This is a genomic window from Ochrobactrum sp. 19YEA23 (genome assembly GCF_029909865.1).
In the GTDB taxonomy this organism is placed as follows: Bacteria; Pseudomonadota; Alphaproteobacteria; order Rhizobiales; family Rhizobiaceae; genus Brucella; species Brucella gambitense.
The window spans coordinates 1-56293 of sequence record NZ_JASAMQ010000014.1; the positions used below are offsets into that span (position 1 = coordinate 1).

Genomic DNA, 56293 nt, shown 5'->3' on the forward strand with positions numbered 1-56293 from the left:
CTTTTTAAAGGCTCCTACTAGCACATAACAAAACCACTTCTAGTGGTTCAAGCGTAGCGTCCCAAACCTCCACCTCTGGTGGAGGTCATGACTTTAGGCAGCTTTGTGCTTGGCGACAACTGGCGGTGTTGCAGTCATCCAGCACTCCAGAGCCTGCATATAGCGGTTTGCGGCGTTTTCGAGCGCATCTGGCTGCAGTTTGTCTGCCGCATAGAGAAAGAATGGTTCGGCCCATTCCAGTCCACAACGATTGGCTGTTGCCCGCAAAGGGGCCATGAGTTCGCTCATCGGAAACATATTGCGCCTGCCGGGCGTATAGGCTTCGGGCACGTTACCCGCAGTCGCGGCGATCATGAGGGGCGTTCCTTCCAGCGCCCGCCCTTCCTGTTCATAGGTCACGTAAAACATGCGTGTCAGCACGGCGTCCTGCCAGGCTTTTAAAAGCGGTGGCGTTGAATACCACTGGACCGGAAATTGCAGCACGATGCGGTCTGCGGTCAGAAGGCGTTGCGCTTCACGCTCGCCGTCTCTGTAAAAGTCGATCCCGTCGGGATAGACAGCCTGCATATCGACAATGTTCACTCCCGGCAGTCGAGCGGCTGCGGCAGTCAGCGCGGCATTGGCTTTTGACCGCGACAGATCGGGATGAAAAAGCAAGATCAAAGTTCTGGACATCATGTGTTCCTTCCTGCACGTCCTGATGTTGGAAGGATGATGAAATCGAACATGAGATTATTCCAATTTATTATTGGTATATGTTATTATTGATCCTATGAATTTAAGGGCGCTCGATCTCAACCTGTTGGTCATTCTGGATGCGCTTCTCGATGAAGCGCATGTCAGCCGCGCGGCGGAGCGCCTGAACCTCACCCAGCCTGCCGTATCCAATGCTTTGCAGCGCTGCCGTGCCGTCTTCGGCGATGAGCTGCTCGAACGTGGGCGTGGCACGATGCGGCGTACGGCGCGCGCGGAAGCCTTGCGTGCACCATTGAAGACACTGCTCTCCAATGTCGTGGCGCTGGTTGACCCGCCGCAGGTTCCATTGGCTTCAATCAGCCAGACTATAAAAATCTGCACGGCTGATTATCCGGCTATTTTTGTTGTGAAGCCATTGTTGCAGGCCCTTGCCGCTGACGCACCGGGTATCGATATTGTGGTGCAACCCTGGCATGGTGCACCGGCAGCTAAAGAAGCGCTGGAGAGCGGCGCGAGCGATCTTGCTGTATCGGTGTTTCCGGATGCCGACGACGATCTCGAGCGCAAGCACGTGCTGGATGAGGAGTATCATGTCGTCATGCGATATGATCATCCGGCGGCGAGCGGGTTTGTGCTCGATCGTTGGCTGGCTTATCCGCATATATTGGTGTCGGGGCGCGGCGATATGAGCAGCCCGGCTGACAAGGTTCTCGCTGATAAGGGATTGAAGCGGCGCATCGGTCTTGTGGTGCCCAACTTCGGCATGGTGCCGGATTTGCTGAAAAGCACGGATATGATCGCCATGCTGCCGTCGCACTGTATTCCGGATGTGGATACGGACCTTGTTGCCTTTCCGCCGCCCATTCCGGTCAGCGGCTTTCCGCTGCATATTGCCTGGCACAAGCGTCGACAGGACGATCAGGGCCTTCAATATATCGTCGCACAACTCTGTGCGATTCTGACGGGTCGTTGAAGAAAGAACTCTGCCGAATGCAGAACATTCGACAGAGTTTAAGTTGCAGTCGTCTTGGGTGATGTCAGTCCTTGAAAGCGTTGTACTCGCTCATTTCCATGAGACGGTAGAAGTCGGCCAGCGTTTTGCCACGTTCGGCACGAAACCGGCGGCCAGCTTCGCTTGCCTCGACAATACGGTCGGTGCGGAAGGTGCGGAACGCGTTGCGCAGCTCGCACCAGCCGATCACGGTCCACACCTTGCCCCAGAACCACAGGCCGAGCGGGCGAATATCGCGCTCACTCTCGCGGGCTTCGAGATCACGGTAGCGGATATTAAGCACGCTGCTTTCGTCCACCGCGCGCTCAACAGCGTCAATGATGCGGCGCTCGTCGATACTGATTCTGGCAGTAGGGGCGTGGATTTGCGTGCCGGTGATGCGCGCGCGCTCTTCCTTGGGCAGCACGGCCTCGATCTTGACCAAAGCTTCTTCGGCGCCGCGCGCCATGGATACCCCGCCCCAGGCGCGGATGAGGCGCGCACCTGCTACCAGCGCAACGATTTCATCACGCGTGAACATCAGGGGCGGCAGCTCGAAACCCTGCCGCAATATATAGCCGACACCGGCCTCGCCATCGATCGGAACGCCGGTCGATTGCAGGTCGGATATGTCGCGATAGATGGTTCGTTCGGAGACTTCCAGCCGTTCGGCAAGCTGGCGCGCGGTGACAAGCCTGCCACCGCGCAGGTGCTGAACGATCTGGAAAAGACGGTCTGCTCTGCGCATTCCGGGTTTACTCTCCGTTGCAATATGTTGTCTTGCGCTGTTCCAGATAACGATCCGGCCAGCCCAAATCCTTGCGCAGATCTTTCGGCAAACCGTCCAGTGCGCGCTGGGTGCGGACAAAACGGCGGCGCTCATCATGCCTGCGCCGGTATTCCCTCAAGATTGCGATCAGCGGTGCGATTGCGAGTGCCATAGTTCATCTCCCTCATCCTTAGGGAAACACTATCGCACACCCCTCCTGACAGCTTTCTGTCAGGAGCAAAGCGATATTATTATGTCGCTAATATATAGGTATCGGTACGAGTGCATCGCAAGGACTTACGGTTTGAAACGTGGTTCGGCCATATAGCTGAGCGGCAGACGTCCGCCATCGGCATAGATCGTCTGGCCGGTGATATAACTGGCGTCCCGCGATGCGAGAAACGAGGCGATGGATGCAATTTCCGCCGGTTCTCCGATTCGGCCAAGCGGCGTGCGTGACAGGATCGTTTTGCGCGCCTCGGCGTCCGTGTTCACTGCTGACAGCATGTCGGTCTGGATGGAACCGGGCCCGATGGCGTTGACGCGGATGCCCCATTTCGCGAGCGCTATGGCCATGGTGCGTGTCAGCTGGCTCAGCCCGCCCTTGGAGACAGAATAGGCAAGCTGTTCCGGCAGTCCGAAAATGGCGTTGATCGACGACATGTTGATGATCGTGCCTGCTTCGCCACCAGCTTCCACGCGGGCGACCATGCGTTTAGCCACAGCCTGACCGCACAGGAATGCGCCCTTCAGATTGACGCGCATGACCCGGTCGAAATCCTCCTCCTTGAGGTCGAGGAAATCCGCCTTGTGCACGATCCCGGCATTGTTGACGAGAATATCGATCTCGCCGAGATTGGTGACGGTAAAGGTCATCAGATTATGGATATCGAGCTTGTCGCCGACATCCGCCGCCATGGCGCGCACATCGCCGAATTGTTCGAGGTCTTTGACCGCCTGCAAGGTTGCGGTGGTGTCTATATCCGAAAGAACGACGCTGGCGCCGTCCATGAGGAAGCGTTTTGCGATGGCATAGCCAATTCCGCGGGCAGCACCGGTGACGATGGCTACCTTGCCTTCAAGCTGCATGGTCTGTTCTCCGTTTCGCGCGGAGAGTGGACCGGCGAAAACCGCCGGTCAATAGTCTGGGCTGATGCCGCTACCGGGCTCAGGCGAAGGCCATGCCAATGTGGCGCTCGCGCAGAATCGTGCTGATTTCATCGAGAACCGCCGGGTCTTCGATGGTGGCAGGCATTTTCCACGTCTCGCCATCGGCGATCTTCTGGATGGTGGAGCGCAGGATCTTGCCGGAGCGGGTCTTGGGCAGACGTTTGACGGTCAAGGCCAGCCGGAAGGCCGCGACCGGCCCGATGGCATCGCGAACCATGGCAACGCATTCCTTTTCGACCTCGCGCGTATCGCGGTCGATATTGGATTTCAACACCAGAAAGCCGCAAGGCGCCTGACCCTTGACCGGATCGGAAATGCCGAGCACCGCGCATTCCGCCACATCGGGATGGCTGGAAAGAACCTCTTCCATCGCGCCAGTGGACAGGCGATGGCCCGCGACATTGATGATATCGTCGGTCCTGCTCATGATGTAAAGATAGCCGTCACTATCCATATATCCGGCATCGGCGGTTTTGTAATAGCCGGGGAACTCTGCGAGATAGGCTTTCCTAAAGCGCTCATCGGCATTCCACAGCGTCGGCAGGCAGCCGGGCGGCAGCGGCAGCTTGATCAGGATATTGCCGAGCTGGCCGCGTTCGACCTCATGGCCTTCATCGTCCAGCACGCGGATATCGTAGCCCGGAAGGCAGACCGCCGGCGATCCATATTTCGTTTCCAGAAGGCCGAGACCGAGCGGATTGGCGACCATCGGCCAGCCGCTTTCGGTCTGCCACCAATGATCGATCACCGGGCGTCCGATCAGGTTTTCCGCCCAATGGATGGTGTCCGGATCGGCGCGTTCACCGGCCAGAAACAGCGCACGGAATTGCGACAGGTCATATTTGCGGACGAAATTCCCGTCAGCATCTTCCTTCTTGATGGCGCGCAGGGCTGTTGGCGCGGTGAACATCACCTCCACACCATGCTCTGCAATGATGCGCCAATAGGTGCCAGCATCGGGTGTTCCGATGGGCTTGCCTTCAAACAGGATCGTCGTGGCTCCGGCCAGCAGCGGCGCATAGACGATATAGGAGTGACCGACCACCCAGCCGACATCCGAGGCTGCCCAGAAAACCTGTCCCGGTTCCACGCCGAAGACGTGCTTGAGCGACCAGGCCAGCGCCACCATGTGTCCGCCATTGTCGCGCACCACGCCCTTCGGCTCGCCAGTGGTGCCGGATGTATAGAGCACGTAGAGAGGATCGGTCGCGGCGACAGGCGTGCAAGGCACATGTCGGCCGCGTGCTGCGTCGACGGCGGTTTTATAATCAATGTCGCGCCCGTCCACGGGGGCATGAGGATATTGTTCGCGCTGCAAGATGATGCAATGGCCGACCTTGTGATGGGCGGTTGCGATGGCTTTGTCGAGCATGTCCTGATAGGGCACGACACGCGTCGGCTCGATGCCGCAGGAACCGGCGATAATCATCACCGGCTTGGCATCGTCAATGCGCGTTGCAAGTTCATTGGCAGCAAAACCGCCAAAGACGACGGAATGCACCGCGCCAATTCGTGCCGATGCGAGCATGGCGACGGCAGCTTCGGGCACCATCGGCATATAGATCAGGATGCGGTCACCCTTCTTCACGCCGTTGTCGAGCATGACGGCGGAGAGCGCCTCCACTTCCTCGAGCAATTCGCTATAGCTGAACTTGCGCACCTTGCCCGTGACGGGGCTTTCATAGATCAGCGCCAGTTGATCACCGCGTCCATTGGCGACATGACGGTCAAGCGCATTGTAGCAGGTGTTGCATTCCGCGCCGGTGAACCATCGGCCATAGACGCCTTCGTCACCTGCAAAAACCTGATCCCATGGCTTGAACCAGTCGATCACCTCTGCGGCTTCCGCCCAGAAACGCTCAGGACTGGCCTGCCAGGCGGCATAGGTTTCGGCATATTTCGAAGTCATGCTGTTCCTCCCAGAAACACGTACCACGCAGCGCCCGCATAACGGGCGTTTCATGATACGATTTTTCATCAGATGTCAGCGCGCGAGCGGCCTCCTCAGACCGATATCCTCCCGGATTTCTCAGTGCGCTTTCATCTCCTCCATCCTCAATTTACGCCGAGCCATAAAGTTTCGTCCATGGGACTTAAGATGAAGATCGAAACATAAAGCGGCGGCATTTTGAGGGCGCTCTAATTGTTTGTTTTTACGCGCATCTTAACTGGATCGCCGGTTCGCGTTTTTCGAGACGAGCATCAGCAAGAGTGCTTGCAGCTTGCAAGCACCTGCGTCACAAGGAGGGGAGAGGTGTCGCCCGTGACCAAAGTACTGCCTGTGCTGCTTGTCCTGCTGATGGGACTGCACATCATCAAACCGCTCGGCTTGCCGGGATTGAAGCGCCGTGGCGATTTTTGGAAAATTGCCGTCATCGCCTTGTTCGTCATGTCGCTGGCGGTCGGTTTTCATTTCCGCGAATCATAGAAAAGCCCGGTTGAAACCGGGCTTTCTTCATGTCTCTGGCTCTGAAATGGATCAGGCAGCCTTTTCGAGTTCTTTTTTCCAGCCGCCGGTTGCGGCAAGGCTGTTCATACGGGCGCGGTGGGTGAAGGCGCGCTGACCGGCAGCGACATTTTCCGGCTTGCCGCCCCATGCTTCAAGGGCTGCCGCCTGCAAGGCGCGTCCATAAGAGAAGGTCATTTTCCACGGCATGTCATAAGCGGCATTCATGGCTGAGAGATGCGCGGTGGCTTCTTCGCCCGTCTGTCCGCCCGACAGGAAGGCGATGCCCGGAACTGCGGCAGGGACGGTGTTCAGGAAACAGCGCACTGTCTTTTCCGCAACCTCTTCAACCGAAGCCTTCCGCGCATTCTTGCCGTCGATGATCATGTTCGGCTTGAGGATCATGCCTTCGAGCTTGACGCGGGCGTCATAAAGCTCGGCGAAGACGGTTTTCAAAACCAGTTCTGTCACTTCATAGCAGCGGTCGATGTTGTGATCGCCCGGCTGGCCGTCCATCAGAACTTCCGGCTCGACGATCGGCACAATGCCAGCCTCCTGGCAAAGCGCTGCATAGCGCGCCAGCGCCTGTGCATTCTGCCTGACCGCACCCCGTGTCGGCAGAGTGTCGGAGATTGAGATAACGCCGCGCCATTTGGCAAAGCGCGCGCCGAAGCCGTAATATTCGTTCAAACGTTCGCGCAGGCCGTCTAGACCTTCGGTGATGGTTTCACCCGGGAAACCGGCAAGCGCCTTAGCGCCAGCATCGACCTTGATGCCCGGAATCGAACCCGCATTGCGAATGACATCGGTGAGCGGTGTGCCGTCCTTGGCCTTCTGGCGGATGGTTTCATCGTAAAGGATGACGCCGGAAATGTAGTTCTTCATCGCATCGTCGGCGCGAAACAGCATCTCGCGATAGTCGCGGCGTGTGTCTTCGGAGGATGCCAGATTGATAGAATCGAAGCGCTTCTTGATGGTTCCGGAGCTTTCATCAGCGGCCAGAAGGCCTTTTCCGGAGGCGACCAAGGCAATCGCAATATCTTCGAGACGTTCGGTCATTCATACAGCTCCTCTTCAGGCCAAGCCGACCGGATAGAGCGTCCGTCGGCGTTGGAAATTGATGGCTCATCGGCGATAGCAGAAGTGTTCGGCAAAAAATATGGCGGCGCAACTGCTTGAAACGATTGAAATTTTTTCAAACGATTTAGATCGGACAAGTTTTCTTTCCGTCTGTCGGAAGATGCCTGCTCAAGCTTTTTTCCATGAGGGCTTTCATCTTGGCGACAAAACCCCATGTAACAATGACCTGCCATTCTCATCGTCAAAGCCTCCGAGGAGAAGACATGCGCCCGGCTCATCTTAGCCTGTTATTTGCTCTCGCCGCATCGGTGGCATCTGTTCCGATCCATTCCGCCTGGTCCGCCAGTATCAATGCGGGCGACCGCAAGGCTGAGGCCGAGCTGCCCTTTACCGTGACAAGCGTTGCGGAGTTCAGCACGCCTTGGGCAATCGCCTTCCTGCCCGATGGCCGTCTGGTTGTGACCGAAAAGCCTGGCAAGATGTTCATCGCCACTGAGGCGGGGAAAAAGACCGAAATATCCGGCGTGCCCGAGGTCGCCTTTGGCGGACAGAACGGTTTGCTCGATGTGGAGCCAGCGCCTGATTTCGCGAAGAGCAAGGCGCTCTATTTTACCTATAACGAGCCCGCAGACGGCGGGAGCAGTGTCGTGCTGGCAGAGGCCAAACTGGCGGAGAGCGACGGCAAGGCCGTACTTGAAGACGTGACGACGCTGTGGAAGCAGGATTTGGTTGCCAAGGGCGGCCAACCGGGCGGAAAGATCGCCTTTGCGCCCGATGGCAAGCACTTGTTCCTTTCGGTCGGTGAACGCATGCAGCCTGCTACGGCACAGGATGACAAAGCTCCAATGGGCAAGATCCTGCGCATGAATCTGGACGGGTCCGTGCCGCAAGACAATCCGCATGCGGATGAAGGCGGCATTCGTGGCCTGACCTGGACCACCGGCCACCGCAATCCTTATGGGCTGGCCTTTGCGCCGGATGGCAAGCTCTGGGAAAACGAGATGGGTCCGAGAGGCGGCGACGAGTTCAATCTGATCAAGCCCGGTCTCAATTATGGCTGGCCGCTGGTTTCCAACGGCGACAATTACAGCGGCAGGCCGATTCCGCGTCACAGTACCCGCCCGGAATTCGAAGCGCCATTGCTCTACTGGACGCCGGTGATTTCACCGGGCGGTCTGGTCTTCTACAAGGGCGATATGTTCAAGTCCTGGGACGGTTCGGCGCTAATCGCCGGTCTTTCCTCCATGGCGCTGGTGCGGGTCACATTCGACAACAAAGGCCAGCCTGATGAGGCGCAGCGCTTCGATATGGGCAATCGTATTCGCGATGTGACGGTGGGCCCAGACGGTGCGATCTGGCTGATCGAAGATGACGACCCGGGACGCCTTCTGAAACTGACACCGAAATCTTGAGATTAAAAAAGGCCTCGTTTCCGGGGCCTTTTCATTTGCTCATACGCATTTTCCCGCGCGAAACCACTTCGCACTTTTGCTGGAAATGCTTTATTTCTTGAGTACGTCGACACCCGGAAGCGGCTTGCCTTCCATCCATTCGAGGAAAGCACCGCCTGCTGTCGAGATATAGGTGAAGTCGTCGGCCACACCGGCATGGTTCAGCGCCGCGACCGTATCACCGCCGCCGCCGACCGAAACAAGCTTGCCTGCCTTGGTGCGGGCCGCGACATGCTTTGCAGTCTTGACGGTTGCGGTATCGAACGGGCGCAGCTCAAATGCGCCGAGCGGGCCGTTCCAGACCAGCGTTGCGGCATCGTCAATGGCCGAAGCAATCAGATCGGTCGACAATGCGCCTGCATCGAGGATCATGCCGTCGCTTGGCACGGCATCGACACCATAGGTCTTGTTTGGCGTGTCGGCGGCAAAGTGCCAACCCACAACCGCATCGACCGGCAGGATGATGGCGCATTTTGTTGTTTCGGCCTTGGCCATGATTTCACGCGCGGTATGGGCGAGATCATGTTCGCAGAGCGATTTGCCGACATCGTGGCCCTGAGCCGCGAGGAAGGTATTGGCCATGCCGCCGCCGATCACCAGTGCATCGACTTTCTCGACGAGGTTCGACAGGAGGTCGAGCTTGGTTGAAACCTTCGCGCCGCCGACAATAGCGACAACCGGGCGGGCCGGATTGCCGAGGCCTTTTTCCAGTGCTTCCAGTTCAGCCTGCATGGCGCGACCGGCAAAAGCGGGCAGGACATGGGCCAGACCTTCGGTCGAAGCATGGGCGCGGTGGGCAGCCGAGAAGGCGTCATTGACGTAGAGATCGCTATTGGCAGCCAGCGCCTTGACGAATTCGGGATCGTTCTTTTCTTCACCCTTGTGGAAACGGGTGTTTTCCAACAGCAGAACGTCGCCGTCCTTCAACGCATCGACAGCGGCCTTGGCCTTTTCGCCGATGCTGTCTTCCGCAAAATGGACGCCATGACCAAGCACCTTTGCGAGCGGCTTCACAACATGCTTCAGCGAATTTTCGTCGGAAGCAACGCCTTTCGGACGACCGAAATGGGCGAGCAGAATGACCTTTGCGCCCTTCTTCGACAGTTCGGCAATCGTTGGAACGATGCGCTCGATGCGGGTGAGGTCGGTCACCTGTCCGTCAGCCATCGGCACATTGAGGTCAACGCGGACCAGAACGCGTTTGGATTTGACGTCGGCGTCGTCGAGAGTGCGGAAACCCATAAGTTTTCTCCCTGGCTTGTTCCGGCGCTTCGCAAAGCTTCTATCGGTCGGATAGCGTGGCTTAAACGGGCAATCGCTGGAAAAGGGTTGGATAATCGGTGACAAGCCCGTCTTCATCGACGGGAAGATCGGCGGTGAAAGTGCGGTCCGCCGCCGCGTAACGATAGAGTCTGCCTTCTTCCAGACAGCTATAACGCTGCCTGTCGCGCAGCGGCTGAAAACTGTCGAACGGCACATAAAGCATGTCGAGCTGAACGATGCCGCTTTCCGGTGTCAGGCCAAGCCTGCGTATTGGCAGTGAGTTGGTGAAGGGCGTTCCTGCCAGATCGATATCGATACAACCATCGAATTCCGGCAGAGAATTGCCGTTCATCGTCTGCCAATGGCCTTCGCCATCGGAGGAAAGTTCCAACTTCTGGCCGGATGCTGTCTCGATAAGGAAATGAAGAACGCGCCAGGTGCTGTCGCAGTCGATGCTGTAGCGGACGCCGTAAGCATCGCCGCCGCGATTGCCGATCACCACGCTTTCGGCGTGAATATTGCGGCCCGAGGGCGCAAGATTCAAATGTTCGAGCCCTTCTCCTTCCAGCGGACGCCAGCGGGCGACAGTGGGGAGAAGGGCGCGAAACATAGTCAGGCCACGAGGCTTAGATCAGCTTGCCGAGAGCGACGGCAGTGTCGCCCATACGGTTGGAGAAGCCCCATTCATTGTCGTACCACGACAGGATACGAACCATGGTGCCGTCCATGACCTTGGTCTGGTCCATGTGGAAGACCGAGGAATGCGGATCGTGGTTGAAGTCGTGCGAAACCAGCGGCTCGTCCGTGTAGCCGAGGATGCCCTTGAGGCGGCCATTGGCAGCGGCGCGGATCGCGTCGTTGATTTCCTGCACGGTGGTCGAACGCTTGGCGATGAAGGTCAGGTCAACGACCGAAACATTCGGGGTCGGTACGCGGATGGCGACGCCGTCCAGCTTACCCTTCAGTTCCGGCAGAACGAGACCAACAGCCTTGGCTGCACCGGTCGAGGTCGGGATCATGGACAAAGCAGCCGCGCGGGCGCGGTAGAGATCCTTGTGCATGGTGTCCAGCGTTGGCTGGTCGCCAGTGTAGGAGTGGATCGTGGTCATGAAGCCTTTTTCGATGCCGATGGCATCGTTGAGAACCTGTGCCACCGGTGCAAGGCAGTTGGTGGTGCAGGAGGCGTTGGAGATGACCAGATGGTCCTTGGTGAGCTTGTCGTGGTTGACGCCAAAAACGACCGTCAGGTCGGCGCCGTCGGCAGGGGCCGAAACGATGACGCGCTTTGCGCCAGCTTCGAGATGCATTGCCGCCTTGTCACGTGCGGTGAAGATGCCGGTGCATTCGAGCGCGATGTCGACACCTTCTTCCTTCCACGGCAGTTCGGTCGGGTTGCGAACGGCGTGCACCTTGATCGGACCATAACCGACGTCGATGGTGTCGCCTGCGACCGTTACTTGCCTGGGGAAACGGCCATGGACGCTGTCATAGCGCAGAAGATGCGCATTGGTTTCAACCGGGCCGAGATCGTTGATCGCGACGACCTGAATGTCGGTGCGGCCCGATTCCACGATGGCGCGGAGAACATTGCGGCCAATGCGGCCAAAACCATTGATTGCGACGCGGACTGCCATTTTCTGTAAATCTCCCGATAGGATACTGCACCTGCAGTGCTTCATAATTCAGCCGGTGAGGGACTCCCGGCCCGAAAACTAGAGACTGGAAACTTAAACGCCGGCGTTTTTTAGACGCCGGCGTTTAAAAATCATGCTGCGGCGTTAAGCTTCTTTTCCGCGGCTTCAGCGGCGTGTTCCGCCGTAATGCCGAAATGCTTGTAGAGATCGTTGATCTCGCCCGAAGCGCCGAAGCCCTTCATGCCGATAAATACGCCGTTTTCACCGATGAAGCGTTCCCAGCCGAGCGAGATTGCCGCTTCGATGGCAAGCTTGACTGGCGCATTGCCGATGGTTGCCTGCTTGTAGGCGTCGCTCTGGCCTTCGAACAGTTCGAAGCACGGTACCGAGACAACGCGCGTGGCAATGCCCTTGCCTTCGAGAAGGTCGCGGGCCTTGAGTGCGATTTCCACTTCCGAGCCGGTGGCGAAGATCGTCACCTTGGCGTCGTCGCTGGCGGTCGCCAGTTCGTAAGCGCCATAAGCGGAGAGGTTTTCTTCGCGATGCTCGGTGCGAACGACCGGCAGGTTCTGACGGGTCAGAGCCAGCGTGGATGGGGTCTTGGTCGAATGCAGGGCAATCTGCCAGCATTCCGCCGTTTCCACAGCGTCAGCCGGACGGAAGACATTGTGGTTCGGAATGGCGCGCAGTGCAGCCAGATGTTCAACCGGCTGGTGGGTCGGGCCATCTTCACCCAGACCGATGGAATCATGCGTCATGACATAGATGACGCGGATGCCCATCAGCGAGGACAGACGCATTGCCGGACGTGCATAATCCGAGAAGGTCAGGAAGGTGCCGGAATAAGGGATCAGGCCGCCATGCAGCGTGATACCGTTCATGGCAGCCGACATGCCGAGTTCGCGGATGCCGTAATGAACATAACGGCCGCCGTAATTTTCCGGCGTGACAGCCTTGGTCTGGCTCGTCTTCGTGTTGTTCGAACCGGTCAGATCGGCAGAGCCACCGATGGTTTCCGGTACGATGCCGTTGATGACTTCCAGCGCCATTTCCGAAGACTTGCGGGTGGCGACCTTCGGCTTTTCAGCGGAAAGCTTCTTCTTGTATTCGACGATGGCTGCATCGAAACCGGCAGGCAGATCGCCACGCATGCGGCGTTCGAATTCCGCACGGGTTTCCGGATCGGCAGCGGCAAAGCGCTTTTCCCATTCCTGACGCTTCTTGGCGGCGTTGAGGCCAGCCACGCGCCATCCGTCCAGAACTTCAGCCGGAACGACGAAAGGTTCTGCCGACCAGCCAAGCGACTTGCGGGTGGCTGCGATTTCTTCAGCGCCGAGTGGCGAACCATGCACCTTGTTGGTGCCTGCCTTGTTCGGTGCGCCGAAGCCGATGGTCGTCTTGCAGGCGATCAGGGTCGGCTTGTCGGAAACCTTGGCCAGTTCGATAGCCTTGGCAATGGCGTCCTGATCGTGACCGTCAACGGCCAGCGTGTTCCAGCCGGAAGCGGCGAAACGGGCAGGCTGGTTGGTGTTGTCAGCCATCGAGATCGGGCCGTCGATGGAAATGTTGTTGTCGTCCCAGAAGACGATCAGCTTGCTGAGCTTCAGGTGACCGGCAAGCGCAATGGCTTCCTGGCTGATGCCTTCCATGAGGCAGCCGTCGCCGACAAGCGTATAGGTGTAGTGGTTGACGAGGCTGTCGCCGAACTGTGCGTTCAGGATGCGTTCGGAGAGCGCCATGCCGACGGCATTGGCAATGCCCTGGCCGAGCGGGCCGGTCGTCGTTTCGATGCCGGCTGCATGGCCGTATTCCGGGTGACCGGCGGTACGTGCGCCGAGCTGGCGGAAATTCTTGATTTCATCGATGGTGATGTCTTCGTAGCCCGAAAGATAGAGCAGCGAATAAAGCAGCATCGAGCCGTGACCGGCAGATAGCACGAAACGGTCGCGATCCGGCCAATGCGGATTCTGCGGGTCGTGCGAAAGGAAGCGGGTGTAAAGCGTCGTCGCTATGTCAGCTGCGCCCATCGGCAGGCCGGGGTGGCCGGAATTGGCTTTCTCAACTGCATCCATCGAGAGGAAGCGGATAGCGTTGGCCAACTGGTTCTGTTTGTCGGAATTGCTCATGGTCTCAGCCGTCTTTCCATGGGAGGGTTTAACGGGGTTGCGGCGATGCCTTTTGGCTGAGCACGAATGGCGCCGAAAACCGTCCTCCGTTTTTCGGGTCCGTACTCCAGAAGGCACCGGGACACATAGCACCTGCGCATGAGGAGTCAATAAATGCGTGGCTTTTGGGCAATAAACTGTCTGCGACTAATCGTTTGAGTTCTGTGGAAAGCGGCATGGCAATCCCTTAAAAGCCATTTTTGCACCGATTAACGGTGCATGAAAGCTCATATGGACACCTCATTTGTTGCTTATCCGGCGGTCGATTATTACAATCTTTTCAAAGAGGCCTGTCCGGCAGACGCGATTCGATGCCGGTAAAAGGCGTCAGAAAGGACATGGATGGCACCCGAAGCGACCCTCAGGCACGTTTTGGAACGGCTGGAAAAAGCACTCAACACGCTCGAAGGCGCCGTTGATCTGCGGCTGGACAAGGAAGGCGATTTCGCCGAAGCCGAGGAAGAGGTGCAGCGCATGAATGCTGACCGCAGCCGTCTCGCTCAGGAACTCGACCAGTCCGAAGCCCGTGCTGAACGGCTTGAAGCTGCCAACCGCGAAGTTTCGCGGCGCCTTGTCACGGCGATGGAAACCATCCGCGCCGTTCTGGATCGATAGGAGGCTATCATAGCGACCGTTACCGTAACCATCGATGGCAAGGCTTATCGCATGGCGTGCGATGAGGGGCAGGAAGAGCACCTCAGCGGACTTGCCGACCGTTTCGATCAATATGTCACGCATCTCAAATCGTCTTTCGGAGAGATCGGCGATCTGCGCCTGACCGTCATGGCCGGGATCATGGTGATGGACGAGATGGCCGAAATGCAGAAGCGCATCAATGGTCTGGAGAGCGAAGTTGAAACGCTGCGCCGTGCGCGCGATGAAGCGCTTGGCCGCGCCGACAGCAACGATGCGGCGCTGACCGGCATGCTGTCGGATGTCGCATCGCGTCTGGAACAGGTGGCGTCGCGCATCGCGCCACGTGCCGGCTCGTAACACTCTTCTGAATTTTCTGAAAAGAATTCGTGGCGAAAGCTTGCGGACCACTGGCGCAGACCGTGACGAGCGACTATATTCACCAGCGGCGTACTGCGCTTCCCGACAGGTGTAACAGCATCCCCGGGGCCTTATTGATCTCTAAGGGAACTGTCCCTGTGAAGGCTTGCGGGCTTTCGCATATGGTGCCCACCTACTTTGTAGGTTCCCGGGATCAATCACTACCATCGGTTGTCGTGGTCGCCGCTTTCCTTTCATCTTGCAATGCTAATGCAAATTAAGCCCCCAAGGCTTGATCTGCTCTGCGCATTACCCGTAAACATGCGATAACGTTAAATTATTCGCATGTGCTGATGGAATCTCCCCAAGCTACACCTCCCCATACACCACGCCCCTTTGAAAGATTGTCGGTCGCCGTGCCGGTGGCTTTCGTCTATGGGCTGATTTTATACATGCTGATCTGGTCCGGCGTGGCCGACGACGCGATGCCGTTCTTTGCCGGTCTCATGCTGCTGCCGATGGCGGTGGCGAGCCTTGCGTCCAGTCTGGCGGATCCACGCGCCGAGAAAGACCTGTGGCGGCATGTCCGCATGGGTTGGGCCATCATCGGCGGGCTGGTTGTTGTCAGCATGGTGCTGTTCCATGAAGCGGGCATCTGCGTCGCCATGGCCGCGCCCTTCTTTGTGGTATTCTCGACACTCGGCTCGACATTGACGCTGTGGATCATCCGCAAGCTGCGCTCGCGCCGTTCGACGATGCTGGTGGTCGCCCTGCCGCTGGTTGTCTTTCCAGCCGAACTTCAAGTCTCCTACGCTCCGCATGATGGGGCAGTGACGACTGTGATCGACATTGCCGCACCGCCGGAAGTGGTGTGGAAGCAGACCGTCGAAATTCGCAATGTGCGCGCCGATGAACTGTCATGGACGTTTAGTCACGGTGTTCTGGGCGTCCCGCAGCCGGTTGATGCGCGCATCGAAGGCGAGGGCGTCGGCGCTGTGCGTCAGTTGCAGTGGACACGCGGGGTGAATTTTCAGGAGATCGTCACCCAGTGGGAAGAAAATCGCCTGCTGGCGTGGGATTTCCGTTTCGCGCCGGGCTCCATTCCCTCTGCCGTCGAAGCGCATATCAAGGTGAATAGCAGCTATCTGCAACTGGCCAATGGTGATTATCGGCTGGAACCTCTGCCGGATGGTCGCACTCGCCTGACACTGACCACGCATTATCGCATTGCCACGCCGATCGACTTCTATTGCGACCTCTGGGGCAAGGTGTTTCTCAACGATTTTCACGGCGTGGTGCTGAAGGTCATCCGTGATCGGTCGGAGCGGATTGCGGAGGCTGTCTGATCCATCACTTGACTGATCGTCTCATTGCGGTTCCACTGTTATAGTCGGATTATGCAAGCGGAGAGGTTTTGGGGATGGCAGCAACGAAACCGGAAGGCAGTCAGGAAAAGCAGGCGCTGCGACGTGCCGTGCTGGCCCGTCGCGACGCGCTGGATCCGCGCTTCCAGTATGAAGCGTCGCTATCTGCCGCGAAATACGGTGAAGAGGCGCTGGTCATTCCCAAGGGAACGCTTGTGGCGGGTTATTGGCCGATCCGCTCTGAAATCGATCCACGCCCGCTTCTGTCTGTCTTGCGCGGCAAGGGCGCAAGGCTCTGCCTGCCGGTGGTGCTGGACAAGGAAACGATTGCCTTTCGCGAATTTCTGCCCGATGCGCAGCTCGTGCAGACAGGTTTTGGCACCATGGGCCCCGATGCGCGCGCACCGCTGGTCGACCCGGTCATCATGCTGATGCCGCTTGCCGGTTTTGACCGACGCGGGCATCGCCTTGGTTATGGTGCTGGACATTATGATCGCGCGCTGGCGCGATTTGCCGAACGCGACTTGCAGCCGCTGCTTATCGGCATGGCCTATGACTGTCAGGAAGTGGAGCGTGTGCCCGATGAGCCGCACGATATCGCGCTCAATCAGATACTGACGGAGAGCGGCTTGCGTTCGCTGGGCGCAGGCTTATAAGGCTCATCTCATGAGATTGCTTTTTCTTGGTGACATGGTGGGCCGGTCGGGGCGCACGGCAGTTTATGAAAAGCTGCCGGGGCTGATTTCCGATCTGAAGCTGGACTTCGTGATCGTCAACGGTGAGAACGCCGCGGGCGGTTTTGGTATTACCGAAGAGATTTTCCATGAAACGATCCGCGCTGGCGCGGATGTCGTGACCACGGGCAATCACGTCTGGGATCAGCGCGAGGCGCTTGATTTTTCCAGGCGCGAGGATCGCTTCCTGCGTCCAGCCAATTTTCCGAAAGGAACGGCAGGCAAGGGCGAGGGGCTCTACATCGCCAAGAACGGCGCTCGCGTGCTCGTGTCCAATGTGATGGGTCGCGTCTTCATGCATCCCGATCTGGATGATCCGTTCATCGCGGCGGAAAAAATCCTCGAAGCCTGTCCGCTGGGCGAGCAGGCCGATGCCGTGTTCTTCGATTTCCATGCGGAAGCAACCAGCGAGAAGCAGTGCTTCGGCCATTTCGTTGATGGCCGCGCAAGTGCGGTCGTCGGAACGCATACGCATGTGCCGACCGCCGATTGCCAGATCCTGCGCAACGGCACGGCCTACATGTCGGATGCCGGCATGTGCGGCGATTACGATTCTTCGCTCGGTATGGACAAGGAAGAGCCGCTTAACCGCTTTCTGTCCAAGGTGCCGAAGGGACGTTTCGAGGCGGCCAACGGTCCAGCGACTGTCTGCGGCGTGGGTATCGAGATATCCGACCGCACCGGTCTTGCCGAAAAGGCAGCACCTCTGCGCATAGGCGCACGTCTGGAAGAAACCATTCCCGAATTCTGGCGCTAGAGCCGTTCCAGCGGTGTTTGAATCGTCGCAATCGCTCTAGCTGTTTGTTTTTGGCGCACATCTTATCCGAAAACCGCTCCGCACTTTTCGGGATGTGCTTTAGCCGACAATCGCAAAAGAATCGCGCACCTTGCCGGAGGCCGTTCTGACAGGGCGGTGCCCGATCCATTGGACGTGGCGGGCGAGAATGGCGGCGGCGTGGTCGATGTCGTTCTTGCGCAGGGCATCGAGAATGGCCCGGTGATCGTGATCGGTGCGCGCCTCCCACTCCGACCGCCAGGTCGCAAACAGAAACCGCGCGCTGGCCGCATGTAAGTCGTCAATGGCGGCAAGCAGGCGCGGCATCCGGCATGGCTCCAGAATGAGCCGGTGAAAGCGCCGGTTGGCGTCTTCCCAGCTACGCACATCCCGTGACTTGTCGCCGTCGAGCGTGGCGCGTTCCGCAGCGTCGAGCGTGGCGCGGGTGATGTGCGGGGCCGCGTGCCGCAAGGCCAGCACTTCAAGCGCTGCGCGCATTTCGGCGACTTCGCGAATCTCGCTAATGTCGAAGGATGCGACCCGCACGCCCCGGCGCGGCTCCGAAACGGCAAGCCCTTGCGCTTCCAGCCGCCGAAAGGCTTCGCGCACCGGCACATGGCTGGTCTGGAACTCTTCGGCGATGTGATCCTGCCGCAATTTGGTGCCCGGCTCGATTTCCCCTTCGATGATGCGATCGGCCAGAACACGGCTGATGCGGGCAGCGATGGTCTCGTTGGGGGCCTTTGGGGACGGGTCTTGCGGGCGTTGATTCATGATTTTATCGATAAGCTGCTTTGTCCCCCCGGTCGAGCATTATTGAATTTTTTGACAGGTACGGGCGTCGATCCGCGCTTTTGCTGGACGAATGGGGCTCAATTCCTTATAACGCCGCCATTCTGCACGGAAAGCATTGTGGCCGGACTTGCGGCCCCGCCTGCGTGATACTCTCTGCGTGAGATTGTCTGTTCATGCGTAACGCTCTTCCGTGCGCGTCGATTAGAACAGAACAGGGGTGCCATGGCTGGCCATTCACAGTTTAAGAACATCATGCATCGCAAGGGCCGTCAGGACGCCGTGCGGTCGAAAATGTTTTCCAAGCTCGGGCGCGAAATTACCGTCGCCGCCAAGCAGGGTCTGCCTGACCCATTGATGAACCCGCGCCTGCGTCTGGCGATCCAGAACGCCAAGGCGCAGTCGATGCCCAAGGACAACATCGAGCGCGCCATCAAGAAGGCTGCTGGCAACGACGGCGAAAACTATGATGAAGTGCGCTACGAGGGCCGCGGCCCGGGCGGCGTGATGGTCATCGTTGAAGCGCTGACCGACAACCGCAACCGTACCGCATCCAATGTGCGTGCAGCTTTCACCAAGTCGGGCGGTGCTCTGGGCGAAACCGGCTCTGCAGCATTCATGTTCGATCGCGTTGGCGAAATCGTTTACAAGTCTTCGGTCGGCGATGCTGACAAGGTCATGGAAGCGGCTATTGAAGCTGGCGCCGAAGACGTCCAGTCGGGCGAAGAAGAGCACGTCATCATCTGCGCTTTCGAAGATATCGGCGAAGTGTCGAAGGCTCTTGAAGCAGCTCTTGGCGAAGCCGAATCGATCAAGACGATCTGGAAGCCACAGACCAATACGGAGCTGGACGAAGAAAAGGCGCGCTCCGTTCTCAAGCTTCTCAATACGCTTGAAGACGATGACGACGTTCAGAACGTCTACACCAACTTCGAAGTCAGCGACGAAGTGATGGAAAAGCTGAGCGCCTGATTTTCAACGCTCACGGATTTTCGAAACTCCCGGCCAAAACCCAAGTTTGTCCGGGAGTTTTTTTGTGCCTGCGTCCGGCAAAATGCAGGTAATAAAAAACCCCGCCGAAGCGGGGTTCTTTGAATAGGTAACCCGGTATTAGATGCCGAGGTTGCCGAAACGGTTCTTGAACTTCGTAACGCGACCGCCGCGATCGAGCAGGGTCTGCGAACCGCCAGTCCAGGCCGGATGGGTGGTCGGGTCGATATCGAGGTTCATCGTATCGCCTTCTTTGCCCCAGGTCGAACGGGTCTGGTATTCGGTGCCATCGGTCATCACGACCTTGATGGTGTGGTAGTCGGGATGGATATTGGCTTTCATCTTCTCAATCCTGATAGTCTGGCCTGAAAGTCTGGAAGAAAAGCGCAGCCTGAATGTCCAAACTGCGGCACTTTCGCCCAATGGCATTTATGAAGACCCATCACACGCAGGTGATGGCTTCCAAAAGGGTTGCCGAGCCTATACATCAGGCGCACGGCAATAACAAGGGCACAATCTCAAGAATGGCCGATCATAATAATCCAACTGGTGTGAATCCGGAATTGAATGCAGATGAGGCGCGCAAGCGCCGTTCCCTCAAGCCTCTCCGGCGAATGGTTCCGTTCGTCGCCCGCTACAAGCGGCTGGTGATTGGCGCTCTTTTTTCGCTGGTTCTGGCTGCCGTCACGACGCTTGCGGTGCCTGTCGCACTGCGCCGCATGATCGACCACGGCTTCACCGGTGCCAACGCCGTTTTCGTGAACAATTATTTCGGAATGCTGGTGCTGCTGGCGCTGGTTCTCGCGGTTGCGTCGGGGCTGCGCTATTTCTTCGTGATCTCGCTGGGTGAGCGGGTCGTGGCCGATCTGCGCAATGCAGTCTTTGCGCATGTGACGGCGCTTTCACCGGAATTCTTCGACCGTTCGCAGTCCGGGGAAATCGTGTCGCGGCTTTCCGCCGATACGACGCAGATCAAGTCGGTGGTGGGCGCGACCGCGTCGGTGGCGCTGCGCAATGTCATTCTGGGCGTCGGCGCGCTGGCCATGATGGTTGTCACCAGCCCGAAACTGTCCGTGCTGGTGATTGCAGCCATTCCGGTGATCGTCGTGCCGCTGATCGCTTTTGGGCGCTCCGTGCGCCGTCGTTCGCGTTTGACGCAGGACATGCTCGCCAATGCCAATGCCTATGCCAGCGAGCAGATTGGCGCGATGCGCACCTTGCAGGCCTTCACCAATGAAAACATGGTGGTCGGGCGTTTTGCCCGTGCGGTGGAAAATGCCTATCTGGCAGCGCGCTCATCCATCAAAGCACGCGCGGTGCTGACGGCCTTCGCCATCTTCCTGATCTTCTCCAGCGTTGTTGCGGTGCTGTGGTTCGGCTCGCGCGATGTGCTGTCCGGCACCATATCGCCCGGCACGCTCGGTCAGTTTGTGCTCTATGCCGTCTTCGCGGCCAGCGCTTTCGGAGCCCTGTCGGAGGTTGGCGGTGAATTGGCGCAGGCTGCCGGAGCCACAGAGCGGCTTGCCGAAATTCTTGACGAAGATCCCGACATTTCCGCTCCACGCGATCCGGTCGCCTTGCCTGAGCCAGCGCGCGGCGAGATCGTCTTCGATGACGTTTATTTCTCTTATCCGACGCGCCCCGATGCGCCATCGCTGAATGGCGTGAGCTTTGCGGTCAAACCCGGCGAAACGGTCGCCATTGTTGGTCCGTCCGGTGCGGGAAAGAGCACGGTGTTTTCGCTGGTGATGCGTTATTACGATCCGCAGTCCGGCAAGGTGCTGATGGATGGCGTTGCCTTGCCGGAAGCCGATCCCGCAGCTGTGCGCGGGCGTGTGGCCATGGTCCCGCAGGACGTGGCGATTTTTGCCACCTCGATCCGGGACAATATCGGCTTCGGCAGACCGGGTGCCAGCGACGCGGAAATCGAGGCTGCGGCCAAGGCAGCATTGGCGCATGATTTTATCATGGCGCTCGCCAATGGATACGACACCGAAGTCGGTGAACGTGGCGTGACATTGTCCGGCGGCCAACGCCAGCGCATTGCCATTGCCCGCGCCATCCTGCGTGCTGCGCCGATCCTGCTGCTGGACGAGGCGACCTCGGCGCTCGATGCGGAAAGCGAAATGCTGGTGCAGAAGGCCCTTGATGGTCTGATGCAGGGCCGCACCACACTGGTGGTCGCACACCGTCTGGCAACGGTGCTGAAAGCCGACCGCATTCTTGTGCTGGATAAGGGCCGGATCGTCGAAGAAGGCACCCACCAGAGCCTTGTGGAACGCGGCGGCATCTATGCGCGTCTTGCGAAGCTGCAATTCGAGGCCGGGGCAGGGGTGTATTAATCAACCCAACGAGTTAGCAAAAAAGGGGCGTTTTTGCGCCCCTTTCTTTATCTCTCGGTCAGCTTCAGCTCGATACGACGGTTTCGGGCGCGTGCGTCCGGCGAATCCGAAGCTTCGAGCGGCTGGTATTCGCCGAAGCCTGCCGCAACGAGGCGGTTGGCCGGAACACCATTGGCGATCAGGAATTTGACGACCGACGTGGCGCGGGCTGAGGAAAGCTCCCAATTGTCGCGGAAGCGTCCGGTACCGGCGAGCGGCACATTGTCGGTGTGCCCGTCCACACGCAGCACCCAGTTGATATCGTCCGGGATTTCCTTGTTCAGTTCGATAACGGCGTCGGCGAGCTTCTTCATCTCCACTTCGCCAGCCGGATTGATATCCGACGATCCGGTCGGGAACAGCACTTCCGACTGAAAGACGAAACGGTCGCCGACAATGCGGATATTATCCTTGTCGGAGAGGATTTCACGCAGTCTTCCGAAGAAGTCGGAGCGATAGCGGTTCAGTTCCTGCACGCGCTGGGCCAGCGCCACATTGAGGCGCTTGCCGAGATCTGCAATCTTGGCGTTCGATTCGCGGTCGCGGCTTTCCGATGCGTTGAGCGCATCTTCCAGTGCTGCAATCTGTCGACGCAGGGCGGAAATCTGCTGGTTCAGCAGTTCCACCTGGCTGAGCGCCCGGGCGCTGACCTGCTTTTCCGCATCAAGACTATCAGACAGTTCACCGGCGCGCTTTTCAGCGGCTGCCCCAGCACCGCTGCCTTCACTCAGCAGCGTTTGCAGGCGAGAACGTTCGCTTTCCACGTTGGAAAGGGAGGCCTGCAGATTGGCGATGGTGTCCTGCATGTCCTGCGAATTGCTCTTCTCCAGCGACAAAAGCTGCGTCAGCTCCTGAATCTGGCTGTTGAGGCGCGCCAGCACGCTGTCCTTGTTGTTCACCTCTCGGCTGAGGAGAAACTGCGCCAGCACGAAGACCGTCAGCAGAAACATGATCGCCAGAAGCAGTGTGGTCAGCGCATCGACGAAGCCGGGCCAGTAGTCGACATGTCTTTGCTGGCGGCGGTTACGGGCAAGAGCCATGGGGCTTACTCCGCCTTGTCGCTTGGATGGGGATCGGTCCGGTCAGATTTGCGCTCATGGGTGCGGTCATGGGATGGCGTGCCGATAGCCTTGGAAAGCCGGTCGAGCGTCTGGCGTATGGCCTTTTGCTCGTCGGCCTGCTTTTCCACCCAGTCGCGCATGATCTGCTGTTCGCTGCGCATGCTTTTCACCAGCCCCTGAATACCCTCGGCCAGATTGGCAAGGGCTGCGGATGTGCGCTGGGTAGAGGCGTCGCTGCCCTGGGTTTTCAGCCGGTCGGCCAAAGCATGCAGTTCGCCTGTCTGGCCATTTTCAGCGTTCGGATCGGAACCAAGATCGGTAACGGAAGAAAGCCAGTTTTCCAGCTCTGTGTAGAAGCGATTCTGCGCACGACCTGCCTGCAGGTCGAGGAAGCCCAGAATGAGCGAACCCGACAGACCAAACAGCGAGGACGAGAAGGCGGTGCCCATGCCCGACAGCGGCGCCTGCAAACCAGCCTTCAGCGCATCCAGAACATCGCCCGTGCTGCCGGAGCTTGGGTCCAGTGTCTGGATGGTGCGCCCGATGGAGCCAACCGTTTCCAGCAGGCCCCAGAACGTGCCAAGCAGGCCGAGGAAAACCAGCAGCCCGATGAGATAGCGCGAGATGTCGCGGCTTTCATCAAGGCGTGTGGCGATGGAATCGAGGATCGATCGCATTGATGAGGTCGTTAGCGCCATGGACTGGCGACGCCCGATCAGCGCACGCATGGGCGCAAGCAGAACCGGCGGTTGGGTGGTGCCGTCGCGGTCGCCATCGCGGAAGGAGTTGACCCAGCGGATTTCCGGCAAGAGGCGCAGAACCTGCCCGAACGCCAGCAATATGCCGACCAGCAGGACGCCGAAAATGAGGCCGTTGAGGCCGGGATTGGTGACGAAGAATGTATGGATCTGCCGCATCAGCACCGCTGCCAGAAAGGCAACGATGATGAGGAAAATCACCATGGATAATATAACAATACGCGGGCTGCTCAGGCGATAGGGGTCATAATCGCGTCCCTCATCCAGACGTGTTCTCGTTTCCCTAAAGTCACTCATGCGTTCCGCTCCATCGTCGGCTGTTTGATGGGGAGCCTACTTCATAATTATGTGAAGCGGAATCGTCTGAGCAGGAAAAAATGAGCTGTAAAAAACTTCAGCGCGCCAATGGGCGCGCTGAATGCAGTTTATCGCAAAGAGGGATGATCCGGATCAGATCGGCTTCTTCAGCGTCTTGAGAAGTGCGGCCTGAATGGCTTCGTTGCCAGCAACAATGCTCTTCTTGTCGAACATGTCCTGTCCGCCGTCCTTGTCGGAGACAAAACCGCCAGCTTCACGGATCATCAGCATGCCTGCGCCGATGTCCCATGGGTTGACGCCCTCTTCCCAGAAGCCGTCAAGGCGACCGGCGGCGACAAAAGCGAGGTCGAGCGCGGCTGCACCCATGCGGCGCACACCGGCCGTTTCGGCCATGACATTGCGCAATTCAACCAGATAATGGCCGTGATGACCGCGGCCGAGATGCGGGATGCCGGTGCCAATCACGGTATCGACCAGCTTGTTGCGGGCTGCGACGCGCAGACGGCGATCATTGAGGAAAGCGCCGCCGCCGCGTTCGGCGGTGTAAAGCTCGTCCATGGCCGGATTGTAGATGACGCCGGCAACGATCTGTCCCTGACGCTCAAGAGCGATCGAGACTGCGAAAACCGGGATGCCGTGCAGGAAATTGGTTGTGCCATCAAGCGGATCGATCAGCCAGCGATGCTGTCCGTCCTTGGCTGCTACCTCGCCGGATTCTTCCATCAGGAAGCCGAAATCCGGGCGGGCGCGGCTCAATTCCGTGTAGATGATCTGTTCCGCTTTGCGGTCGGCCTGGCTGACATAGTCGCCGGGGCCCTTGAGGGATACCTGAAGATTCTGGACTTCGCCGAAGTCGCGGGCAAGGTTACGGCCAGCTTTCATAGCGGCCTGTACCATAACATTAAGAAGGGCTGAGCGGGCCATTTCTTTATCCTTTTTGGCATGATCCCACGGTTGTTCGAGAAGGCGTGGATATGAGCGTGGACCATGCAGTTAAACAGATCCTTGAAAATCCGGCCCATGTGCCAAACACATGCAAGCGCACAGACTTTCGAGGAATTGAGCAATCTGAGAAAGAACAGTCGCGGTTCAATGGCGACAAGCTGCGATGCCCGTTTGGGCATCGCAAAAGATCGGCGCTCGATTAAGCGCGGCTGACGTAGGTCAGTTCGTTGGTGTCGACGATCACGCGTTCACCGGAAGCGATGAATGGCGGAACGAGGATACGGATGCCGTTTTCAAGCACGGCAGGCTTGTAGGACGAAGCTGCGGTCTGGCCCTTGACGACCGGATCGGCTTCGGTGATCGCCAGCGTGACCTGATCCGGCAGACGAATGCCGATCGGCTTTTCTTCGTAAAGCTCGACGGTGACCATCATGCCGTCCTGAAGGAAAGCAGCGCGGTCGCCGACGAAATCCTTCTGGAGTTCGAGCTGTTCGTAGGATTCCGTGTCCATGAAAATCAGCGCTTCGCCCTGTTCATAGAGGAACGAGAAGTCCTTCTGCTCAAGGCGCACGCGCTCGACGGTTTCGGCAGCGCGGAAACGCTCGTTGAGCTTGGTGCCGGTGATGAGGTTCTTCAGTTCAACCTGATTGTAGGCGCCGCCCTTGCCGGGCTTGACAGCGTTGGTCTTGACGGCAACCCAGAGCCCGCCGTCATGTTCGATGACGTTGCCGGGACGGATTTCGTTACCATTGATCTTCATGAGCTTGATCCGGAATGAATTGAAACCAATTGCGGTCCGACGCATGACGACAGAAAGGCAACCGCCCGCTTTGTCACGGGGATTGCGTAAGCGTCTTATACTCGAACCACGATAATCGGCGTCTCCAAGACCACAAAACGGCGCTTTGTGCAAGCCTGAGCACGAAAAGAGAATCTTTTGGAGACGTAGAATCGTCAGAATTGCTAGCGCACGCGCAGATCGTTAGCCGTCTCGATAGCTTGTTTGATCTGGTCGTCACCCAGTCCGTCCATCAGATCGTTGAGGTCGGGCGAGCGAAAACCGGCACGCTGCGCAATGATATACCATGCCGCAGCCTTCACAGTATCGCCGTCGGTGCCGATCCCGTCGCGATAGAGACGGGCGAGCCAGACTTGCGCCATGACCATGCCGCGTCCGGCGGCAAGCTGCATCCAGCGGAAGCCCTGTTCATAATCCTTGTCGCCGCCACGGCCTTCAACCAGCCAGCGTCCGAGATCGAACTGGGCGGTGTCATAGCCCTTGCGTGCTGCAAGGATCAGATAGAAACGGGCCTTCTTGTCGTCGCGGGCGATCTTCTCTGTGCCATTGGCATAGATCTGGCTCAACGCATATTGGGCGTCGGCAAGCTTTTCATCAGCCGCTTTTTCAAACCACGGAAAGGCAAGATCGAGGCCGGGCTTGCCCGGATGCTTCACCATCAGCATCTGGCCCCAGTTGAACTGGGCCATGGCGTTGCCGCCTTCAGCTGCCTTTTCCATCAGGGCTTCGGCCTTGGCCTGATCCTTCTTGACATAAGTGCCCTGAAGCAACAGGGCCGCATAACGGAACTGCGCTTCGGTAATGCCGTTATCTGCGGCCTTGCCATACCATTCGGCTGCAAGTTTCTGATCGGCGGGAATGCCCATGCCGCGTGCATAGAGTTCAGCGATCAGCGCCTGCGATGCCGGATCGCCCTTTTCCGCTTGCGGTTTTGCGAGATTGAATGCGGTCAGATAAAGCCCGCGCTGAAAAGCGCCAAACGCCTCGTCAGCAGGCCTGTCGCCGAACCGGCTCAGATCGATCGACGGCATTGGAGCGGTCGTCGCAGGCTGCGGCAGCATAACGGGCTGTTTGGCGGGCTTGTCGCTCTTCTTGTCCTTGTGGGTGCCCTTGGCGCTGTCGTTCTGGCTCTTTGCAGGCTCGCCTGCGGCGGCCGCCGGCAGGGCAGGCAGCGCGAATGTCAAAGCGGCAGCGAGAAGAAGTTTGCTCTTCATGGGCATCAACAAGACCTTGGGAACCGAATCTGAAGGATTAGTTTTCAAAACGCGGCGCGTGTTCGTCGAGAAGCCGGTTGGCTTCCGCGACAGCTTTCGCCGGATCTTCCGCCTCGAATACGGCACGACCGAGCGCCACGAAATCCGCGCCGGTCTCGGCTGCGGGAATGACGCTCTCAAGCGTGTTTCCAGCCTGTGCAATGGAGGGAATTTCGACCATCTGCGCCCACCATTCGGCCAGCGCAAGATTGCGCGGATGCGCATCCGGCTTGTTGTCCGCACCGACCTTACCGAAGAAAATGTAATCAGGCTGCAATTCGCCGATTTCCATCGCGCCATGGCGGTCACGCAGATTGCCGGTGCCGACGATCATCTTCGGTGTGTGCTTTTCAATGGCGTCGGCGAGTTCAGCCGCCTTGCCTTCGATATGCACGCCATCGGCGCCGACGCGACCTGCAATGCGCGTATCGTTCAAAATAAGCGCGGCTGCGCCCTTTTCCTGAATGATCGGCACGGCCTTTGCAGCGGCGGCCTGAAAGGTTGCTTCATCCAGATCGCCGGTATCGAGAATCACGCTTGCGACATCACCACCGGAAAGCGCTTCCGTCAAAAGTCTGGCCAAAACCGCGCTATCGGCAATCGGCGGGGCAACCAGCACGATGCGGCAGCGTTCGGGTTCGGTTTTGGGGGCGGACTTGTTCATGGGGCGAAGCCTAACGAGAAAAACATGATGGAATTCGGGCAAGAGTGAAGTTCTGTTTATCCGAAACGGAAGCCGCGCTCTATCTAATTGTTTTGGCGCAACTATGCGCCTGGCTATTTGTTCCGGTGCATTTATGCACCCTATATTTGCTTAAGCGCATTTATGCGATCCGACAGACAGACGACAAGTCCTGTCTTTGCCGCGACAGTTCAGGCCGCGGGTTCAACGTCCGGTATGGCATTATGTTATCCACTGGAACGAAAGTTGATCGGAACCAACCCGGTTCTGCCGGGATTATTGCGTATATAGGTCCCATCAAACGTCGGGCAATGAACGTCCCGATGAAGCATGTGGCTTCTATCCGATCTCCCATTCGGAGAGCTGCAACTGAGAGATTGGAGAGTGTCGCGGTCCCAAGCGCCGGTGCTTTCCAGCAGAGACAGACAGGCTGGTAAATGACGATTGCGACCGCTAGAGAAGCGATGCCCGCGCAGAACGTGAAAGTGCGCGACACGCGCATTGACGTGTTCCGTGCGCTTGCGCTGTTGACCATTTTCATCAACCACGTGCCGGGCACCATCTACGAGCACTTCACGCACAAGAACCTTGGCTTCTCCGATTCGGCAGAAGCCTTCGTGCTGATATCCGGCATGGCTGTGGCATTGGCCTATGGCAGCAAGTTCGGCCCGGGCAACCGCCTTCTTCTGACATTGAAGATGTGGCGTCGCGCAGGCGTGCTTTATACCACCCATATCATGACGACCATGGCGACCATCGCCATCTTCGCTTCCGCCGCGATCTTCCTGAAGCGTTCCGAACTGCTCAAGGAAATCAATATCGAGCCGCTGCTCAAGCAGCCGGTGGAAGCCCTATTCGGTCTCGTGACGCTTGGTCATCAGCTGGGCTACAACAACATCCTGTCGATGTATGCCGTTATGCTGGTTCTGACGCCGCTCCTGCTTTTGCTGGCGCGCATCAGCCTGCCGCTGATGCTGGGCGTTTCGGGGATGGTCTGGTTCCTGTCCGGTCTTTATCAGGTCGCGCCGATCAATTATCCGACGGAGGGCGTCTGGTTCCTGAACCCGCTTTCCTGGCAGTTCCTGTTTGCCATTGGCATTGCGGGTGTGATGCATGTGCGCCGTGGCGGCCAGCTGCCGACGCATCCGGCCCTGATCGGCCTTGCCGTCGGCTATCTGGTGCTGGCGATGGCCTGGGTCCGCATTCCGCTCTGGGGCATTGATGCCTCGATGGGCATGCCGATGATCATTACCGGCTTCGACAAGACCTTCCTGTCGGGCCCGCGTCTCCTGCACATTCTGGCGATGGCCTATCTCATTGCCGTGGTGCCGACGCTGAACAATATCGCTCGCACCGCGCCGGATAATCCGCTGGCGATCCTCGGCAAGCATTCGCTCCCGGTCTTCATCGCAGGCACGCTGCTTGCCATGGTGGCGCAGGTCATGAAGCTGGTTAATCCGGGCGGTCTTCCCTATGACACACTGCTGATTGCAACCGGTATCGTGATGCAGTTCGCGCTGGCCTATTATCTGGAGTGGCTGCCCACCATCGGCTGGGGCAAGCAGGGTGCAGTCAAACCTGCCATCCCTGCCGCCGAGCCGGTCAAGGTTCAAGCGGCGACGAAACCCCAGCCTGCCATGCAGCGCTATTGATAATGAGCCGCCTTCGGGCGGCTTTTTTCTTTCTGCGCGGCCTGGGCCTGCTGGTATTTTCCACAGGGCGTGACCGAAATTAACCATTCATTAATCTTAAGAGGGTTTAATCATTTACATCCAGTTCGGCTGGATTCTTACCGAGTGGTTTAGCCACTCTGTTTGACGCCTCCCTGTTAAACTCCTGAGAGCCGCCATCGCGGCTCTTTTTTTGTGCCTGTAAGGCTCTGACGGCGTCTGTCACTGGCGTTTTGAACGCATGAGGGGAACCGGAAACCGGTTCGACCCGTTCTGCTTGCAGGGTCAATTAACCACCCCTTGAAAATGTTAACCGAACGTTAAACATAATCTTGCGCGACCGTGCATGAAGGTGCAGTTTATCGTGGACTTGTTTGATGTGACTGTTCCGTCCGGACGTCCCGCGTGGTCGAACGGCGGTTCAGTATTTTTCAGTCGCGTTCATCCTCCAGTGGATGCGATCAACGGAATGGGCCGCCGATGCAGGCGGTCATGCAGGGTGACAGAGCAGTGATTAGCGAACAGAGACAGGTGCCGAGCAATATGATCAGCCTCGCCGAGCGCATGGTCTTCTCGGATTCGTTCAAGCCGATCTACAGCCAGGGCATGGATATGGTCGAGGAAGCGGCGAGCTATCTCGACGGCGAAGGCCGTGAAGAAGCGCGCAATCTGTCACGGATTGCTGCGACGCTTTATGCCGCCGAATCGATGCGTCTCACCACCCGTCTGATGCAGATCGCTTCCTGGCTTCTGCTGCAGCGTGCTGCCCGCAACGGCGAGATGAACCGCCAGCAGGTGTCTGCCGAAAAGGCCAAGGTGCGTCTCGACACGCCATCGGCTGGTGAAGGCGCTCCGGGCTGGAGCGAGCTGCCTGCCGCCTTTGCCGAATTGGTGGAGCGCTCAATGCGTCTGCAGGCGCGTGTGCGCCGCATGGACCGCGAAGTCTATGGCGATGTGGTTTCCCTGCAGGCCAATCCGCACGGCAACCCGGTTTCCGAACAGATTGTGTTGCTCAAGACGGCTTTCGGCGCTTCTTAAGGGCCGCTGATATTTAGGCTCTGACGGCCTGCAAATGGCGTTCTTTTCCGCTTCCGGTGCTCACGTACCTTATGTACGCTGCGCGCCGGTTCTCAAAGCCCACCATTTTCGGCGCGTCATAACCAAAATCTGCGCTGTCCCGTCCATGCTTTCGGCGCATGTTTCTCTTTTGTTCACTTTTCTGCTGTCAAGTGAATCCGTCTGAGGATAGGGTTCGCTTATGAAAGAAACGATTCGCATTATTGGCATCGATCCGGGCCTGCGCCGCACGGGGTGGGGCATTGTCGAATCGCTGGGCAATTCACTGCACTTCATCGGCTCGGGCACGGTGACGTCGAACGCCGAGATGGATCTCGCTTCACGTCTTTGCCAGCTGCATGAGGGGCTTTCCAAAGTTCTGCATGAATTCATGCCGCATGAGGCGGCGGTCGAGCATACCTTCGTCAACAAGGATGCGACGGCAACACTCAAGCTCGGCCAGGCGCGCGGCATTGCCTTGCTCGCTCCTGCGCAGGCGGGGCTGCCGGTGGCGGAATATGCGCCGAATGCTGTCAAGAAGGCGGTAATCGGTGTCGGTCACGGTGAAAAGCAACAGATACACATGATGGTCAAAGTGCTGATGCCGCGTGCGTCGTTCGATACGAGCGACGCCGCTGATGCGTTGGCCATCGCCATTTGCCATGCGCATCATCGTCAGAGCATTGTAAGCGCCCGCCGTATGCAGGCGTTGTTAGCGGGGTAGGACCAGAATGATCGGCAAGCTTAAGGGCGTGATCGATGAAATTGCCGATGACCATGCCGTCATCGAGGTGCATGGCGTTGGCTATGTGGCGTTCTGTTCGCCGCGCACGCTGGGCAATCTCGGCGGCGCGGGCGAGGCGGCCATCCTGTTTATCGAAACCTATGTCCGTGAGGACATGATCCGCCTTTACGGTTTTGCCAATCAGCTTGAACGCGAATGGTTCCGCCTGTTGCAGAACGTGCAGGGCGTCGGCGCCAAGGTCGCGCTGGCGGTTCTCGGCACATTGTCTCCATCGGAACTGGCCAATGCAATTGCGCTGCGAGACATCGCCATGGTGTCGCGTACGCCGGGCGTCGGCAAGAAAGTGGCGGAGCGCATCGTCACCGAATTGAAGAACAAGGCTCCGGCCTTTGCCGGTGAGGCAAGCGGCACCATCGGGCTCAAGCAGGAGCTTGGAGCCGGTGCAGCCCCGGCTCCCGTCGCGGATGCCGTGTCGGCGCTTTCCAATCTCGGTTACTCGCGAGATCAGGCGGCGAATGCCGTTGCGGCTGCGCTGAAAGAGGCGGGCGAGGATGCCGATTCGGCCAAGCTGATCCGTCTTGGTTTGAAGGAATTGTCGCGGTGAGAGCCTGTTCCAAAAGTCGCCATGCCGGTCTGCAAATGGCGTTTTTCTGCGTTCCGGTGCTCATGTACGTTAAGTACATTGCGCTCCGGTACTCGAAAACCACCATTTTCGCCACGGCCTGCCACTTTTTGATTCAGGCTTTGAGCAACTTGCCTGAACATGAGGTTCATGCGAGGAGGAGGACATGAGCGACCGCAACCCTCTCATTGATGCCGACAGACGCGTAGACGAAGACAATACGCTGCGTCCGCAAATGCTCGACGATTTCGTTGGGCAGGCGGCGGCGCGCGCCAATCTCAAGGTCTTCATTGAAGCGGCCAAGGTGCGTGGCGAGGCGCTGGATCATGTGCTGTTCGTTGGCCCTCCCGGTCTCGGCAAGACAACGCTGGCCCAGATCATGGCCAAGGAACTGGGCGTCAACTTCCGCTCCACCTCTGGTCCGGTTATCGCCAAGGCTGGCGATCTGGCGGCATTGCTGACCAATCTTGAAGAGCGCGACGTGCTCTTCATCGATGAAATTCATCGTCTCAGCCCGGCAGTGGAAGAAATTCTCTATCCGGCGATGGAAGATTTCCAGCTCGATCTGATCATCGGTGAAGGCCCGGCGGCGCGTTCGGTGAAGATCGATCTTGCGAAGTTCACGCTGGTTGCGGCGACGACGCGCCTTGGTCTCCTGACCACGCCATTGCGTGACCGCTTCGGCATTCCTGTGCGGCTCAATTTCTATACGGTCGAGGAACTGGAATATATTGTGCGCCGTGGCGCGCGCATCATGCAGATGGGTATTTCGCCGGAGGGTGCGCTGGAAGTCGCGCGGCGTTCGCGGGGCACACCACGTATCGCCGGACGCCTGTTGCGCCGCGTGCGCGATTTCGCGCTGGTCGCCGGTAGCGATGTCATCGACCGCAAGATCGCTGATGAAGCGTTGTCGCGGCTTGAAGTGGACAATCGCGGCCTCGACCAGCTTGACCGGCGTTACCTCAATATTATCGCGCGCAATTTCGGTGGCGGTCCGGTCGGGATCGAAACCATAGCGGCAGGGCTTTCCGAGCCGCGTGATGCGATTGAAGACATTATCGAACCCTATCTCATCCAGCAGGGCTTTCTGCAGCGCACGCCGCGCGGTCGCGTTCTGACGGCGATTGCATGGCAGCATCTGGGATTGCCTGCGCCAGCGGAAATCATCCAGCAGGCGCAATTCGGCCTCTTCATGGAAGACAATGACTAAGACTATCGGGACTGATCGAAACGAACATGCGGCGCTTGAAGCCGTATCGGGTGCGCTGAAAGACGGGGCGCATCACCTTTATGCGCGCATCTATTATGCCGACACGGATTTTTCCGGCTTTGTCTATCACGGGCGCTATCTGGAATTTTACGAGCGCGGACGCACCGATTTCCTGCGCTTGCAGGATGTACATCATATCGAGCTTGCCGAAGGTTCGCTCGGCGAGGAAATGGTCTGGGTCGTGCGGCGCATGGAGATCGATTACAAGTCTCCGGCCCGAATGGACGATCTCATCCTGATTGAAACGCGCGTCAGCGAAATTCGCGGCGCACGGGTCATCATGGCGCAGAAGATCACTTGCGACGGCCGCTTGCTTTCGGAAGCGAAAGTGGAAGCGGTGATGATCACCAAGGAAGGCCACCCGCGCCGGATACCGGATGAGTGGCGCGAGGCTTTCACGAAGGAAAGCTGATTTGCTCGCCCCCAAGAATTGAGGGCTTGCCTGTCGCGTTTATTTTTAAGCGCAGGCTCATTAGATGGCCGATTTTGACATCTTGGGCCGATATAGATGCAAATGCTAACGCATCTTTAACCATAATCTTCGATTAATCATCCTGACGGAATCGGTTGAAGGGCTGGCTGCAAGCGCAGCGCCTTCCTTTCACCAAAATTAACCGTAACAAGCGCCGTAGGGATTTAAAGTTGCAAATCCGGCATGTGTGCTTTGGGGCGGTTGTGATGCGAGTGTGTGTATGTCCTGCCTGGATATGCAAACAGCGCGCGAAGCAGTTTCGGGAAAAGTGCCAAGCGTTTTTCCTGGCCGAACTGCATCGAACAAGACGTAAAGCTGCGCAGATTTGGGTCACCCGTGTCGAGCGGCGATCTGTGACGATTTGCGATGCCGCCCGGTCCCGTGCCGGGCGTTTGGATTCAAAAACAGGATATTTCCAGCAGAAGTACGAAACGGCTCTGCGGATGGAAATGCCTAAAGACAGAGAAGGTTGGGGTCAGCGGTCCGGGTGTCGGACTGGCAAGAGCCTCGAAACGGTGGATCGATGGAAAATGTTGCGTTAGCGGCCCCCGCCGCCGATGTTACCCTCTGGGGCCTGTTCATGCAGGCAAACTGGGTGGTCAAGCTGGTCATGCTGGGTTTGCTTGGCGCTTCGGTCTGGACATGGGCTATCGTCGTGGACAAGGTGATTGCCTATAGCCGCGCGCGCCGCGCCATCGACCGCTTCGAACAGGCTTTCTGGTCGGGCCAGTCTCTGGAAGAACTCTATCGCAATCTCGGCGAACGCCGCACCACCGGCATGGCGTCGATCTTCATGGCGGCCATGCGCGAATGGAAAAAATCCTTCGAGAAGGGTGCACGCTCCCCCATCGGTCTGCAGATGCGTATCGACAAGGCGATGGATGTCGCGCTGGCGCGTGAAGGCGAAAAGATGGAATCGCGCCTGGGCTTCCTTGCCACCATCGGGTCAGCTGCACCGTTTATCGGTCTGTTCGGTACGGTTGTCGGTATCATGACCTCGTTCCAGGCCATCGCTGCGTCCAAGAATACCAGCCTTGCGGTTGTGGCACCGGGTATTGCGGAAGCCCTTCTGGCGACGGCCATCGGTCTTCTGGCCGCTATTCCGGCCGTTATCGCCTACAACAAACTTTCGTCCGATGCGGGCAAGATTGGTGGACGGCTCGAGGGCTTTGCGGACGAGTTTTCCGCCATACTGTCGCGCCAAATTGATGAGAAGCTGACGCCGCGCAGTTGAGCGCCTTCCAGCGAATACGGCAAATCGAGCTTTCGGGAATCTTGCAATGGGCATGTCGGTAGGAAATGGAATGCAGTCGGGCGGACGCCGCAGGCGTGGTCGCAAGAAGGCATTGATGAGTGAAATCAACGTTACGCCGTTCGTCGACGTGATGCTGGTGCTGCTCATCATCTTCATGGTCTCTGCGCCACTTCTGACAGTCGGCGTGCCGATTGACCTGCCGGATACGCAGGCCAAGGCGATGAACGCCGATACGCAGCCGATCACGGTTTCGGTCAGCAATGAAGGCAAGATCTATCTGCAGGAAACCGAAATTCCGATCGAAGAGGTCGTGCCGAAGCTTCAGGCCATTTCCAAGACGGGCTATGAGGAGCGCATTTTCGTGCGCGGTGACAAGGCTGCCGATTACGGCACCGTCATGAAGGTCATGGCCCGCATTTCCGCCGCCGGTTTCAAGAATATCGGCCTTGTGACCCTCCAGGAGCAGGATAGCTGACGCCATCATGAAGGCTGGCCTGACATCTTCTGTAGCGCTCCATACCATCGTCATTGCGCTGGGGCTCTTTTCCTTTTCCTCGCCGAAGGCTTTCGACGTGCAGGATTCGGAATCGTTCCCAGTCGACATCGTGCCGATTGAATCCATCACGCAAATTCAGCAAGGCGAAAAGACGGCTCCGATGAAGGAGAAGTCCGCGCCAATTCCGACCACAAAGCCGCAGACCGTTCCCAACGCCCAGAATGTCGGCGATCAGGAGGTTGATACCACGACCCCGCCGAAGCCCGACACCAAGGCAAAGCCAATCGAGGCGGCGGAAGAACCCAAGGCTCAGCCGGAGCCGGTGAAGAAACCGGAACCGAAGCCTGACCCCAAGCCCGAACCGAAGCCGGAAGAAAAGCCGACGCCGGTTCCCGCGACCGAAATGCAGGCCAAGCCTGAGCCGAAGCAGGAAGTGAAGCCGGATCCGGTGGCGGAAGCCATCGAAAAGCAGGCCGAAACGCCGGATGCGAACACGCCGCGGCTGCCGGACAATGTTCCCGCTCCGCAGACCAAGCCGAAGCCGCCGCAGGCGCAGACCGCCAAGACGCCGGACCGCAAGCCGACGGAAGAAAAGAAGCAGACGCAGTCCGCATCGCAGACCTCGCAGTCGAAAAACGATGCGATTGCCGATGAAGTATCGGCGCTGCTCAACAAGCAGAAGGCTTCCGGTGGCGGCGCAAAGCGCTCGACCGATCAGGCATCGCTGGGCGGCAAGAAGAATACCGGCGGCTCCAAGCTGAGCCAGAGTGAAATGGATGCGCTGCGCGGTGCGATTTCCAAGTGCTGGAACGTGCCCGCCGGTGTGGCCGACGCGCCGGGGCTGGTTGTGACCGTGAAGATGAAACTGAACCAGGACGGCTCCATTCAGGGTGTTCCGGAAGTGACATCGGGCGGCGGCGGCGATGGTGTTGGTCGTGCAGCGGCTGAAAGCGCCAAGCGCGCGGTTGCACGTTGCGCACCGTACAATCTGCCAGTCGACAAATATGATTCATGGTCGGAAGTGATCGTCAACTTCGACCCGAGCGAAATGTTCTGATCGGGGTTTCCCGGTCACCAGACTAAATGAAGCCCACTATGGGCAAAGGACAAAAGAGGTCCCTGAAGATATGAAAACCGGCATCATGACAACTAAGATCCGGACAGTCCTCTCGGCTTTCGCCTGCATGATTGCCGCAAGTCTTGTCTGCACCATGCCTGCACGCGCTGTGGTGGAAATCAACATCAACAAGGGTGTGGTCGAGCCGCTGCCGATCGCCATCACGGATTTCCTGTCCGCAGACCAGCTTGGACCCAACATCACGTCGGTCATTGCTGCCGATCTTGAGCGGTCCGGTCTGTTTGCGCCCATCGACAAGGGCGCCTTCATTGAAAAGATCTCCAATCCCGATGCTGCGCCGCGCTTCGAGGACTGGAAGGTCATCAATGCACAGGCTCTGGTCACCGGTCGCATTACAAAACAGCCGGACGGCAGACTGAAGGCGGAATTCCGCCTCTGGGATACGTTTGGCGGTCAGCAGATGATCGGCCAGCAGTTCTTCACCTCGCCGGATAACTGGCGTCGTGTCGCCCATATCATCGCAGACGCCATCTATGAGCGCCTGACCGGTGAAAAGGGTTACTTCGATACGCGCATCGTTTTCGTCGATGAATCCGGCCCGGCCCAGAAGCGCATCAAGCGCCTCGCCATCATGGATCAGGACGGCGCGAATATTCGTTATCTCTCCGATGGTCGCGATATTGCTCTGACCCCGCGTTTCTCGCCGAACCGCCAGGAAGTGACTTACATGTCGTTTGCCGGCGGCCAGCCAAAGGTTTACCTGCTGCAGCTCGAAACGGGCCAGCGTGAGCTGGTCGGCAACTTCCCCGGCATGTCCATCGCTCCGCGCTTCTCGCCGGACGGCCAGAAAGTTGTCATGAGCCTGCTTCAGGACGACGGCAGCGCCAATGTCTATGCGATGGATCTGCGTTCGCGCACCACGACCCGCCTGACGAACAGCCAGGCTATCGACACCAGCGCATCCTATTCGCCGGACGGTTCGCAGATTGTGTTCTCGTCTGACCGCGGCGGTCGCCCGCAGCTCTATATCGCCGGTGCCGACGGTTCCAATCCTCGCCGCCTGTCGATGGGCGATGGCAGCTACTCGACACCAGTCTGGTCTCCGCGTGGCGATCTCATCGCCTTCACCAAGCAGTCGCAGGGCCAGTTCTCGATTGGCGTGATGAAGACCGACGGTTCGGGCGAACGCCTTCTGACGTCGGGCTTCCACAATGAAGGCCCGACCTGGGCTCCGAACGGTCGCGTGCTGATGTTCTTCCGCAAGGCGGCAGGCGCGGGCGGTCCAAAGCTGTTCACCATCGACCTGACGGGTCGCAACGAACGCCAGATCCAGACGCCGAATTTCGCATCCGATCCGGCCTGGTCGCCGCTGCTTGAGTAGTATCAGCTTTAAAAGAATCACCGATCAGATTAAGGCGCGGGATTTTGGTCCCGCGCCTTTTTCATGCCCTCTGGCAGCGGTTTAGAGCGCGATATGCGATGTTTTTGGCCTGTCTTTGCGGCGTTTGCCACAATCGGCCTCTATAGCCGTGTTTCTGCCGTATTTTGCCATCAAGGCCTAAAAACAGAATGGCAGCCGGAAAACGCCGGTTGCATTTGGTCTCAAGACAATATTAACCATACTTCTTGAGCCTGCATTAACCTCGATATGATTATTGGTTGGTTACGCAGGAACATCAAATCTTAAGGAGCCTCGGCCCATGCGCCGCATCCAGTCGATTGCACGTAGCCCGATCGCTATTGCCCTTTTCATGTCGCTCGCCGTCGCCGGTTGCGCATCCAAGAAGAATCTCCCGAACAATGCCGGTGATCTCGGCCTCGGCGGTGCAGGCGCGGCAACGCCCGGCTCGGCGCAGGACTTCACGGTCAATGTCGGCGACCGCATCTTCTTCGATCTCGACTCGTCGCTGATCCGCGGAGACGCACAGCAGACGCTTTCGAAGCAGGCCCAGTGGCTGCAGCGTTACCCGCAGTATTCGATCACCGTCGAAGGTCATGCTGACGAACGCGGTACCCGCGAATACAACCTCGCTCTCGGCCAGCGTCGCGCTGCCGCCACCCGCGACTTCCTTGCTTCGCGTGGCGTGCCGACCAACCGTATGCGCACCATCTCGTACGGTAACGAACGTCCGGTCGCAGTTTGCGATGCCGACTCGTGCTGGTCGCAGAACCGCCGTGCCGTCACCGTTCTCAACGGTGCAGGCAGCTAATAGCTGGCTATTTGTATTTGCAAACGCACAACAGCGTTGCAGGAAAAGCGGCCTTCGGGCCGCTTTTTTCGTTTTCATGTCTGTTGATCAGGCATTTCGACAAACTTTGGCCGAAGTCGCCCCTGTCATAGTGGGAACGATTAAGGGAAAGCATCTTTGCTTTTCACGGATTTGCTCTAAAAGCGGAACTGGCCGTGCGGTATGGCATGTTCAGCAAGCATTCAGGCGCGGCACTCGATCATCCTGTTCATTGTAAACTCGCAGGGGCAATAGGGAATGAGGACAACAATGAGGAAAGTGACACTGGCAATTGCCATGCTGCCGCTTTTGGCGAGTGCTCCGGTTTTGGCGCAGACTGGCGATCCGGGTGCAAACCAGTATTCGCAGCAGGTGTGCAATCTCGCACATCAGAACGCGCAGTCTTACAGCAAGATTTTGCAGCTCCGCGACAAGATGGTGAAAATCCATCGCGATAACGAAGCTCGTTTTCAGGCTCTCGAAAAGGGTAAGGGCGGCGGACAGAATCGCGTCAGCGTCGGCTCGACCGCAATTCTCGATGACGCCATGCGTGGTGGCGGCGCTTCAGCGCAGAATGGCGGCTACCAGAGCGCCGGTATGATGCAGGAGCTGGTACGCAACCTCACCGGCAAGATCGAGGATGTGGACGCCCAGATCGCATTCACCGACAATCAGCTGCAAAAATCGCAGGAAGACAACGAATTCCGCTTCGAGGAACTCGAAAAGAAGAATGGCGTCGCATCACCGGCTGCAAACAAGGCTGGCCAGCCTGCCGCTGCTCCGGCTCCGGGTGCCGATCTTTGCGCGCAGGGTGCAGGCGATGTTGCCAGCATGGCCGATACGCTTGGCATGCGTGCCGAGGCCATGAACTTCCAGATCCTCGAAATGCAGGATCAGATGCAGAAAATGCAGGAAGAATATGAGCAGCGCTTCCAGTTCCTGGAAACCGGCAAGCGTGCCGACACGAGCGACCGCAACGGCGGTGGTGCAGGCGATGGCAGTGCTCTCGCCAGCGCCGGTTCACCGGACACTATGGGCCAGAACACCTATGATGGCGGCGCTACTGGTAATCCCGATGCCGGGGTTTCCGCAGATGCCGGTCAGGACGGTTCCATCTCGGACCGGACGCCAGCACAGGAAGCGCCGCAAACCGCACAATCGGGCGCAGTTGGCGCCGATTCTCTTGCCACTGGTTCTGGCGTCTTGACGCAGGGCGGGTCTCAGCGCGGCGAGCCGCCGCAGACGCTGGGGTCCATCCGGTTTGATTCCAGTGGCAATGTAATCGGCGAATCGCTCAATACCGCACCGCGCCCGGTCGAACAGGGCGGTCAGCCCGGCGGTCAAGGTTCCTCTGGACAGGGCAACTCGCAGAACGGCACGGCTGTCGCCTCGCTGCCAATGGGCGATAATCCGAACACGCTCTATCAGGCGTCGTATCAGTATCTGATGTCGGGTGATTACAAGGCGGCCGAAACGGGTTTCCGCCAGCATGTGAAGCGCTATCCGGCTGATCCGCAGACCGCGGAAGCCCGCTTCTGGCTGGGCGAATCGCTTTACGGTCAGGGACGCTACCCGGAAGCTGCAACGGTGTTCATCGACACGCAGCGCGACTATCCCGATTCCCGCCGTGCGCCGGAAAACATGTTCAAGCTCGGTATGACGCTTGAGAAGATGGACAATCACGACGTTGCCTGCGCGACCTTCGAGCAGATTCCGCAACGTTATCCCAAAGCGGCTCCCGCCATTCTGAAGCGTGTTGCCGAAGAACGCACACGTGTAAAGTGCTGATTGCGGAGTTATTTCGTGGGGCTTTCCCCGACTGATATTTTTAAGCCTTTTCAACTGGATCAAGCAAAGGCCGTTATTGCGGCCGTTTCCGGCGGCAGCGATTCGCTGGCAATGCTCTTCCTGCTCAAGGATCATTTGGCGACGCTCGATCCTCGTCCTGCACTTCTCGCAGTGACCGTCGATCATCGCTTGCGTGCCGAATCAGCCGAGGAGGCTGAAAATGTCGGCGCGCTGTGCCGTGAGCATGGTATCGCGCACCGCATTCTGGCGTGGGACGATCCCAAGCCGTCGCAGGGGCTGGCCGCAGCTGCGCGCAGCGTGCGCTACCGGCTTCTGGTTCAGGCTGCGCATGAAGCGGATGCCGGTGTGATCGTGACGGGCCATACGCAGGATGACCAGATCGAGACCTTCCTGATGCGCAAGGAGCGCAGCCACCACGCCGAGGCGAGGGGGCTTGCCGCCATGGCGCCGCAATCATGGCTGGAAGGCTCAGTGCAACTGATCCGCCCGCTGCTTTCGGTTTCACGGCAGGCCTTGCGAGATGAACTGACGGCGAAAGGTCTTCGCTGGGTTGATGATCCGAGCAACGCCAATACCGACTATGAACGCCCGCGTGTCCGGCAAGGCGCTGCTGCCGATGCCGATCCGCAGATCGTTCTGGCGCAGGTGGCTCTGGCGAGTGCGGCACGCAAGCGTGACAATGCTGCTCTTGTTGCGGCCTTGGCCAATCCCGTAAGCCTGCAAGTGGATGATTGCGACCGGATGGAAATCGATCCGGCCATTTACTCCGCTTTGCCGGAAACGGTCCGGCGGCTCTTTTCCGGCCTCGTGGCTTCGCTGGCAGGCGGACGTCGATTCCTGCCCGGCGATGCCGAGCGCTTGCGCATCGAACGCATTCTGTCGGGCGAGGCGGAGCAGGAAAGCCAGAAACACGAAAGCCGAAAACACGAAAGATTGACCATTTTTGGCGCGCTGATTGAGCGCGGAGCCAAGGGGCTGCCACATCGTTTCCGGCGGGAGCGACGCAATCTGCCGTCGATGCCGTTGCCTGCTGGAGGCAGCTGTATCTGGGATGGACGCTTTCGCTTTTTCAATTCAGCTGAGCGCGATTTTGAAATCGCCGCGCCGGGACGACAGGCATTGATTGATTTTCTGGCTGATTCTCCCACGTCTTTTCCAGAAAATGCTTCTGAAACCAATGCGCGCTGGCGCGAAGCGCTTTTGGTGCTGCCCGCAATCTATGCGGATGGAAAGATTGTCTCTTTGCCATTCCTTCCCGGAGAGAATCTCCCGGCGCATATCCGCATGGAGCGGCATTTTGCGCTGTTTGACCATGTTCTGCCGGGATATGATTTCGCTCTTGCCGAGGCGATCGAGAAGCGAATTGGTCGGCAATCTTCACCAAACTCCTAATTTTTATAAACCAGAGTGGGAAGAATCTCCCATGCGGCGTGATACGCGCCTTGGCAACGCCTTCCTTCGATCCTATGTTAGATCGAAACATCGTTCCGCGATTGCGGAATGGCCGTGGTATCGATTGGACCCGAGATGAATCCGAACTATCGCAACTTCGCCCTCTGGGCGATCATTGCTCTTCTTTTGATCGCGCTGTTCAACCTGTTCCAGAGCCCTGGTCAGCGCACGAATTCCCGTGAAGTTTCCTATTCGCAATTTATTGACGACGTATCCAATGGTCGCGTGAAATCGGTCACGATTACCGGCGAGCGCATCACCGGCACCTTTGCCGACAATGGCTCGACGTTCCAGACCTATTCACCTGGCGATACAGGACTGGTTTCCCGTCTTGAAGAAAAGGGCGTCGCAATTACTGCCCGTCCTGAAAGCGACGGCTCCAGTTCGCTGATCGGCATTCTCCTGTCGTGGCTGCCGATGATCCTGATCCTTGGCGTGTGGATTTTCTTCATGCGCCAGATGCAGGGCGGCTCGCGCGGTGCGATGGGCTTTGGCAAGTCGAAAGCGAAGCTTTTGACCGAAGCGCATGGCCGCGTGACTTTCCAGGACGTTGCAGGCGTTGACGAAGCCAAGCAGGATCTCGAAGAAATCGTCGAATTCCTGCGCGATCCGCAGAAGTTCCAGCGTCTCGGCGGCAAAATTCCGCGCGGCGTGTTGCTCGTTGGCCCTCCCGGCACCGGTAAGACCCTTCTGGCGCGCTCGGTTGCGGGTGAAGCCAATGTGCCGTTCTTCACCATTTCCGGTTCGGACTTCGTTGAAATGTTTGTCGGTGTTGGTGCAAGCCGTGTCCGCGACATGTTCGAGCAGGCGAAGAAGAATGCACCTTGCATCATCTTCATCGACGAAATCGACGCTGTCGGTCGTCATCGTGGTGCCGGTCTCGGCGGCGGCAATGACGAACGCGAACAGACCCTCAACCAGCTTCTGGTCGAGATGGATGGTTTCGAAGCCAACGAATCGATCATTCTGATCGCTGCGACCAACCGTCCGGACGTTCTTGATCCGGCACTCCTGCGTCCGGGCCGTTTCGACCGTCAGGTCGTGGTGCCGAACCCGGATATCGTCGGTCGTGAACAGATCCTGAAAGTGCATGTGCGCAACGTGCCGCTCGCACCGAATGTCGATCTCAAGGTTGTCGCACGCGGCACGCCGGGCTTCTCCGGTGCCGATCTCGCCAACCTCGTCAACGAAGCCGCTCTCATGGCAGCGCGCCGTAACAAGCGCCTGGTGACCATGCAGGAATTCGAAGACGCCAAAGACAAGATCATGATGGGTGCGGAACGCCGCTCCGCCATGACGCCGGAAGAAAAGGCCAATACGGCCTATCACGAGGCAGGTCACGCCATTGTTGCGCTCAATGTGCCTGCATCCGATCCGGTCCATAAGGCGACGATCATTCCGCGCGGTCGTGCGCTTGGCATGGTGATGCAGCTTCCGGAAGGCGACCGTTATTCGGCCACCTATACCTGGATGGTGTCGCGTCTTGCCATCATGATGGGCGGTCGTGTGGCTGAAGAGCTGAAATTCGGCAAGGAAAACATCACTTCCGGTGCATCCTCGGACATCCAGCAGGCAACCAAGCTTGCCCGGTCCATGGTCACCCAGTGGGGTTATTCCGACAAGCTCGGTCGCGTGGCTTACGGTGACAATCAGGAAGAAGTCTTCCTCGGTCATTCGGTGTCGCGCACGCAGAATATTTCGGAAGAAACCGCGCAGATCATTGATGCCGAAGTGCGTCGCCTGATCGACGAGGCTTATGCCGAAGCGACCCGCATCCTGACTAAGAAGAAGAAGGACTGGATTGCGCTCGCTGAAGGTCTTCTGGAATATGAAACGCTGAGCGGCGAAGAAATCAAGGCGCTGATCGCAGGCAACAAGCCGTCGCGCGATCAGGGCAATGATACGCCGTCGCGCGGTTCGGGTGTTCCGAAGGCCGGTAGCCCGCGCAAGCGCAAGAGCAGCGGTGAACCAGGCAGCGAGCCTGGCATGGAACCGCAGCCGCAATAAGCTGCTTATTGCAAAGAGACGACGAAAGCCGGGTTTCGCCCGGCTTTCTTTTTGACTATGTCTCCGACATGGCTTCAAACCGCCGCAAAGGCTCGGTTAACGATTTCGGCGCATGATCTGTTGAAGGTTACAACTTTAGAAGCCGGGATCGCTTCAGACCCTGCCAAAGACGAAATTGCATAGAACAGGCATTTTAGGATATTAACACTCGAAATTCGCTGTCAAAGTTGCGGGCCTGCGCGACTCTTGCGCTCTGGTTGAAATGAGCGGCATATATCGACGGCACCGGGATGGCGACGTGGCTCAACGCAAGGCTAAATATATGACACGGAAATACTTCGGAACTGACGGTATTCGCGGACAGGCGAACAGTTTCCCCATGACGCCCGATATCGCCATGAAAGTTGGCATGGCAGTGGGTCATATTTTCCGTCGTTCGGGTCATGTTTCGCGGGTGGTGATCGGCAAGGATACGCGCCGTTCAGGCTATATGCTCGAAAACGCGCTGGTTGCTGGTTTTACAGCGGCGGGCATGGATGTGTTTCTGCTCGGACCGATTCCGACGCCTGCTGTCGCCATGCTCTGCCGTTCGCTGCGCGCAGATATCGGCGTGATGATTTCGGCTTCGCACAATCCGTATTATGACAACGGGATCAAGTTGTTCGGTCCTGATGGCTTCAAGCTGTCGGACGAGATCGAGATGCAGATTGAAAAGCTGATCGAGGGCGATCTGTCGTCTCTGCTGGCAAGCCATGGCGCTATCGGCAAGGCCAAGCGCGTGGACGGCGATATTTACCGCTATATCGAGTTTGCCAAGCGCACCATGCCGCGCAATATCGCGCTCAACGGGCTGCGTGTGGTGATCGATTGCGCCAATGGTGCAGGCTACAAGGTGGCTCCGGCTGCGCTCTGGGAACTCGGCGCTGAAGTCATCACCATCAATAACGAGCCAAACGGCATCAACATCAATGAGGATTGCGGTTCGACCCATCCGATTGGCCTGATGAAGAAGGTTCAGGAACTGCGCGCCGATGTCGGCATTGCGCTGGATGGCGACGCGGATCGTGTGCTTCTGGTCGATGAAACCGGATCGGTGATCGACGGTGACCAGCTGATGGCGGTGATTGCCGAATCATGGGCCAATACCGATCGGCTGACCGGTGGCGGTATTGTCGCGACCATCATGTCCAATCTTGGACTTGAGCGATTCCTGACTGATCACAATCTGACGCTCGCCCGCACCAAGGTTGGTGATCGCTATGTCGTCGAGCATATGCGCGAACATGGCTTCAATGTGGGCGGCGAGCAGTCCGGCCACATCGTTCTGTCGGATTTCGCCACGACGGGTGACGGCCTGATCTCTGCCTTGCAGATACTTGCAGTCATGCAGGAAGCCGAAAAGCCGCTTAGCGACATTTGCCGCAAGTTCGAGCCGGTGCCGCAATTGCTCAAGAATGTGCGCACCACAGGCGGCAAGCCATTGGAAAACAAGAACGTCAAGAACGCCATCGATGAAGCGCGCGAGCGCCTTGGCGTGCAGGGTCGCCTCGTGATTCGTCCATCCGGAACCGAGCCCTTGATCCGCGTGATGGCGGAAGGCGATGATCGCGTTCTGGTTGAGAAGGTGGTCAACGATATCGTTGATGTCATCTCGTCGGTCGGCAACGCGGCTTAACCCAGTAACCATTTTGAATGATTGAAACGGCGTGTCTCCGACGCGCCGTTTTTATTTTAGCTAGGTCTAAGATTTATTAAAAAGGATCGTTAAAAAACAAGGTTAAGTTGTAATTAACCTTTCAAATTTATGTTCCCTACAGAAAGCGAGGATGGCGCTCTGGCGTCATGATATTTCAATGGGGCAGATGATGAACGGTCTTGTGAAAACTTTTTTCGGCGGCTTGGCTGCATCTGTCGCCTTGATGGCCACGGGCGCACTGGCGGCTGATATGATCGAACCGCCAGTGGTTCCGGAAGTGGTTGTAGCGCCGCCTGCTGTTGGCGGCTGGTATCTGCGCGGTGATCTCGGCTATTCGAAGCCGAAATTCAAGGATGCGGATTATGCCACGATCGACAACTGCGAATGCGGCCCCTCGACATTCGGCAGCAACACACTGTCGGGCGACCTGAAAGGTTCCTTCCTGATCGGCGGCGGTGTCGGCTATCAGCTGACGGATTACTTCCGTACCGATCTGACGGTCGACTATATGACCCGTTCGAAATTCGAGGGCCATACCTACGGTTCGGCCTGTAACGGCGACGCTTCCTGCGCCTCCGACGAACGCAGCCATTTCTCGGCCCTTTCGATCCTGGCCAATGCCTATGTTGATCTCGGCAATTTCGCCGGCTTCACGCCTTATGTCGGCGCTGGTATCGGTGGAACGCGCGTGCGCTGGAACGATATCGAGGATGCACGTTATGGCGGCTCGGTGGAAGGCACAGCCAACTGGCGCTTCACCTATGCCCTCATGGCTGGTGCTTCCGTCGATCTGACGCAGAACCTCAAGCTCGATGCAGGCTATCGCTATCGCCATATCAATGGCGGCAAGATGTTCGAGGGCGGTCAGTATCTCGGCGACGGTTACGACAAGGGCATGGACGTCCACGACGTCCGCGTCGGCCTGCGTTACATGTTCGGCGGATCGAATGCGCCTTACGCACCGCAGCAGGTTTCGACCATCGTTGACGGTCCCGTCTACAAGTAAGATACCTCCATACCTGATCGTCTAAGGCCCGGTTTTCCGGGCCTTTTTCTTTGCTGTATTCCTTAAATGAATCCCAATTTTTATCTGGTATTAACCATAGGCGTTCATAATTGAGACTATTCTTATGAGCGGGGATCTCATCATGTTTGCGAAGTGGCGTGCTCTCAACCTGTCGGTTGTTGCTCTGGCGGGTTTCAGCGTTGCATCCGTTGCCTCTGCGGCCGATCTTGATGCCATTGGCTATGAACCTGTCGTCGAAGCGCAGCCTGTAGAAGTCGGCTCCGGCTGGTATCTGCGCGGCGATCTCGGCTACAATATTTCATCGAAAACCGGACTTACTGCCAGCGACCGGTTTGGGAACAGCGCTTCCCAAAGCTTCGATCTGGACAAGAATTTTGTGCCATCGGTTGGTATCGGCTATCAGTTCACCGACTATCTGCGCGCCGACGTGACGGGTAGCTATTCCAAGCAGGATCTGGATGGCTTCCCTGCCGAAGCCCGTATCTGGGATATGATGGCGAACGGCTATGTGGACCTCGGCAATTTCGCTGGCTTCACGCCTTATCTCGGCGGTGGCCTCGGCTTTGCCAATGTGCGCTATACCTTCGACACCGGCTTTGGCGACTTCAAGTCCGACGACGACTATCGTTTTGCCTGGGCGCTGATGGCTGGCGTCGGCATCGACGTTGCGTCGAACATCAAGCTCGATCTCGGCTATCGTTATGGCGTCATCAGCGGCGGCGATGTCGTCAGCACCAACGCTGGTTCCATCAGCGACAAGGATATCAAGTCGCATCAGTTGCGCGCCGGTATTCGCTTCACGACCTGGTAATTCATGTTGTCAGAAGCTGACTGAAGACAGGGCCTTTCGGGGCCCTTTTTCGTTCTTGCAAGGAGGTTCTACGTTTTGCGCCTTCTTGCTCGATTTCAGAGTAAAATATTCCCGAAAAGCCATGTTGTGGAAAAATGCGCTTTCCGCTATTCCCATCAGTGGGCCACGTCTCCCCACCGAGACGCGTGCTATCTGAGAGGATAGAAACAACATGACGACGATTGCGAAGCCGGCAGTTCGCCCGGCTAACCCTAATTTTTCATCCGGTCCCTGTGCAAAACGTCCCGGCTGGTCGCTCAATGCGCTGGTCGATGCCGCTCTTGGCCGTTCGCATCGCGCGAAAATCGGCAAGACCAAGCTGAAGGACGCCATCGACCTTACCCGCGAAATCCTGCAGGTGCCTGCCGATTACCGTATCGGCATCGTTCCGGCATCCGATACCGGTGCTGTGGAAATGGCGCTGTGGTCCATGCTCGGCGCGCGTGGCGTCGATATGGTCGCGTGGGAAAGCTTCGGTTCGGGCTGGGTTACGGATGTGACCAAGCAGCTCAAGCTCGAAGATGTGCGCACCTTCACAGCGCCTTACGGCGAGATTGTCGATTTTTCGCAGGTCGATTTCGACCGTGATGTCGTCTTCACCTGGAACGGCACCACGTCTGGCGCGCGCGTTCCCAACGGCGATTTCATCCCGGCTGATCGCAAGGGCCTTACCTTCTGCGATGCCACCTCTGCGGCTTTCGCGCAGCGTCTGGATTTCACGAAGCTCGATGTCGTCACCTTCTCCTGGCAGAAGGTTCTTGGCGGCGAGGGCGCGCATGGCATGCTGATCCTCAGCCCGCGTGCGGTCGAGCGTCTGGAAAGCTACAAGCCTGCATGGCCGCTGCCCAAGATTTTCCGCATGACTTCCGGCGGCAAGCTGATCGAAGGCATCTTCGTTGGCGAAACCATCAACACGCCATCCATGCTCTGCGTGGAAGATTATCTCGATGCGCTCAACTGGGCGAAGTCGATTGGTGGTCTTGACGGGCTTGTCGGACGTGCCGACAGCAACTTTGCCGTTCTGGATGCTTTCGTGGCCAAGACGCCATGGATCGCCAATCTGGCCGCCAAGCCGGAAAATCGTTCCAACACTTCCGTGTGCCTCACCATCGTTGATCCTGAAGTGACGGCGCTTTCTGCCGAAGCTCAGGCAGCTTTTGCCAAGGGCATCGTCACGGCGCTGGAAAAAGAAGGCGTCGCTTATGACATCGGCGCTTATCGCGATGCGCCTTCCGGCCTGCGTATCTGGGCTGGCGCCACGGTCGAAACGTCCGATCTGGAAGCGCTGACCCATTGGCTCGACTGGGCTTTTGAAGCGCAGAAAGCTGCACTCAAGGCTGCTGCCTGAGGCTCGCTCCTGTTTAAGCCGTGGCTGGCCACCGGTTAGGCCACGGCTCGCATTCCCCAATATTTGCAGCATTTCGCATGAGCCAGAATGAGCCAAATGCGTTGCGCATCTGCAAGCTCATTGCTTGAAATGCTTGGTCAGGACATGTTCGAGCACATCCCGAAAAGTGTGAAACGGCTTTCGGACAAGATGTGCTCAAAACAAAAGGAGGCCCAAATGGCACCTCGCGTTCTCGTATCCGATAAGCTTTCGCCTACTGCCGTCCAGATTTTCAAGGATCGCGGTGTTGAAGTCGATTACTTGCCCGATCTCGGCAAGGATAAGGAAAAGCTTCTCGAAGTCATCGGTCAGTATGACGGTCTGGCAATTCGTTCGGCCACCAAGGTCACGGAAAAGCTGATCGCTGCTGCCAAAAATCTCAAGGTTGTCGGTCGCGCCGGTATCGGCGTGGATAATGTTGACATCCCGGCCGCGTCGCGTCGCGGTATCATCGTGATGAACACGCCGTTCGGCAATTCGATCACCACGGCAGAACATGCCATTGCGCTGATGTTCGCCGTAGCGCGGCAGTTGCCGGAAGCCGATGCTTCCACTCGCGCAGGCAAGTGGGAAAAGAACCGCTTCATGGGTGTGGAAATCACCGGCAAGACGCTCGGTGTCGTCGGTTGCGGCAATATCGGTTCGATTGTCGCCACGCGCGGCATCGGCCTCAAGATGCATGTTGTTGCTTTCGATCCGTTCCTGTCGGAAGCGCGCGCGCAGGAACTGGGCGTGGAGAAAGTGGAGCTGGACGAGCTGCTCGCCCGCGCCGATTTCATCACGCTGCACACGCCGCTGACTGACAAAACCCGCAATCTCATCAATGCGGAAAGCCTTGCCAAGACCAAGCCCGGCGTTCGCATCGTCAATTGCGCCCGCGGCGGTTTGATCGTAGAAAAGGACCTCATTGCCGCGCTGAAATCAGGCCATGTGGCCGGTGCCGGTATCGACGTCTACGAAGTCGAGCCTGCGACGGAGAATGAACTTTTCTCCCTGCCAAATGTCGTTTGTACGCCGCATCTGGGCGCATCGACCTCGGAAGCGCAGGAAAATGTTGCGCTTCAGGTAGCCGAACAAATGTCGGACTATCTGGTCAAGGGTGCGGTTTCCAACGCCATCAACATGCCGTCGATCACTGCTGAAGAAGCGCCGCGCCTGCGTCCATTTGTGAAGCTTGCAGAAGTTCTGGGCGCTTTTGTCGGTCAGGTGACCGACGAACCGATCGAGGAAGTGGAAGTGCTGTTCGACGGCTCCACCTCCGGCATGAACACGCGCGCGCTTTTGAGTGCTGCTCTGGCTGGTCTCATTCGCCCGCAGGTTGCCGACGTCAACATGGTTTCGGCACCGATCATGGTGAAGGAACGCGGCATCATCGTTTCGGAAGTAAGGCGCGACAAATCCGGTATTTTTGACGGCTATATCAAGCTGACTGTCCGCACGACGCTGCGCGAGCGCTCCATCGCCGGAACCTGCTTCTCGGACGGCAAGCCGCGCTTCATCCAGATCAAGGGAATCAACCTCGATGCCGAGGTCGGTCCGCACATGCTCTACGTCACGAACAAGGACGTTCCAGGCATGATCGGCCTGCTCGGCACGATCTGCGGCAAGCACAATATCAACATCGCAAATTTCTCACTTGGACGCGACCATCCCGGTGGTGACGCCATTGCCATGCTCTATGTGGATGAACAGATTCCGCATGCAGCACTTGACGAACTGATAGCTCAGGAGGCAATCAAGGCGGCAACACCGCTTGAGTTCAACGTCGGAGAAGTTTGAAAACATGACTGAAGAGATGGCACAGCCGGAATGGCGGCGCATGCACGAGCAGGATATCGAGCGCGTGACTGTGGTAGCCAATGTGGTCCATCTCGACTTTTTCGAGGATGAGGCGGTCTTCAGGGACCGCTTCAAGCTCTACCCGGCGGGATGTTTCGTCTATGCCCGTGACACCGACATTCTGGGTTATGGCATCAGCCATCCCTGGAAACTCGATACGGTTCCCGCGCTGAATTCCGTTCTCGGCGAATTGCCGGAAGATACCAGCACCTATTATATCCACGACATCGCGCTTTTGCCTGCTGCCCGCTCCGCCGGTGCCGCCACGCGCGTGCTGGAACTGATGGCCGCCCAGGCCGAGACCGATGGCTTTTTCACCATGTCGCTTGTGGCCGTGAATAATTCCGAAGGTTTCTGGGAAAAGAAGGGCTTCGTCTCCCGAGATCTGCCCGCACTGGAAGAAAAGCTGAAAAGCTACTCGGATGATGCCATCTATATGGTGAGAGCAGGGTAAAACTCCCGCGCCGGTCGAAAATCGTGATTTTTTTTGCACGAAAGAGTCGCGCAGCAAAGATTCTCTCTGTATAGAGACGAGGGATCAGCACCCCGTCGACTTTTCGGGGAAGCTTGCGATCCTTGGGCTATCAACGGCCAATAGTTAGTTTTACGCATTTCCGAACGCAAAACCGCTTCGCACTTTTGCTGGAAATGCTTCATGCCGACCGAGGAGTTTTCTTAAATGGCAAATGTGGTTGTCGTCGGGTCGCAATGGGGCGACGAGGGCAAGGGTAAGATCGTGGACTGGCTGTCCGAACGCGCCGATGTCATCGTGCGCTATCAGGGCGGTCATAATGCAGGTCATACGCTTGTTATCGATGGCGTCAGCTACAAGCTTTCGCTGCTGCCGTCCGGTCTGGTGCGCGGCAAGCTCAGCGTCATCGGCAATGGCGTCGTTGTCGATCCGCATCATTTCGTTTCTGAAGTCGCGAAGCTGCGCGCACAGGGCATCGAGATTTCTCCGGACGTTCTGCGTATTGCCGAAAATGCACCGCTCATTCTGTCGATCCACCGCGATCTCGACGCCATGCGCGAAGGCTCAAATTCGGGCCTCAAGATCGGCACCACCAAGCGCGGCATCGGTCCTGCTTACGAAGACAAGGTCGGCCGTCGCGCCATCCGCGTCATCGATCTGGCTGAGCCGGAAACGCTGGAGCCAAAGGTCGAGCGCCTGCTGTCGCACCACAATCTGCTGCGTCGCGGCATGGGCCTCGAGGAAATCGCCGTTGAGACGATCCTCAAGGAACTGACCTCGGTTGCCCATGAAATCCTGCCTTATATCGATCAGGTCTGGCGCGTGCTCGACGAGCGCCGCAAGGCTGGCGCCCGCATCCTGTTCGAAGGCGCACAGGGCGCTCTGCTCGACAACGACCACGGCACCTATCCGTTCGTGACCTCGTCCAACACCGTCGCCGGTCAGGCTGCTGCCGGTTCGGGCCTCGGCCCGACAGCCATCGGCTATGTGCTGGGCATCACCAAGGCCTACACGACCCGCGTTGGTGAGGGTCCGTTCCCGACGGAACTCCACGATGAAATCGGCGAATTCCTTGGCACCAAGGGCCATGAATTTGGCGTGGTGACGGGCCGCAAGCGCCGTTGCGGCTGGTTCGACGCCGTGATCGTGCGTCAGACGGTTCGCACTTCCGGCATCACCGGCATCGCGCTGACCAAGCTCGATGTTCTCGACGGTCTGGACGAAATCAAGATCTGCGTTGCCTATGAACTCGATGGCAAGCGCATCGACTATCTGCCGTCCTCCATGGGCGCGCAGGCTCGCGTCAAGCCGATCTATGAAACGCTGCCGGGCTGGTCGGAAACGACCGCAGGTGCACGTTCGTGGAACGATCTTCCGACGCAGGCTGTCAAATATGTTCGCCATATCGAAGAACTGATCGGCGCTCCGGTGGCTATGCTGTCCACCAGCCCGGAACGCGAGGATACCATCCTCGTCACCGATCCGTTCCAGGATTGATCTTTTCAAGATCGCGCTATTGATCAACCCGAAGCAGTTTTGCATAAACTGCTTCGGGTTTTCAGTTTTTGAGCGTTGCAGTGGTGTCCGGTGGTTCAGATTGGCCAGAAAATGCTCGAAGCTTTGTCAAATCTGCCGCTATTTCGCCTCATCGTTTTGAAAAGCTTCGCTTAATTACTGCCAGACACTTTGCTTTCCCTTGATTATTGTGATTATTGGGACATTTAATTGCATCCAGTGCTTGTGGTATCTGAACGGGCGATAAACCGGGTAAGACGGAATGGCGGATTTTGTAGCTGTACTGAAAAAGACGATCGATGCGCAGGCGGACAAATCGCCTGAATTGCGCCAGCGCGTTTACGCGAAGGCGCGCGCAACGATCGAGCAGAAGCTTGTGACGGCAAATGCCTCGCAAGCTGTGGCGGTACGCCAGCGCAATATTCTCGAAGACGCGATTGCCGAAGTCGAAGCCTTTTATGCGCCTCCCGCTGCTGCCGCAGCAGCCCCTGATCCGGTCAATGATGCGCTGGAAGATTTTCTGCAGGAAGCGAATCAGGGTGTAAGCGCGTCGCGTGCTCACCACGAGGACGATGACGACAGCACTTTTCCGGCTGCACCAGCGGCAGAGCGCCAGACGCGCGCGTCCGAGCATGATGAAGATGCCTCGTTCAGCGCAGAACGCAGCGGCGACTGGAAAATCGACCGCGCCAAGGAAAAGGCGCAAGCGCGCCGCAGCGAATATATCGAGCGCAGCACCGTCAAGGAAAAGCGCTCCTATAAGGGCCTGATCGCCGGTCTTGTTGCTCTGCTCGTTCTGGGCGGTGCTGGTTATGGCGTATGGGCCAACAAGGACAAGATTCAGGAACTCGCATCGAGCCTCGGGCGCAACGATGCACCGTCGACCCCGGCTGCGAGCGGCGGCGACAGCAATGCGACACCGCAAACCCAGACACCGCCTCCGGCTGATAGCCATGCGGCAGACAATGATACGACCCCACCCGCTGAACAGCAGACGCAGCAACCGGCTGGCGAGCAGAAACTCACCCAGCGTTTGATGCCGGATGGCAGCGAGACCGATGAAGGTCCGGCTGGCGGTGCGGCTGGTCTCGGCGAAGGCAAGTCCACGGCTGCGTCTACGCCTTCCGGTTCTCAGGCTGGCTCGCAATCTGGCGCTCCGGCGACGCCGGGCGAACAGACGCCGGCTTCGCAGCAGGCTGTGGCTGTCGGCCAGCAGGCGTTGCTTTATGAAGAGCGCGGCGGCACGGAATCCGGTTCGGTAGAAAAGGGTAACGTTGTCTGGTCGGTCATTCAGGAAAGCCCGGGTGACGGTCAGCCGGAAGAACCGGCGGTGCGCGGCACGGTGACGATGCCGACAAGCAATGTTCAGCTGAAAATGACGATCCGCAAGAATACGGATCAGTCTATTCCGGCCAGCCATCTGATCGAAATGGTATTCACCGTTCCGGAAGGCTTCTCGGGCGGAGTGATCGACAATGTCCAGCGCATTACCTTCAAGGATACGGAGCAGGCGGCGGGCAATCCGTTGATCGCGGTTCCATCCAAGATCGCGGATAATTTCTTCATCATCTGGCTCAACGATGCCCGCACGGCACAGGACACCAACCTGTCGCTGATGCGCCGTCTGCAATGGATCGATATTCCGGTATCCTATCGCAATGGTCGCCGCGCGCTCATCAGCCTTGAAAAGGGTGTGCCGGGCGAGAAAGCCTTCACCGACGTTCTGGGCACAAACTAAAGCACCGGACAGCAGAATGAAAAAGGCCGCGTGAGCGGCCTTTTTGTTTGCAGATGGAGCGCATCCGAAGTTTTCGGGATGCGTTCCTCAAAAATATCTGCAGTTATTTCTTGTTCTTTTCCGTGAAAGCCTTGATGGCTTCGGCAACTTCATTCTGCGCGGCTTCAGCCGTATCGAAGCCACCGAGTTCTACGGCCTTGCGGCCCTCCGGCAACTGCTTGTAGACGCGGAAGAAGGCTTCCAGACGCTGCTGCTCAATCTTCGGCAGATCGGCGATTTCCTTGATGTTGTCGTAGGTCGGATCGATCCCCGAGGTCGGAACGGCCACGATCTTGTCGTCCTTTTCACCGCCGTCGATCATCTTCAGAACGCCGATCGGGCGAATCTTGATGATGGCGCCCGGTACGATCGGCTCGCGCGTGTAAACAAGCGCATCGAGCGGGTCGCCGTCGCCTGCCAGCGTGCTGGTGATCGAGCCGTAATTGGCCGGGTAGATGACCGGCATCGACTGATAGCGGTCGACAACGATATGGCCGGTCTTGTCGTCGATTTCGTATTTGGTGAAGCTGCCCTGTGGGATTTCGATGGCCGTGAAGAATTCCTTCCCATCCTGTTCCTTCTGCGGATAATCGAGATAGGAAACATAGTCGGAAGCAGATGCGGCAGTGGCAGCGGTCAAGGCGAGGGCTGCGGCAAGCAGGAGCTTTTTCATGGGATGTCCTTTAGGCATCGGTGAAACACGCTTTGTGCCTAAAGGCCTTCCATTGCAGTTATTTGAAGCTTTTGTTGCGGTTGGATGACGGTTCCGCGAGGAACCGCCTGCGATATTCCACAGGGCTGATGCCGATCTTCTGCCGGAAATGATGGCGCAGCGTGTATGCGCTGCCAAAGCCCACGGAAACGGCGATATCGTCGATGCTGACGGGGCTCTGGCAGAGCAGCTGCTTGGCCGTCGTCACCCGTTCGGCAACCAGCCAGTCGCCGGGTGTGGTGGCGGTCGCCTCCGTAAAACGCCGCAAAAAAGTGCGGGCGCTCATGCGGCATTCGCTGGCCATCCGTTCGATGGTCCATTCCGAAGCGAGATTGCTTCTGATCCGGTCGAGGAGGGGGCTGATTTCGGTGCCTTCGCGTTTGGCCACGGGTCTTTCGAGAAACTGCGCCTGTCCGCCCGTGCGATGGGCTGGCATGACCAGACGACGGGCAACGGAGTTGGCGGCCGCTGGCCCAAAGTCCTGCCGCACGATTTCGATCAGCAGGTCCATTCCGGCAGCACTTCCGGCAGAAGTCAAAATGCGGTCGTGCTCGCGATAGAGCGATGCATCATCGACTACAATATCCGGGTGTCCGTCGCGCAATGCTTGCGCATAGCGCCAATGGGTCGTGGCTTCACCTCCGTCAAGCAGACCTGTTGCCGCCAGCACGAATGCGCCGGAACAGATTGAAGCCAGCCGTGCACCCCGTTGATGCGCGCGCCGCAGCCTTTCGCAGATCGCCTCGGGCACGGGAATATCTGCGCCTTTCCAACCGGGCACGATGATGATGTCGGCCTCGTCAATCAGTTCCGGCCCACGGTCCGGGGTAATGATGAAACCGCCATGCGCGCGCAAGGGGCCGTCCTCAATCGGGCAACTGGCAAAACGGTACCAGTCCGGTCCCATTTCCGGGCGCGGCAGGCCGAAGATTTCGGCGACGATGCCGAATTCGAATGTGCAGAGGCCATCGTAGAGAAGAGCTACGACCAGCGGGCCGGTGAGCTGAGGCTTCAGGTTTGTCATGATCTTTACGTATATTGTCAATCACGCCAATTGCAAGAGGGCGGTTATTCGAGCGAAAAGAATGGCGAACACAACAGGAGATCGCCATGACCATCGCGATGAAGACTGCGGCCAAATCCGCCGTGACTGCCATAGAAGCCGCGCCAAGTGCTGTGGCACGGGAACATTTTGCAGAACAATTCGCCTTCGAGACGGATTGCTGGGATGTATACGATGCGCTTTCGAAGGGCGCCGATTTCGTACTTCTCGATGTACGCGGCCCGAGCCTGTTTGCAAAAGGGCATATTCCGGGCGCGATCAACCTGCCGCATGGCAAGATCATCG

54 protein-coding genes, 1 other RNA gene and 1 pseudogene (1 of these 56 cut by a window edge) are annotated in these 56293 nt (G+C 58.0%); 35 read left to right on the forward strand and 21 right to left on the reverse strand.

Annotation, left to right across the window (positions count from 1 at the left end; all coding sequences use genetic code 11):
• Positions 1-93: 93 nt before the first annotated feature.
• On the reverse strand, positions 94-678 hold the full coding sequence (locus QBD01_RS23275) for an NAD(P)H-dependent oxidoreductase (RefSeq protein WP_280994732.1): 585 nt from the start codon (positions 676-678) through the stop codon (positions 94-96).
• 94 nt (positions 679-772) lie between these two features.
• Here QBD01_RS23275 and QBD01_RS23280 point away from each other — a divergent pair, with 94 nt between their 5' ends.
• On the forward strand, positions 773-1669 hold the full coding sequence (locus QBD01_RS23280) for a LysR substrate-binding domain-containing protein (protein WP_280994733.1): 897 nt from the start codon (positions 773-775) through the stop codon (positions 1667-1669).
• Positions 1670-1733: 64 nt separating this feature from the next.
• Here the strand turns inward: QBD01_RS23280 and QBD01_RS23285 are convergent, their stop codons facing one another.
• The 4 genes from QBD01_RS23285 to QBD01_RS23300 all read right to left on the reverse strand — a co-directional run bounded on the left by QBD01_RS23285 (position 1734) and on the right by QBD01_RS23300 (position 5535).
• Positions 1734-2435 carry a YafY family protein gene (locus tag QBD01_RS23285; protein WP_078339507.1) on the reverse strand — a complete coding sequence of 234 codons (702 nt, stop codon included), beginning with the start codon at positions 2433-2435 and terminating at the stop codon, positions 1734-1736.
• 7 nt (positions 2436-2442) lie between these two features.
• Positions 2443-2628 carry a hypothetical protein gene (locus tag QBD01_RS23290; protein WP_280994734.1) on the reverse strand — a complete coding sequence of 62 codons (186 nt, stop codon included), beginning with the start codon at positions 2626-2628 and terminating at the stop codon, positions 2443-2445.
• Positions 2629-2753: 125 nt separating this feature from the next.
• Entirely contained in the window at positions 2754-3545 is a 792-nt protein-coding gene (locus QBD01_RS23295; RefSeq protein WP_151590135.1) for an SDR family NAD(P)-dependent oxidoreductase, read from the reverse strand.
• A gap of 79 nt (positions 3546-3624) precedes the next feature.
• Positions 3625-5535 carry a propionyl-CoA synthetase gene (locus tag QBD01_RS23300; protein WP_280994735.1) on the reverse strand — a complete coding sequence of 637 codons (1911 nt, stop codon included), beginning with the start codon at positions 5533-5535 and terminating at the stop codon, positions 3625-3627.
• A 354-nt stretch (positions 5536-5889) separates the two neighbouring features.
• On the opposite strand from QBD01_RS23300, the gene QBD01_RS23305 reads away from it, so the two are divergent.
• Entirely contained in the window at positions 5890-6054 is a 165-nt protein-coding gene (locus tag QBD01_RS23305) for a hypothetical protein (RefSeq protein WP_182521688.1), read from the forward strand.
• Between the two features lie 51 nt (positions 6055-6105).
• Here the strand turns inward: QBD01_RS23305 and QBD01_RS23310 are convergent, their stop codons facing one another.
• Positions 6106-7131, reverse strand: a complete 1026-nt coding sequence (locus QBD01_RS23310; protein WP_280994736.1) for a class I fructose-bisphosphate aldolase — start codon at positions 7129-7131, stop codon at positions 6106-6108.
• Complete coding sequence (locus tag QBD01_RS23315; RefSeq protein ID WP_280994737.1) at positions 7128-7391, reverse strand: hypothetical protein; 264 nt, start codon at positions 7389-7391, stop codon at positions 7128-7130. The genes QBD01_RS23310 and QBD01_RS23315 overlap by 4 nt, the downstream gene beginning before the upstream one ends.
• Positions 7392-7415: 24 nt before the next feature.
• Between QBD01_RS23315 and QBD01_RS23320 the strand changes: the two genes are divergently transcribed.
• Entirely contained in the window at positions 7416-8564 is a 1149-nt protein-coding gene (locus tag QBD01_RS23320) for a PQQ-dependent sugar dehydrogenase (RefSeq protein ID WP_280994738.1), read from the forward strand.
• Positions 8565-8654: 90 nt separating this feature from the next.
• On the opposite strand, the gene QBD01_RS23325 is transcribed toward QBD01_RS23320, so the two are convergent.
• From QBD01_RS23325 to tkt, 4 genes are all read right to left on the reverse strand, one after another.
• Positions 8655-9845 (reverse strand): phosphoglycerate kinase, encoded by a 1191-nt coding sequence (locus tag QBD01_RS23325; protein ID WP_280994739.1) that lies wholly within the window; start codon positions 9843-9845, stop codon positions 8655-8657.
• Positions 9846-9906: 61 nt separating this feature from the next.
• Positions 9907-10476, reverse strand: coding sequence for a putative glycolipid-binding domain-containing protein (locus QBD01_RS23330; protein ID WP_280994740.1), 570 nt, complete (start codon positions 10474-10476; stop codon positions 9907-9909).
• 16 nt (positions 10477-10492) lie between these two features.
• On the reverse strand, positions 10493-11500 hold the full coding sequence (gap, locus tag QBD01_RS23335; protein WP_280994741.1) for a type I glyceraldehyde-3-phosphate dehydrogenase: 1008 nt from the start codon (positions 11498-11500) through the stop codon (positions 10493-10495).
• A gap of 131 nt (positions 11501-11631) precedes the next feature.
• Positions 11632-13626: a transketolase gene (gene tkt / locus QBD01_RS23340; RefSeq protein WP_280994742.1), complete on the reverse strand. Its 1995-nt coding sequence runs from the start codon at positions 13624-13626 to the stop codon at positions 11632-11634.
• 381 nt (positions 13627-14007) lie between these two features.
• On the opposite strand from tkt, the gene QBD01_RS23345 reads away from it, so the two are divergent.
• The 6 genes from QBD01_RS23345 (at position 14008) to QBD01_RS23370 (ending at position 17513) form a co-directional block, all read left to right on the forward strand.
• Positions 14008-14280 (forward strand): DUF4164 domain-containing protein, encoded by a 273-nt coding sequence (locus QBD01_RS23345; RefSeq protein WP_078339498.1) that lies wholly within the window; start codon positions 14008-14010, stop codon positions 14278-14280.
• Between the two features lie 9 nt (positions 14281-14289).
• Positions 14290-14658, forward strand: a complete 369-nt coding sequence (locus QBD01_RS23350; RefSeq protein WP_078339497.1) for a cell division protein ZapA — start codon at positions 14290-14292, stop codon at positions 14656-14658.
• Between the two features lie 87 nt (positions 14659-14745).
• A non-coding RNA gene (ssrS, locus tag QBD01_RS23355) (6S RNA) lies at positions 14746-14904 on the forward strand.
• A gap of 107 nt (positions 14905-15011) precedes the next feature.
• Entirely contained in the window at positions 15012-16004 is a 993-nt protein-coding gene (locus QBD01_RS23360) for an SRPBCC family protein (protein WP_280994743.1), read from the forward strand.
• Between the two features lie 74 nt (positions 16005-16078).
• The gene (locus QBD01_RS23365) at positions 16079-16678 is read left to right on the forward strand and encodes a 5-formyltetrahydrofolate cyclo-ligase (RefSeq protein ID WP_280994744.1); all 600 of its coding nucleotides are present in this window, start codon (positions 16079-16081) and stop codon (positions 16676-16678) included.
• 10 nt (positions 16679-16688) lie between these two features.
• Positions 16689-17513 (forward strand): TIGR00282 family metallophosphoesterase, encoded by an 825-nt coding sequence (locus QBD01_RS23370; protein WP_182521678.1) that lies wholly within the window; start codon positions 16689-16691, stop codon positions 17511-17513.
• Between the two features lie 99 nt (positions 17514-17612).
• Here the strand turns inward: QBD01_RS23370 and QBD01_RS23375 are convergent, their stop codons facing one another.
• The gene (locus QBD01_RS23375) at positions 17613-18305 is read right to left on the reverse strand and encodes a GntR family transcriptional regulator (RefSeq protein WP_078339493.1); all 693 of its coding nucleotides are present in this window, start codon (positions 18303-18305) and stop codon (positions 17613-17615) included.
• Between the two features lie 243 nt (positions 18306-18548).
• Here QBD01_RS23375 and QBD01_RS23380 point away from each other — a divergent pair, with 243 nt between their 5' ends.
• Positions 18549-19295 (forward strand): YebC/PmpR family DNA-binding transcriptional regulator, encoded by a 747-nt coding sequence (locus tag QBD01_RS23380; protein ID WP_280994745.1) that lies wholly within the window; start codon positions 18549-18551, stop codon positions 19293-19295.
• A gap of 138 nt (positions 19296-19433) precedes the next feature.
• Here the strand turns inward: QBD01_RS23380 and rpmE are convergent, their stop codons facing one another.
• A complete protein-coding gene (gene rpmE, locus QBD01_RS23385; protein WP_078339491.1) occupies positions 19434-19655 on the reverse strand; it encodes a 50S ribosomal protein L31 in 222 nt (73 codons plus the stop codon).
• A gap of 80 nt (positions 19656-19735) precedes the next feature.
• Here rpmE and QBD01_RS23390 point away from each other — a divergent pair, with 80 nt between their 5' ends.
• Positions 19736-21655, forward strand: a complete 1920-nt coding sequence (locus QBD01_RS23390) for an ABC transporter transmembrane domain-containing protein (RefSeq protein WP_280994746.1) — start codon at positions 19736-19738, stop codon at positions 21653-21655.
• Between the two features lie 47 nt (positions 21656-21702).
• Here QBD01_RS23390 and QBD01_RS23395 read toward each other — a convergent pair whose 3' ends face one another.
• The 6 genes from QBD01_RS23395 to QBD01_RS23420 all read right to left on the reverse strand — a co-directional run bounded on the left by QBD01_RS23395 (position 21703) and on the right by QBD01_RS23420 (position 27492).
• Positions 21703-22734 (reverse strand): peptidoglycan -binding protein, encoded by a 1032-nt coding sequence (locus QBD01_RS23395; protein ID WP_280994747.1) that lies wholly within the window; start codon positions 22732-22734, stop codon positions 21703-21705.
• Positions 22735-22739: 5 nt separating this feature from the next.
• Complete coding sequence (locus QBD01_RS23400) at positions 22740-23810, reverse strand: MotA/TolQ/ExbB proton channel family protein (RefSeq protein ID WP_280994748.1); 1071 nt, start codon at positions 23808-23810, stop codon at positions 22740-22742.
• A gap of 153 nt (positions 23811-23963) precedes the next feature.
• Entirely contained in the window at positions 23964-24755 is a 792-nt protein-coding gene (locus tag QBD01_RS23405) for an inositol monophosphatase family protein (protein ID WP_280994749.1), read from the reverse strand.
• Positions 24756-24975: 220 nt separating this feature from the next.
• Positions 24976-25536, reverse strand: coding sequence for an elongation factor P (gene efp, locus QBD01_RS23410; protein WP_109369753.1), 561 nt, complete (start codon positions 25534-25536; stop codon positions 24976-24978).
• A 203-nt stretch (positions 25537-25739) separates the two neighbouring features.
• Positions 25740-26789, reverse strand: a complete 1050-nt coding sequence (locus QBD01_RS23415) for a tetratricopeptide repeat protein (RefSeq protein ID WP_280994750.1) — start codon at positions 26787-26789, stop codon at positions 25740-25742.
• A gap of 37 nt (positions 26790-26826) precedes the next feature.
• Positions 26827-27492, reverse strand: a complete 666-nt coding sequence (locus tag QBD01_RS23420; protein WP_182521672.1) for a thiamine phosphate synthase — start codon at positions 27490-27492, stop codon at positions 26827-26829.
• 482 nt (positions 27493-27974) lie between these two features.
• On the opposite strand from QBD01_RS23420, the gene QBD01_RS23425 reads away from it, so the two are divergent.
• From QBD01_RS23425 to QBD01_RS23535, 23 genes and pseudogenes are all read left to right on the forward strand, one after another.
• Complete coding sequence (locus QBD01_RS23425; RefSeq protein ID WP_280994794.1) at positions 27975-29162, forward strand: OpgC family protein; 1188 nt, start codon at positions 27975-27977, stop codon at positions 29160-29162.
• A 549-nt stretch (positions 29163-29711) separates the two neighbouring features.
• Complete coding sequence (locus tag QBD01_RS23430) at positions 29712-30218, forward strand: DUF1465 family protein (RefSeq protein ID WP_078339585.1); 507 nt, start codon at positions 29712-29714, stop codon at positions 30216-30218.
• Positions 30219-30438: 220 nt separating this feature from the next.
• Positions 30439-30960: a crossover junction endodeoxyribonuclease RuvC gene (gene ruvC, locus QBD01_RS23435; RefSeq protein WP_002964793.1), complete on the forward strand. Its 522-nt coding sequence runs from the start codon at positions 30439-30441 to the stop codon at positions 30958-30960.
• A gap of 7 nt (positions 30961-30967) precedes the next feature.
• A complete protein-coding gene (gene ruvA / locus QBD01_RS23440) occupies positions 30968-31585 on the forward strand; it encodes a Holliday junction branch migration protein RuvA (protein WP_280994751.1) in 618 nt (205 codons plus the stop codon).
• Between the two features lie 35 nt (positions 31586-31620).
• Positions 31621-31728: pseudogene (locus tag QBD01_RS23445) on the forward strand (flagellar basal body P-ring protein FlgI); the annotation flags it as partial.
• Between the two features lie 41 nt (positions 31729-31769).
• The gene (gene ruvB, locus QBD01_RS23450) at positions 31770-32813 is read left to right on the forward strand and encodes a Holliday junction branch migration DNA helicase RuvB (protein ID WP_182521670.1); all 1044 of its coding nucleotides are present in this window, start codon (positions 31770-31772) and stop codon (positions 32811-32813) included.
• Positions 32806-33285, forward strand: coding sequence for a YbgC/FadM family acyl-CoA thioesterase (locus tag QBD01_RS23455; protein ID WP_280994752.1), 480 nt, complete (start codon positions 32806-32808; stop codon positions 33283-33285). The genes ruvB and QBD01_RS23455 overlap by 8 nt, the downstream gene beginning before the upstream one ends.
• 583 nt (positions 33286-33868) lie before the next feature.
• On the forward strand, positions 33869-34579 hold the full coding sequence (gene tolQ / locus QBD01_RS23460) for a protein TolQ (protein ID WP_182521668.1): 711 nt from the start codon (positions 33869-33871) through the stop codon (positions 34577-34579).
• A 46-nt stretch (positions 34580-34625) separates the two neighbouring features.
• A complete protein-coding gene (gene tolR, locus QBD01_RS23465; protein WP_078339479.1) occupies positions 34626-35075 on the forward strand; it encodes a protein TolR in 450 nt (149 codons plus the stop codon).
• 7 nt (positions 35076-35082) lie between these two features.
• Positions 35083-36153: a cell envelope integrity protein TolA gene (locus QBD01_RS23470; RefSeq protein WP_280994753.1), complete on the forward strand. Its 1071-nt coding sequence runs from the start codon at positions 35083-35085 to the stop codon at positions 36151-36153.
• A gap of 70 nt (positions 36154-36223) precedes the next feature.
• Positions 36224-37555: a Tol-Pal system beta propeller repeat protein TolB gene (gene tolB, locus QBD01_RS23475; RefSeq protein ID WP_182521666.1), complete on the forward strand. Its 1332-nt coding sequence runs from the start codon at positions 36224-36226 to the stop codon at positions 37553-37555.
• 319 nt (positions 37556-37874) lie between these two features.
• Positions 37875-38384: a peptidoglycan-associated lipoprotein Pal gene (pal, locus tag QBD01_RS23480; RefSeq protein ID WP_078339475.1), complete on the forward strand. Its 510-nt coding sequence runs from the start codon at positions 37875-37877 to the stop codon at positions 38382-38384.
• A 276-nt stretch (positions 38385-38660) separates the two neighbouring features.
• Positions 38661-40190, forward strand: a complete 1530-nt coding sequence (gene ybgF / locus QBD01_RS23485) for a tol-pal system protein YbgF (protein ID WP_280994754.1) — start codon at positions 38661-38663, stop codon at positions 40188-40190.
• Between the two features lie 15 nt (positions 40191-40205).
• On the forward strand, positions 40206-41603 hold the full coding sequence (gene tilS, locus QBD01_RS23490) for a tRNA lysidine(34) synthetase TilS (protein WP_280994755.1): 1398 nt from the start codon (positions 40206-40208) through the stop codon (positions 41601-41603).
• A 135-nt stretch (positions 41604-41738) separates the two neighbouring features.
• Positions 41739-43670, forward strand: a complete 1932-nt coding sequence (gene ftsH, locus QBD01_RS23495; protein ID WP_182521774.1) for an ATP-dependent zinc metalloprotease FtsH — start codon at positions 41739-41741, stop codon at positions 43668-43670.
• A gap of 322 nt (positions 43671-43992) precedes the next feature.
• A complete protein-coding gene (gene glmM, locus QBD01_RS23500; protein WP_280994756.1) occupies positions 43993-45345 on the forward strand; it encodes a phosphoglucosamine mutase in 1353 nt (450 codons plus the stop codon).
• A 190-nt stretch (positions 45346-45535) separates the two neighbouring features.
• Positions 45536-46372, forward strand: a complete 837-nt coding sequence (locus QBD01_RS23505) for a porin family protein (RefSeq protein ID WP_280994795.1) — start codon at positions 45536-45538, stop codon at positions 46370-46372.
• Between the two features lie 142 nt (positions 46373-46514).
• Complete coding sequence (locus QBD01_RS23510; protein WP_280994757.1) at positions 46515-47204, forward strand: porin family protein; 690 nt, start codon at positions 46515-46517, stop codon at positions 47202-47204.
• A gap of 211 nt (positions 47205-47415) precedes the next feature.
• Positions 47416-48591 (forward strand): phosphoserine transaminase, encoded by a 1176-nt coding sequence (locus QBD01_RS23515; protein ID WP_280994758.1) that lies wholly within the window; start codon positions 47416-47418, stop codon positions 48589-48591.
• Between the two features lie 216 nt (positions 48592-48807).
• The gene (gene serA, locus QBD01_RS23520) at positions 48808-50409 is read left to right on the forward strand and encodes a phosphoglycerate dehydrogenase (protein ID WP_078339469.1); all 1602 of its coding nucleotides are present in this window, start codon (positions 48808-48810) and stop codon (positions 50407-50409) included.
• A gap of 4 nt (positions 50410-50413) precedes the next feature.
• Positions 50414-50923, forward strand: a complete 510-nt coding sequence (locus QBD01_RS23525) for a GNAT family N-acetyltransferase (protein ID WP_280994759.1) — start codon at positions 50414-50416, stop codon at positions 50921-50923.
• Between the two features lie 225 nt (positions 50924-51148).
• Complete coding sequence (locus tag QBD01_RS23530; protein ID WP_280994760.1) at positions 51149-52438, forward strand: adenylosuccinate synthase; 1290 nt, start codon at positions 51149-51151, stop codon at positions 52436-52438.
• Between the two features lie 280 nt (positions 52439-52718).
• The gene (locus QBD01_RS23535; RefSeq protein ID WP_280994761.1) at positions 52719-54194 is read left to right on the forward strand and encodes a transcriptional regulator; all 1476 of its coding nucleotides are present in this window, start codon (positions 52719-52721) and stop codon (positions 54192-54194) included.
• A gap of 103 nt (positions 54195-54297) precedes the next feature.
• On the opposite strand, the gene QBD01_RS23540 is transcribed toward QBD01_RS23535, so the two are convergent.
• Entirely contained in the window at positions 54298-54906 is a 609-nt protein-coding gene (locus QBD01_RS23540) for an inorganic diphosphatase (RefSeq protein ID WP_280994762.1), read from the reverse strand.
• A 58-nt stretch (positions 54907-54964) separates the two neighbouring features.
• Positions 54965-55969 (reverse strand): transcriptional regulator FtrA, encoded by a 1005-nt coding sequence (ftrA, locus tag QBD01_RS23545; protein WP_280994763.1) that lies wholly within the window; start codon positions 55967-55969, stop codon positions 54965-54967.
• A gap of 86 nt (positions 55970-56055) precedes the next feature.
• On the opposite strand from ftrA, the gene QBD01_RS23550 reads away from it, so the two are divergent.
• Positions 56056-56293 carry the 5' portion of a rhodanese-like domain-containing protein gene (locus tag QBD01_RS23550; RefSeq protein ID WP_280994764.1) on the forward strand. The gene runs 191 nt beyond the window's last position, so the window shows 238 of its 429 coding nt (coding positions 1-238); it begins with the start codon at positions 56056-56058; its stop codon lies off the right edge, out of view.

What these genes read in the sequence shown, in the direction of transcription:
- QBD01_RS23275 (WP_280994732.1), bottom strand. Translation starts at nt 678, where the DNA reads ATGATGTCCAGAACTTTGATCTTGCTTTTTCATCCCGATCTGTCGCGG.
- QBD01_RS23280 (WP_280994733.1), top strand. Translation starts at nt 773, where the DNA reads ATGAATTTAAGGGCGCTCGATCTCAACCTGTTGGTCATTCTGGATGCG.
- QBD01_RS23285 (WP_078339507.1), bottom strand. Translation starts at nt 2,435, where the DNA reads ATGCGCAGAGCAGACCGTCTTTTCCAGATCGTTCAGCACCTGCGCGGT.
- QBD01_RS23290 (WP_280994734.1), bottom strand. Translation starts at nt 2,628, where the DNA reads ATGGCACTCGCAATCGCACCGCTGATCGCAATCTTGAGGGAATACCGG.
- QBD01_RS23295 (WP_151590135.1), bottom strand. Translation starts at nt 3,545, where the DNA reads ATGCAGCTTGAAGGCAAGGTAGCCATCGTCACCGGTGCTGCCCGCGGA.
- QBD01_RS23300 (WP_280994735.1), bottom strand. Translation starts at nt 5,535, where the DNA reads ATGACTTCGAAATATGCCGAAACCTATGCCGCCTGGCAGGCCAGTCCT.
- QBD01_RS23310 (WP_280994736.1), bottom strand. Translation starts at nt 7,131, where the DNA reads ATGACCGAACGTCTCGAAGATATTGCGATTGCCTTGGTCGCCTCCGGA.
- QBD01_RS23315 (WP_280994737.1), bottom strand. Translation starts at nt 7,391, where the DNA reads ATGAGAATGGCAGGTCATTGTTACATGGGGTTTTGTCGCCAAGATGAA.
- QBD01_RS23320 (WP_280994738.1), top strand. Translation starts at nt 7,416, where the DNA reads ATGCGCCCGGCTCATCTTAGCCTGTTATTTGCTCTCGCCGCATCGGTG.
- QBD01_RS23325 (WP_280994739.1), bottom strand. Translation starts at nt 9,845, where the DNA reads ATGGGTTTCCGCACTCTCGACGACGCCGACGTCAAATCCAAACGCGTT.
- QBD01_RS23330 (WP_280994740.1), bottom strand. Translation starts at nt 10,476, where the DNA reads ATGTTTCGCGCCCTTCTCCCCACTGTCGCCCGCTGGCGTCCGCTGGAA.
- gap (WP_280994741.1), bottom strand. Translation starts at nt 11,500, where the DNA reads ATGGCAGTCCGCGTCGCAATCAATGGTTTTGGCCGCATTGGCCGCAAT.
- tkt (WP_280994742.1), bottom strand. Translation starts at nt 13,626, where the DNA reads ATGAGCAATTCCGACAAACAGAACCAGTTGGCCAACGCTATCCGCTTC.
- QBD01_RS23345 (WP_078339498.1), top strand. Translation starts at nt 14,008, where the DNA reads ATGGCACCCGAAGCGACCCTCAGGCACGTTTTGGAACGGCTGGAAAAA.
- QBD01_RS23360 (WP_280994743.1), top strand. Translation starts at nt 15,012, where the DNA reads ATGGAATCTCCCCAAGCTACACCTCCCCATACACCACGCCCCTTTGAA.
- QBD01_RS23365 (WP_280994744.1), top strand. Translation starts at nt 16,079, where the DNA reads ATGGCAGCAACGAAACCGGAAGGCAGTCAGGAAAAGCAGGCGCTGCGA.
- QBD01_RS23370 (WP_182521678.1), top strand. Translation starts at nt 16,689, where the DNA reads ATGAGATTGCTTTTTCTTGGTGACATGGTGGGCCGGTCGGGGCGCACG.
- QBD01_RS23375 (WP_078339493.1), bottom strand. Translation starts at nt 18,305, where the DNA reads ATGAATCAACGCCCGCAAGACCCGTCCCCAAAGGCCCCCAACGAGACC.
- QBD01_RS23380 (WP_280994745.1), top strand. Translation starts at nt 18,549, where the DNA reads ATGGCTGGCCATTCACAGTTTAAGAACATCATGCATCGCAAGGGCCGT.
- rpmE (WP_078339491.1), bottom strand. Translation starts at nt 19,655, where the DNA reads ATGAAAGCCAATATCCATCCCGACTACCACACCATCAAGGTCGTGATG.
- QBD01_RS23390 (WP_280994746.1), top strand. Translation starts at nt 19,736, where the DNA reads ATGGCATTTATGAAGACCCATCACACGCAGGTGATGGCTTCCAAAAGG.
- QBD01_RS23395 (WP_280994747.1), bottom strand. Translation starts at nt 22,734, where the DNA reads ATGGCTCTTGCCCGTAACCGCCGCCAGCAAAGACATGTCGACTACTGG.
- QBD01_RS23400 (WP_280994748.1), bottom strand. Translation starts at nt 23,810, where the DNA reads ATGAGTGACTTTAGGGAAACGAGAACACGTCTGGATGAGGGACGCGAT.
- QBD01_RS23405 (WP_280994749.1), bottom strand. Translation starts at nt 24,755, where the DNA reads ATGGCCCGCTCAGCCCTTCTTAATGTTATGGTACAGGCCGCTATGAAA.
- efp (WP_109369753.1), bottom strand. Translation starts at nt 25,536, where the DNA reads ATGAAGATCAATGGTAACGAAATCCGTCCCGGCAACGTCATCGAACAT.
- QBD01_RS23415 (WP_280994750.1), bottom strand. Translation starts at nt 26,789, where the DNA reads ATGAAGAGCAAACTTCTTCTCGCTGCCGCTTTGACATTCGCGCTGCCT.
- QBD01_RS23420 (WP_182521672.1), bottom strand. Translation starts at nt 27,492, where the DNA reads ATGAACAAGTCCGCCCCCAAAACCGAACCCGAACGCTGCCGCATCGTG.
- QBD01_RS23425 (WP_280994794.1), top strand. Translation starts at nt 27,975, where the DNA reads ATGCCCGCGCAGAACGTGAAAGTGCGCGACACGCGCATTGACGTGTTC.
- ruvC (WP_002964793.1), top strand. Translation starts at nt 30,439, where the DNA reads ATGAAAGAAACGATTCGCATTATTGGCATCGATCCGGGCCTGCGCCGC.
- ruvA (WP_280994751.1), top strand. Translation starts at nt 30,968, where the DNA reads ATGATCGGCAAGCTTAAGGGCGTGATCGATGAAATTGCCGATGACCAT.
- ruvB (WP_182521670.1), top strand. Translation starts at nt 31,770, where the DNA reads ATGAGCGACCGCAACCCTCTCATTGATGCCGACAGACGCGTAGACGAA.
- QBD01_RS23455 (WP_280994752.1), top strand. Translation starts at nt 32,806, where the DNA reads ATGACTAAGACTATCGGGACTGATCGAAACGAACATGCGGCGCTTGAA.
- tolQ (WP_182521668.1), top strand. Translation starts at nt 33,869, where the DNA reads ATGGAAAATGTTGCGTTAGCGGCCCCCGCCGCCGATGTTACCCTCTGG.
- tolR (WP_078339479.1), top strand. Translation starts at nt 34,626, where the DNA reads ATGGGCATGTCGGTAGGAAATGGAATGCAGTCGGGCGGACGCCGCAGG.
- QBD01_RS23470 (WP_280994753.1), top strand. Translation starts at nt 35,083, where the DNA reads ATGAAGGCTGGCCTGACATCTTCTGTAGCGCTCCATACCATCGTCATT.
- tolB (WP_182521666.1), top strand. Translation starts at nt 36,224, where the DNA reads ATGAAAACCGGCATCATGACAACTAAGATCCGGACAGTCCTCTCGGCT.
- pal (WP_078339475.1), top strand. Translation starts at nt 37,875, where the DNA reads ATGCGCCGCATCCAGTCGATTGCACGTAGCCCGATCGCTATTGCCCTT.
- ybgF (WP_280994754.1), top strand. Translation starts at nt 38,661, where the DNA reads ATGAGGACAACAATGAGGAAAGTGACACTGGCAATTGCCATGCTGCCG.
- ftsH (WP_182521774.1), top strand. Translation starts at nt 41,739, where the DNA reads ATGAATCCGAACTATCGCAACTTCGCCCTCTGGGCGATCATTGCTCTT.
- glmM (WP_280994756.1), top strand. Translation starts at nt 43,993, where the DNA reads ATGACACGGAAATACTTCGGAACTGACGGTATTCGCGGACAGGCGAAC.
- QBD01_RS23505 (WP_280994795.1), top strand. Translation starts at nt 45,536, where the DNA reads ATGAACGGTCTTGTGAAAACTTTTTTCGGCGGCTTGGCTGCATCTGTC.
- QBD01_RS23510 (WP_280994757.1), top strand. Translation starts at nt 46,515, where the DNA reads ATGTTTGCGAAGTGGCGTGCTCTCAACCTGTCGGTTGTTGCTCTGGCG.
- QBD01_RS23515 (WP_280994758.1), top strand. Translation starts at nt 47,416, where the DNA reads ATGACGACGATTGCGAAGCCGGCAGTTCGCCCGGCTAACCCTAATTTT.
- serA (WP_078339469.1), top strand. Translation starts at nt 48,808, where the DNA reads ATGGCACCTCGCGTTCTCGTATCCGATAAGCTTTCGCCTACTGCCGTC.
- QBD01_RS23525 (WP_280994759.1), top strand. Translation starts at nt 50,414, where the DNA reads ATGACTGAAGAGATGGCACAGCCGGAATGGCGGCGCATGCACGAGCAG.
- QBD01_RS23530 (WP_280994760.1), top strand. Translation starts at nt 51,149, where the DNA reads ATGGCAAATGTGGTTGTCGTCGGGTCGCAATGGGGCGACGAGGGCAAG.
- QBD01_RS23535 (WP_280994761.1), top strand. Translation starts at nt 52,719, where the DNA reads ATGGCGGATTTTGTAGCTGTACTGAAAAAGACGATCGATGCGCAGGCG.
- QBD01_RS23540 (WP_280994762.1), bottom strand. Translation starts at nt 54,906, where the DNA reads ATGAAAAAGCTCCTGCTTGCCGCAGCCCTCGCCTTGACCGCTGCCACT.
- ftrA (WP_280994763.1), bottom strand. Translation starts at nt 55,969, where the DNA reads ATGACAAACCTGAAGCCTCAGCTCACCGGCCCGCTGGTCGTAGCTCTT.